The following is a 55,271-nucleotide window of genomic DNA, read 5'->3' on the forward strand; positions in this document are numbered from 1 at the left end:
TGTAAGTTCCACTAATAATTGCAATTTTAAGTAGTAAATTTTAGTAAAACTTTTATTTTTCAGAGGGTTGTCCCTTAGAGGCAAAACCCTCTGAGAAATAAAAAAAGAGAAAAAACTATAAAAGTCTTTTCTCTTTCAAAATAAATGCTTTTCTTTGTAAATGACAATGAAAGAATATAAGCATTTAAATTTGGTGCAAAGGTCGGTAATTTCTGCTTTAAAAGCAAGCGGAATCAAACAAAAAGATATTGCTCTTTATGCAGAGTGTAATCCCTCTACCGTCAGTCGAGAGCTGTCAAGAAACAAAACAAAGACAGGAAAATACAGTCCAAAAGTAGCTCAAGAAATCTCAGAAGAGCGTAAAGAACGTTTTAGGAAAGAACGTAAATTTACTAAAGAAATGAAAGTTTTTGTTATTAAGCATATCACTGAAGAACAAGTGGTCTGTTGAGCAAATTGTAGGGTATTGTAAAAAAAATAGAATACCAATGGTTGGAAAAACAACTATCTATAATTTCATTCACCAAGACAAAGAAAACGGAGGCGAACTATACAAACACACTCGTCATCAGCTTAAGCATAGAAGTAGAGCATTGTACACTTGTAAAAAGAAAGTAGAAGATAAAAAGTCTATTGAAGAACGTCCTGAGGTTATAAGTCAGAAAACAGAGTTTGGACACTGGGAAATAGATTTAATTGTAGGAGCAGGAAATAAAGGAGCGATACTTACATTGGTTGAAATGACTACTAAAATGTTATTTATGAGAAAGTTAAAAGAAGGAAAGAAAGCTAAATCATTAGCAGATGAACTTATAGATATGACCTTGCCTTACAAAAACTATATAAAGACAATTACTGCTGACAATGGTAATGAATTTTCTGACTTTAAGCGAGTTGAAAAGAAATTGAACCTACAATTTTTCTTTGCTCATCCTTATAGTTCTTGGGAGCGAGGTCTTAGTGAACACACTAATGGTCTTGTACGGCAATACATACCAAAAAACATTGATTTTAAAAATATTACAGATAAAGAAATTAAAGAATATCAATATAAAATTAATAATAGACCAAGAAAAGTATTAGATTTTGAAAAACCTAAAGATTTATTCTATCAGAAAGTAATCTGAAAAATTGCACTTGATGGTGGAATGGGCGGTGTATAAGAAATAATCAAAAAACTTGTTTTGTATAAAATAATGTTTTATCTTTGCCATCGAATATAATATAAAACTGACCTCTTCACTATCATTATTATTAACTTTTAATTCGCTGACATATGAATATAATATTCAACTCAAAAGTATTAAAAAAACTGAATAAACTTTTCTTTAAAGTTTTGTTTGTGTACTTGCTATTTTTCTTTGGTATGAGTTATGCTCAACGAGAAGATTTTAAGACTTTGATAGAGAAGGCCACAAAGGGTGATATGGAAGCTCAAGTGCGTTTGGCAACTAATTATGAAAAAGGTATTGGAGTACCTCAGTCTTTTCCTAAAGCTGTTGCTTGGTATGAAAAAGCAGCAGAACAGGGTGATGTAAAATCACAGACGAAATTAGGACTTTGTTATTACTATCGGAAAGGAGTTGTACAGTCTTATGAAAAAGCAGCTTATTGGTTTCAAAAAGCAGCTGAACAGGGGTATGCTGAGGCTCAATCGAAATTAGGTGTGTGCTATCACAAAGGGCAAGGAGTAAAACAATCGGATGAACAAGCTGTATTGTGGTTTCAGAAAGCAGCTGATCAAGATTTTGCAGAGGCACAGAGTTTTTTAGGATATTGTTACTACAAAGGTTTAGGAGTGGCACAATCGGATAGTGATGCGGTACTTTGGTATGAGAAAGCTGCTAATCAAGGTGATGTTGAGGCACAACGCAATTTAGGTTCTTATTATTTCAAGGGGCAGGGAATACCTCAGTCGTATACTAAGGCTATCTTTTGGTTTGAAAAAGCAGCTAACCAAGGAGACAAGGAAGCTCAAACTATTTTAGGATTTTGTTATTATGCCGGTACTGGTGTGGATAAATCACAAAAAAGGGCTATTTACTGGTTTGAGAAGGGATGTAGGAATAATAGTCCTAAAGCTTGTGAGTATTTAAATGCTATTCAGCAGTAATAACTATAAAGTTAGTAATAAGAAAGATAAGGTAATTATAAAATTAGTGATATATGTTTAAGAATATCTTTCTTTTTGAAGGACGTATTAGGCGAACAGAGTTTGGACTATCTATTATTATAGATTATTTTGCTCTTATATTTTTGGGTGTAATAGATGCCGTAGTAACTCTAGGAATAGTGATAAAGTTTTTATTCTTTACATTATTGTTTTGGTTTATTTTAGCTCAATCAGTGAAACGTTCACACGACTTGGGGCAAAGCGGCTGGTATGTGCTTTTACCTTTCTATAATCCTTTCTTTTTACTTTTTTCAGAAGGTGTATTGGGAAAAAATGAATACGGAGAAGATCCTAAAAAGAGAGTAAATTTTTTCAATGCATCAACCTTTTCTTCATCTATTTTACAACCGCCCTTAGTTAGAGCATATCAACCCATAGCTAAACATACTTCTGAGGATAGTACTTCTCATAGGTATGATTTTATAGTTACAAAAGATGATACTATTCTGAAGAAATGGCTTGATACTGAGGTAGAGTCTATCAATATGCTTGCTGACCCAATACTTAATAAAGTGAGTTTTATAGGAAGAGATGTATTTTATGGTTGCAATAAGCTCATTTATATTATTTTTCCAGAACATCTTAACTTTATTAGTGATTTTGCTCTTGACGATTGTGAGCATTTGCGTTCAGTGACTTTCCCCAGTGAATGTTTACATATAGGTAATTGTATTTTTGGTAAGAATTGTCCAGAAAGTATAACACTTGAGACTAAAGAACCTCCTATGTTGGATGGTTATTTGGCATATAATGATGAGAAATTGAAAGCTATTTATGTGCCTATTGAATTTGTAGAAAAATATAGGATAGCTAGAGCTTGGGATAAATATGCAGATATTATTCAAGGACATTAATCAAACAACAATAAAGATTATGAAACGAGTTTTATTATATTTATGTATATTTTACTTTTGGGAAGTAAACGCACAAAAGACAAGAGAGATTTATAAGGACTTAGATTCATTATATTTGTTAATTCAAACAGAGTATGATTTAATTACCAAAGATTATGAAGAACACATTGCTGAGTTCGACTTCAATAGAGTGATGAGAATAAGAGAACAAATAGCTTATTATCTCTCTCATATTGATAAAAGAGCAGATTTAAGTAATATAAAATTATTGAGTGATTCATTGAAATCATATCCTGATACTGAAGAAATATTTTTAAGTATTCGCTCTCAAAAAGCAAAACAACATCAGTTAACTACTTTGAAGCAGGCTTTTGACGCATTACAATTTGAAAAGGTATTAAACTTAGTAGCAATATATAGTGAAAATGGTTATATACCTTCTTATGAATTGGCGTATTATAAGGTTATGTCAGAATATAGATTGTTTTTAAAATCTTCTAATAATAAGCAAGAGAAAGAAGCACTAATACAACATTTGACTACTTATCAAAAGGAACATTCGGGTAAGAGTAAAATCTATGACCGAGTGATAGATGATACTATAAAGAATGTGAAAAGAAGAAGATAACCTTCTACTCTTAAATTTTACATTCCTAAATAACGAGTTACTTTGTTACTACGGCGAGTAGAGAATCTGATTTGTTTTATGTAAGTAAGTTTAAAATTCGCAGTATTGATACCCAGTAAATCAACATCTTTAAAGTACAAATTCTTGTTGTTGTAAAGAATTGAAAAGGCAAGTGACCAGTCTTTTTGTGTATAAGACAACGAAGTATTAAGCCTAAAGTTTACGTACTGATTAAACTTCATTTTGCTTAGTGGATTAACTTCACCTCCAAAATAGAATCCCATACCCGCTAAAGCTGTAAAGCTGAGTCGTGGTAATATTTCAATACCTCCCGAAACGCCTCCACTGAAGCCTCCTTGTATATGTCTAAAAGTATCCTCATCAAGTGAAATAGCAGGAATTGCTACTTTGTGATAATAGATTCCAGCTCCTGCGTACCAACTGAAAGTAGGTCGCAAAGGGTCTCCATCAGGGTTGAAAATATTCTTTACTGAAAAGTTTTTCAAGTTGAAGAAATATAACATTTCAGAACCTATTTGTTGTATACGAGTATCTGCCAATATCTGAATATTATTCTTGCCTTCTTCATAGTAAAAACCCTTATAACTTTGATAATAGAAATCAAGTAAAATCTTTTGACTTACAAATGAATGTAACTGAAAATCAAAATATCTTGTTTTCCCGTATTTACTCTCATTGCGCAAAGGGGCAACGCTCTGAGCATAATCGAGGTTAATATAAGTATTGTGGATACCAAATCCTAACCCAACCGTAAGTGGGTAGTTAGGCAATAACGACTTATTTTTCAAAGCAGGATTTAATGGTTCATCTTCTATATCTATTGATAGATAATTGATACTTAAAGAAGGTTTTATCCACATTTTATAGTAATGCTTCTTAGTGGAAGTGGTATCTTGTGCCCATAAAGTAGTGATTGATAAGAAAAATAATATTATGTATTTCATTTTGTTAGATATTTAGATTTTAAGAACTAGGAGTTAAATGTTTAGGTATTATTAGAAATACTTTGTCAAAGTCGTAAGACTTTGCAAAGTATATACTGCATTTAGTAGCCTAAAATCTTTAGCATTTCGTCAGCTTTTTGTTGCTCCATAAAGAGACGAGAGGTTAGGTTCCCATTTTTATCTTTATCAATAAGTACTATTTTAGGTTGTGGAATCAAACAGTGTTGTAAGCCTCCTACTCCTCCAATACTATCCTGATAAGCCCCTGTGTTGAAGAAACCTATATACAATGGCTTATTTTTGTTGTACTTGGGCAAATAGATAGCGTTCATATTCTGTTCGCTGTTGTAATAATCGTCACCATCACAAGTGAGTCCACCGAGCAGTACGCGTTCGTATTCATCGTTCCAGCGGTTAATAGGCAATAGTACGAAACGCTTGTTGATAGCCCAAGAGTCAGGTAAGGTAGTAATGAAAGAGGAGTTTATCATATCCCATTTTTCACGGTCGTTTTGCTGCTTTTGATACATTATCTCATAAATAGCCCCCCCAGCTTCGCCTACTGTAAAACTACCAAATTCAGTAAAGATATTTGGTACAGGCACTTTTTCTTGGTCACAAGTGATTTTTATCTGACGGATAATCTCGTCTACCATATAAGCATAATCGAATTCAAAAGCCAACGAGCTCTTGATAGGAAAACCACCACCTATATTAAGGCTGTCGAGTTCAGGCGCAACCTTTTTGAGTTGGATATACACACGCAAACACTTGAGGAGCTCATTCCAATAGTAGGCATTGTCTTTAATCCCCGTATTGATAAAAAAGTGCAACATTTTGAGTTGTACTTTAGGGTTGTCCTTAATCTCACGGTTGTAGAAAGGAACAATGTTTTTATAACCAATTCCTAAACGACTGGTATAAAATTCTGAACGAGGGTCTTCTTCAGAAGCAATACGAATACCTATACTGTATGAACCTTTTATTTTTTCTTCAAATAAATTAATTTCCTCATAGTTATCAATGATAGGAATACAGTTGTGGTAGCCACGATTGATAAGGTCAGCAATGCCATCGATATAAGCATCGCGCTTGAAACCGTTGCATAGAATGTGAGTCTCTTTACTAATAAGTCCGTCATTGATAAGATTATTGATGATATTGATATCAAAAGCTGAAGAGGTTTCCATATGAATATCGTTCTTCAATGCTTCTACCATTACGTGTTTGAAATGCGAACTTTTAGTGCAATAACAATAGTTGTATGCTCCTTTGTACTTGTGCTTCTTGATAGCCTTTTCAAACCATCTTTTGGCGCGCTGAATATTCTCGGATATTTTTGGGAGATACATAAATTTAAGCGGTGCTCCATACTTGCGAACGAGCTCCATTAAATCGATATTGTGAAAGCGAAGTTCATCGCCATCTAAAGTAAATTCGTCTTGTGGGAAGTAATAGGTTTGGTCAATTAGGTCGATATATTTATTTTTCATTTGTACAGTGTAATTTAAATAATGAGTAAATTTTTAGTAAAAAATATTCAGATAACATCTTGGCTATCTATTCATATTACCTAATTACACCTGATTCAAATACGAAGCGGTGAAAGGCTCTTAGCCTTAAACTTAATTTGCAAGGAATGAGTACGTGCAGAGTGAAAATAACTTAAAAATAAGATGTTCATTTTCAGCAACCAAAGGTTTTTAGTAATTAAATTATTTTATAGTTCGGTGATAGTGTATCATTACTTATCAGAATGCAAAAGTAATTATTATTTTTAAATTACAATATATTATATAAAAAACTTTGCCAAAAATAAATACATATCTTTGGCAAAGTTTGTAAAAAGTAGTTTTATGAGAATTATTTTACCAAATCTACTATCTCATTTACTATTTGCAATTCTTCATTAGTAGGGATGATAAGTATCTTCACGCGGCTATCAGCAGCTTGTATCTCTACGGGTTTAGTAGGATGATTGAGCTCTTCGTTTTTCTTCTCATCGAGCTTGATACCAAAGAAATCCATATTCTTACAAGCAAATGAACGTGTAAGAGCATCGTTTTCTCCCAAACCTGCGGTAAATACAATGCTATCCAGCCCATTAAGTGCTGCTGTATAAGCGCCTATAAACTTCTGAATGCGATAGCCGTACATCTCGTAGCAAAGGGCTGCGTTGGCATCACCTGAACGATATAGAGCTGCTACATCACGAGCATCAGAGTGTCCTGTAAGTCCAAGCATACCACTCTTCTTGTTAAAGAGTGTTTTCACTTCCTCATAGCTCATACCTAATTCCTGCCCCAAAAAGAAAACTACTGAGGCATCTATCTGCCCAGTACGCGTTCCCATAATGAGTCCATCGAGTGGTGTAAGTCCCATTGAAGTGTCTACACATTGTCCTTTTTCGTTTACAGCAGCCATACTCGCCCCATTACCCAAGTGAATGGTAATGTTCTTGATATGTTGATTATTAAGGTGTTTACGAGCCTGTGCATCTACATACTTATGACTAGTGCCGTGGAATCCATAAGCGCGTAATCCGTATTTTTCATAGTATTCATTAGGAATTGCATAGCGGAAGGCTTTAGCAGGCATTGTTTGGTGGAAAGCAGTGTCAAAAACGGCTACGTGAGTAGCTTTATTAAAGAGTTTTTGTGCTACGCGTATCCCTTCTAAATGTCCTGGGTTGTGCAAAGGCGATAGAGGAATAAGACGTTTGATTTCGGCTACTACCTCATCAGTAATTACAGTAGGTTGTACAAACTTCTCACCTCCGTGTACTACGCGGTGTCCTACCCCTTTAATATCGCTAGGGTTGTGGATAACGCCTACTTCGGGGTCTGTAAGAAGTTCAGCTACCAAATTCATACCCACTTCGTGAGTAGGAATAGGTTGTTCTTTCTTCACTTCTATCTCTTTGCCATTTTTTACAGCCACATATTTCACGTAGCTACCGTCAATATTGATGCGGTCTACAATTCCTTTTACTTTCGATTCTCCTGTTTTAGAGTCGATAAGCTGATATTTGAGAGATGAACTCCCTGAATTAATGATTAATATTTCCATTTTAGTCTTTTGTTATTAGTCGTTAGTTTTCCCCTCCTTTGGAGAGGGGGTAGGGAGGATACTAAAACTCTGATTGTATCGCAGTGATAAGTACAGTGTTGTAAATATCAGGGATAAGAGCCCCACGACTGAGGTCGTTTACGGGTTTCTTTAATCCTTGTAGCATAGGCCCTATGGCTAAACCGCCTGTTTCGCGTTGCACCGCCTTATAAGTGTTATTACCGGTGTTAAGGTCGGGGAAAATAAGCACATTAGCTTGTCCTGCCACAGGTGAATTTGGCATCTTTTGTTTCCCTACTTTTGGGTCTACCGCAGCGTCATATTGTATAGGTCCTTCTACGAGTAATTCGGGGCGACGCTCTTTTACGAGCGCTGTTGCTTCACGCACTTTGTCTACATCGGCACCACTACCTGAGTCTCCTGAAGAGTAGGAGAGAAGTGCTACCTTAGGTTCAATACCAAAAGCAATAGCTGAGTCGGCAGAGCTAATAGCGATATCGGCTAATTGTTCAGCAGTAGGGTTAGGCACTACGGCGCAGTCACCATATACTAGTACGCGGTCGTGCAAGAGCATAAAGAATACTGATGATACCGTGTTTACCCCTGGTTTGGTCTTTACAAATTGCAAAGACGGACGGATAGTGTGAGCAGTAGTATTTACAGCCCCTGATACCATACCATCAGCATCGCCTAAGAATACCATCATTGTACCGAAATAAGACGAATCAAGCATTAAGTCTTTAGCTTGCGAAAGCTCCAATCCTTTGCTCTTGCGCAATTCGTATAGTTTTTCGGCATACGCCTCATATTTATCACTCTCGGCAGGATTGATAATACTGATACGTTCTTCGTTCCATTTCAAGCCCAAAATGTTCTTAGCTCGTGTTTTAATCGCTTCGGGTTCTCCCAAGATAGTGAGGTAAACGAGTTCGTCCTCTGCCAATTGAGAAGCCGCAGTAAGAATACGGTCGTCAGTACCTTCTGGTAACACAATGCGTTTTTGTCCTGCACGTGCTTTTTGTACCATATTGTATTGAAACATACGAGGGGTAATAGTTTCCGATTTGAAAGAGGCTATACTGCTGTTGAGTTTCTCAGCATCTACATTTTCATCAAATAGTTGAAGAAGCATTTTTACCTTTTCAGTATTTTCAGGATAGATGCTTGATTTTGTATTCCCAATGATATTAGCAGTTTCAAAAGTATCTGTTTTAGCTATCATTATAGGAATGTTCTTTTGGATACCATCTAAAATCTTACTCATTGAAGGGTCTGGGGTTAAGTCGCCGTATAGTACTACCCCTTTGATATTAGAGAAATTGGAATAGTTAGCCACCAAAGAACCTGCTATGAGGTCAATACGGTCAGTAGGGAGCACAGCCAAAGTATCTTCGTTTAGTTTGGCTAAATAGTTAGAAAGTTGCATAGCTCCCACAATGGTACGTTTGGTGGTAACGTCTATATTATCGCCTTTGTAAAGGAATTCAACGTTGAGAGCATTGGCTATCTCGCGGATAGTAGGGCGTGAAAGCTCTTCTTTGCGCGGAATCAAAGTGAAGGTTATATCTTTAAAACGTTGTTCTAATTTGCTGAGCGTATCAGCAGTGGCATTAGTAGCCTTGTTTACAAATACGCTAAGTACGCGCAAATCTTTTTCCAAGAAGTTGTTAAGATCTGCCTGTACTTGGTTCACCAATTCATCTTCTGATGAAAAGTTGTCTTTAAGCACTATCAAAGCAGGAATGTTGAGGCTTTGTGCTACCGAAGCGTTGAAGTTTGGGTCGAAATAGCTATCGTCTATAGTACTTGAACTATCCACTAAAACAAAGTCGAATTTGCTTTCTAAGGCTTTGTATTTTTTGATGATAGTGTCGTATACTTCCCCTATATTGCCTTCGTTTTTAAGAGCGATAACCTCCTGACGTGTGTAAGCATAGGCTTCATCGTAACTCATATCGAGCTGAAAGTGCTCCAAGACAGTCTCGATGAAAGTGTCTTTTTTAGATTTACTTTCTACAATAGGTCTAAAATAACCTACCTTAGCAGTGTTGCGCATAATCATTTGCAACACACCCAAACTCACCACCGACTTACCGCTGTGTGCATTGGTAGCGATGATATAAACAGATTTATTCATTTTTTTATTTACTTTTTAGTGTTTATATATTAAGTTGCAAAGGTAACAATATAATTTAAGAAAGCAACATAAAAAAGATATTTTTATTTTTAATACCTCAATAATCAATATCTATTCTTCTTTATACTCCTTGCCGTTATATTTCAAGAATACAGTTTTAGTGCTTTTTTCCACTACTTTATCATCGCAATTTTTATCTGTAGCTTTTTTAATAAAAGTCTGTTTATCCTTAATGTTGAAATAGCCATTTGTTTTTTTACTATCCATTATAAACATAGAATTACGCTCATCTGACCAACTTCCTTCACAGTTATAGTTCCATTCCCCGTTATATGTACTTAATTGATATTGATGCAGTATTTTTTTAAGAGAGGTATTTTCTGGTAAAAACAAACTAAATGTTTCTTCAGAATAAGGATTTACTTTGCTACCATTTTTATAGAAAGCCCGAATGCCAAAAGCACGTATTTCTTCGGTAAGTATAAACTTAGCCGTATCAATAGAAAGCTCCTGTAATTCAACAGCATCCGAATAATACTCATCAATTCCCTTATACGACTGTGTTATTCGTTTTTGTAAGAAGTCATACACCACTACATAAAGGTCAAATGTTGCCTCGTTTTCGTCGTTCCCTTTTCTTATAGGAAATACCATTACCAATTTATGAGTGTCGTAAGGCAATACCTTTTCGGTATACAAGTCTTTATCAATCTTGTTTTTAGGAATTCCCAAAGTCTTGATAACTTGATTGTAAGCTTGTGCGTTCTCTTGAGTTTTTACCACATAAGAGCAAAATAATAAAGTAAAGATAAAAAGTAGTCGTTTCATCGTTCTTATAAGAATATCAGTTGAAAGTACAAAGATAAGGAATTTTTTAATAATCAATCAAACAAGAAAGTTTCTGTACCTCACATCTCTTTATTTGGCTCTCTCTCGTTCGTGTATCTTAGCTCGTTGCTTCTTTGTTTTTCTTTCGTTTTATTGCCCTCAAAATTACCTTTTTTGTTCACTCTTAACTTCTTATTATCAACTATTTACATACCATTTCTATACCAATCGTCCAAGATTCGTATAAGCTCCCTATAAGCTCCCTATAAGCTAAGTATAAGATTTTTTCAAACAAAAGTACATTTCCTTGTTATTTATAATTTCGTTTTCTTTTCTTATTTCTTATGCCTAATTTTGCCCTATACTATTAAGCTCGTTTTCATCATTATAATATTTTTGTGCGTGATAATTTGTCAGTAAATTTAAATGTATTATCTTTGCACCAACAATTTAGATTTTAAAGTAAAGAAATGAGTAAAGGACCTATTTCTCAATTTATCGAGAAAAACTTTTTACACTTTAATGCAGCAGCTTTAGTTGATGCTGCCAAAGGATATGAAACCCATATCACTGAAGGCGGAAAAATGCTCGTAGCACTTGCTGGAGCAATGAGTACGGCAGAATTAGGCATTTCGCTTGCCGAGATGATTCGCGCAGGAAAAATAGATATTATCTCTTGTACAGGGGCAAACCTCGAAGAAGATGTGATGAATCTTGTAGCGCACTCTCATTACAAGCGTGTTCCTCATTATCGCGACCTCACTCCTGAGCAAGAAAGAGAACTCCTCGACGGTCATTACAACCGTGTAACCGACACTTGTATTCCTGAGGAAGAAGCTTTCCGTCGTTTACAAAAACACTTAGAAGACGTATGGCACGCAGCCGAAAGTAAAGGTGAACGCTATTTCCCTCACGAATATCTATATCAAGTAGTGAAATCGGGGGTATTGGAGCAATATTATGAAATCGACCCTAAAAACTCTTGGATATTGGCAGCAGCCGAAAAGAACTTGCCTATCGTATGTCCAGGTTGGGAAGATTCAACTACCGGTAACATCTTCGCCGCCAATGTAATCAAAGGAAACTTGAAAGCCTCTACTGTGAAAACAGGTATCGAGTATATGATTTATCTCACCGAATGGTATCGTGCCAATTCAGCGGGTAAAGGCGTAGGTTTCTTCCAAATAGGAGGCGGTATTGCTGGTGATTTCCCTATCTGCGTGGTACCTATGATGTATCAAGATTTGGAATGGGAAGGCGTACCTTTCTGGTCGTATTTCTGTCAGATTTCCGATTCTACCACCAGCTACGGTTCTTATTCAGGAGCAGTACCTAATGAGAAGATTACTTGGGGTAAATTAGATATTGATACCCCTAAATTTATAGTAGAATCCGATGCTACCATTGTAGCACCTCTTATTTTTGCTTATCTTTTAGGTAAGTAATTTCAACTAAAAGGTAAAAGGGAACAAGTGCCACTATACTTGTTCCCTTTTACCTTTTACTCACATATCCAGCTATGAGCCCTCGCTGGCTTTACCTTTTACCTTTCACCTTTTACCTTTTATCTTATATAAAACCCTTCTTTCCCTTGTTCTCTTCTTATGAAAATATAGCCTTGGGAGTAGACGTCTATATACACCGTAACCCTTTCATTAGCAGTAAGAGCTTGCCATAGAGAGGCTTTTTCTTTTTGGTAAATATTGTTGATGATAAGAATACTATCGTTGTGCATATAATTTAAATAAATACTTAAATTTTCTTTGGGGTAATTGATAAAAAGCAAGTCGTATGTAACAGAAGGTTGCAACTGAAAGCTAATGTTACAGGTTTCTTTTATAGCAGTTATACTATTTAGCATATCTTCATCAGTGAAAATAGTTTTTACCTCTAAATAACGAATAATCTTCAATAATAACACCAATTGTCTTTTGGATAGGGTAGGAGGAAAACCCCTGATTTCTTGACGATTTACTAATTGTTTATTGTACAAGCAACGAGTTATAAAGTTGTAGACAAAAGGTGAGTGCACCCCGTGCTCATTGGTAGATTTTAAAAGGAATTTTAAATAACTCTTAAATTGCATCTTTTCTTTTCTTCAAACAAACACGGCAAAGGTAGAGAAAATTAGTAAATTGGCAAATTTTATTTGTGGGTATAAAATATTATTTGTACATTTGCAGGCTATGAGAGAAATTCTTGTTAAATATTTACCTGATAACGCAGTAACACCTTGTTTTGAACTGATAAAAGTAAACAACATCTATTTGAGAATTGTAAACGAACGAAAAACAAGGCACGGCGACTATCGGCAACTTCCTAATGGGCAACATCTCATCACAATGAATGCTACTGCTAATAAGTATCGTTTCTTGATAACTTTTATTCACGAAGTGGCTCATCTGGTAGCTTTTGAACGCTTTGGACGGCTTATCAAACCTCACGGTAACGAATGGAAATACACTTTCCAACAACTGATGAAACCTTTTATCATCCCTGAGATATTTCCTCAGCAATTATTAGGAGTATTACAACGGCACTTTGTCAACCCTATGTCCAGTAGTGATGTAGACCCCGCATTGACAATCGCCCTAAAACAGTTTGATATCAATGAAAATATGAGCTTTATTTATGAGATTCCTTTAGGTAGTACGTTTCGTATCAAAGACGGACGCGTATTTCGCAAAGGACAACGCCGTGTGAAATGTTATGATTGTGTGGAACTCGGCTCAGGTAAGAAGTATATCTTTCAACCTCACGCCGAAGTAGAGCTCATAAAGGCTTAAAATCTTGAATTAAAATATTACAAATATATGGTGAACAATTATTATGCAGTGATTATGGCAGGAGGCATAGGTTCGCGCTTTTGGCCTGTAAGTACAACTGAATATCCTAAACAATTCCACGATATGCTCGGTACTGGGCAAACGCTTTTACAGCGCACTTATTCTCGCTTGCAGAAGTTTATTCCGCAAGAGAATATTCTTATTCTTACTAACGAACGTTACAAAGAGATTGTAGAGGAACAAATTCCTAATATATTGCCTAAAAACTTGGTATTAGAGCCCTGTATGCGCAATACAGCTCCGTGTATACTCTATGCCGCAATGAAAGTGAATAAACGCAACCCCAATGGCGTGATGATAGTAGCCCCCAGCGATGCGTGGATTGAAGACGAAAAAGCTTTTATGCACAATGTGATTACTTGTTTTAATGCTGCGCAGAAAGCTGACAATATCCTCACTTTGGGTATAGTACCTACTTTCCCTAACACTGGTTATGGTTACATTCAGTATGACAAAGACGATAATACTAATATCAAAAAAGTAAATCAGTTTCGTGAAAAACCTGATTACGATACCGCCAAAGAGTTTTTAAAACAAGGTAATTTTTTGTGGAATGCGGGTATCTTTATATGGAGTACACAAACGGTACTTACCGCTTATAAAACCTATCAACCGGAGATGTATGAACTCTTTGAGAAAGGTAAAGCTACTTATAATACTGAAAACGAAGTCGATTTTATAGCCAAAGCCTATCCGAAAGCCGAAAATATATCGGTAGATTACGCTATTTTAGAGCCATCTACTAACATTTATGTACTGCCCGCTAATTTCGATTGGAACGACTTAGGTTCTTGGGGCTCTCTACACGACAAGACCCCTAAGGATAGTGCCCAAAATGCCGTAATTAATGCAAGAGTATTACTCAAAGATGCCGAAAACAATATTATCCGCACCGAAGGTGATAAATGTGTGGTAATAGACGGGCTCAAGAACTACATAGTGGTAGATAGAGACGATGTATTGTTGATTTATCCCAAAGCAAAAGAGCAAAACATTAAAGAGATAGTAAACGAAGTAAAGAATAAATGGGGATTACATTAAAGAAGTTACTCACCGAGAAGGGATACACCTCTGTTCCTCTTGAATTTACGCTTACCAAACACTTTGTTCTACAAGCTAAAATCAATGGAGTAGAAGGACGTTTTATTTTGGATACGGGGGCTTCTAACACCTGTGTAGGAGTAGAGTGGATAACTTATTTTAATCTGCAAGCCGAAGCCTCCGAAATAAAAGCAGCAGGAGCAGGAGCAAGTGGTATGGAAACACAAGTTGCCGCAAAAAATCACTTAGAGATAGGAGGAATGAGTATGCACAAACTTCCTTTAGTGCTTTTTGATTTAACTCACGTAAACGAAGCATTAGCAGAGTTTCAAACACCCCCTGTTCACGGTATTATAGGAGCTGAGGTACTTCAAAAGAGAAAAGCTGTGATAGATTATGCAAAGAAAAGGTTGTATCTCTATTGGGCTTCTAAATAGCAAAATGTATTACCTCTTGTTGTAGGTTCATATTTTTTTCGTACATTTGCAAAAACATTTATACTTGATGAGTAAAAAGACACTTTATTTTGCCTTTGTGATAGGGCTATTTGCAATAGCTTGCAATGATGGTAATTTGGAAGTAGATACCATTTCATTTGAAAATTCTGATGTGCTATCTTGTACGACCAATGATACTACGGCTACTTTTTTATTCAAATATAGTCAAAAGCAAGCACTTATTCTTAATTTACCTGCTAATATTTTAGAAAATAAAGAAAAGACTGTTTCAGGCACTATACCCACTAATTTTAAACTTTATTACCGTACTTTCAGCGATGCGGTAACTACCAATTATTTTTGTAATGCTTATCCTCCTGCTACCCCTAATGTTACTTCGCAAATTGAAGCGACAGGAGGTACTGTTACAATTGTCTCACGTCCCATTTATAATGAAACAACAGGCGCTTTGTTGCGTTATGACCATCAAATAAGCATCACTGATTTGGTACTTGTGAATGGAGAAGATAATAAGATAGTAGATTCTAATTTTGTTTTTGGGACTTATCAAACTAACAAACAGTAGAAATGAACCACTTTATAGTATCAGCACGTAAATATCGTCCACAATCATTTCGCGATGTAGTAGGACAGCAAGCTATTACTAATACCCTACTCAATGCTATTGAAAATAATCACTTGGCACAGGCACTCCTCTTCACTGGTCCTCGTGGAGTAGGGAAAACTACTTGTGCCCGTATTTTAGCGAAAAAGATAAATGAACAAACTTCTGGGGTAGAAGATGAAAACGATTTTGCTTTTAACGTCTTTGAGTTAGATGCTGCCTCTAATAACAGTGTAGATGATATTCGCAAACTAATTGAACAAGTGCGTATTCCGCCTCAAGTAGGCAAATATAAAGTGTATATCATCGATGAGGTGCATATGCTGTCTACAGCGGCTTTTAATGCTTTTCTCAAAACATTAGAAGAACCTCCTAAACACGCTATCTTTATCTTAGCAACTACTGAAAAACATAAGATTATTCCTACCATATTGTCACGTTGCCAGATATTCGATTTCAAACGTATTACTATCAATGATATTCGAGAATACCTAAAATATATTGCACAACAACAAGGAATTGAAGCAGAAGATGAAGCTTTGCAAATCATAGCACAAAAAGCCGACGGTGCAATGCGTGATGCCCTTTCTATCTTCGACCGTGTGGTGAGCTTTTCAGGAGAAAAAATAACACGACAAGCTACTTCCGAAATACTGAATGTGTTAGACTATGAGGTCTATTTTAAAGTAACTGATCTTATTTTAGACAATAAACTCCCTGAACTATTGATCGTATTTAATGATAGTATTGCACAAGGTTTTGACGGTAATCATTTCATTGCAGGCTTGGCAAGTCATTTTCGTGATTTAATGGTATGCAAGAATCCTACAACCATTTCCTTAATGGAAGTAGGGGAGGAGACCCAGAAGAAATATGCTGAGCAGAGCGTTCGTGCTACTGTACCTTTTTTAATGGAAGCTATTGCTATTGCCAATGACTGCGACCTAAAATATCGCACCAGCAAAAATCAGCGTTTGTTAGTGGAGGTTGCCCTAATGCAACTCGCCTCTCTGACCTATGAGGGGGATAAAAAAAAAATGATGGACGCTTCATAATTCCTGCTTATGTATTTAATGGGCAAAGTCATATAACAGAAATACAGCTCAACTCACAAACACCTATCGTTGCCCCTCCTATAAATTATACAAATACTACGACAGCTACGCTTAATCCTAATATACCTATTATTAGTAAAACGGAACGTACAGAGGCTGTTTCTAATTTTTCAATTAAAAGTGTACATCTAAAAACAGAACATCAAAGGAATTTCAAAGAGGTGGTAATAGATCCTAATACGCTACCTCGTGAGAGTTTTTCAGAAGAGACTTTTAATCAGTTTTGGGAACGCTATATAGATGAATTACTTGCTAAGGGCGAACGCATACAGGCTTCTATTCTTAAAATTGCAATATTAAGGTTAGAAGGAACTACTATTCATTTGGAAGTATCAAGTAATACAGCCAAAAATGATATTGTTCAGATGGAGTATAAACTCTTAAATTATTTGCACAAATCTTTGCAGAATTATGATCTTACTATTGAGATAAGTGTAAATGAAGAAATAGCTAAAAAAATAGTGGTAACTCCCGAAGATAAATACGAGAAATTATTAGAGGAAAATCCTATGTTACAAGAGTTTAGAAGAGCTTTTGAATTAAATTTAAAAGGATAGTAATACAGTATTTTTAAAACTCAGCGCTACATAATTTATAGTTGGTAGTGTTTTTTATTTTCTAATTCTTTTGTTTTTTTCAATATAATGCCTAATTTTGCCGAAAATAATCTTAATAAGAAGTTTTGTCTATGGTTAGATAAGTATAGACAAGGTACGTTAAACAGTTGAATATTAATAAAATTAATAAAATATGAAAGTACTTAATGAACGACAATCAAAGATTTTAGAGAGCTTAGAAACTAAAAAGTACGTCAGTGTAAATGAATTGAGTGATAAGCTTAAAGTTTCGGTAGTTACTATACGTAAAGACCTTAATCTCTTGGAACAGGAAGGCTATTTGCATCGTACTCATGGTGGAGCTAGTAAACAAATGCGCTATGTGTTTGAGCAAACAATAACTGAGAAAGAAACTCAAAATGTAGAAGAAAAAACGCGTATTATTACTAAAGCGTTGGACTTTATTAAAGAAAATGAGTTTATCATACTTTCATCAGGAACTACAGCTAATCTTTTAGCTCAAAAAATTTATGGCATACGCAACCTTACAGTACTCACTCCTTCCCTTAGAGTAGCTTTAGAGGTCTGCAAAAATCCTAGTGTAAATACCATTCACTTAGGAGGAGAAGTTCGTAAAAACTCCACCTCCACTATTGGCGTACTTGCTGAAGAAACTCTTAGTAACTTCTCTTGTACTACTTTATTCTTAGGAGTTGAAGGTATTGACCTTGATTATGGATTGAGTTCTACCAATGTAGGAGAAGCTCATCTAAATCGGAAGATGATGGAACGTGTAGACAAAACTATTGTTTTAGCCGACTCCTCTAAGATTCACAAACGAGGCTTTGGTTTTATCTGTTATGTAGAGAAAATAGATATGCTTATCACTGATGCAGGTGCTGACCCTGAGTTTGTAGAAGAACTTGAAAAACGCGGTGTAGAAGTAATTATTTGTTAATTATTAAAATGATTGACACATATAAGAATGATAACTATATATCACAATCCTAAATGCTCCAAATCACGTTGTGGTTTGGAGCTTTTAAAAGATTTGGGGAAAGAATATCAGATAGTAGATTATCTTAAAAAAGGTATTTCTAAAGAAGAACTAAAAAATCTCCTCGCTAAGTTACAGATGTCTCCTATTGAATTAGTGCGTACTAAAGAAAATATTTGGAAAGAGCAGTTCAAAGGAAAAACGCTTACTGATGATGAAGTCATAGAGGCAATGATACAATATCCTCAACTCATTGAGCGACCTATCGTAATAGTTGGTGACAAAGCTTTGATAGGGCGACCTACTGAAAGAATAAAAGAAATTATATAATTCGAAGTAAGAGAATAATGTGGCTTACGCTATAGAAATCTTCTAAAAGGAATTAGTAGGTTATTAGAAACTTTTCTAAAGAAAATAAGACGAAACATATTATAGTGTTTATATGTTTATCATTTCTGAATGTATGTAAGAATCTTCTACTTCATCAACAAGAATAGTGTACTTTTCAAATAGAGATGTTGTAAACTTTAAAAGTATTATACTTCTATCGAAGAGTTCTTTTATATCAAGAAGATTGATAGTTTCTTTATAATCAAAAGAATTGTTGTTATTTCTATCAACAGGGTATCTAAAACTATCCGAGCTTTTATCCAATGAATGAAAAATATTAGTTAGTTTTTCAACATCTTTACAATACATTTCAACATCCTTTATATCTTCTTTATCAATTTCTATTCCATAATTTGTTTTGAAAACTCTTATAGTTTCTCTAACGTGTAGTTTAAAATCGTTAAAAAGACCTTCCAAATGATGTCCCGCTTTTTTCGTAGAATTATCTTTCTGAGAATATTTAGAAAAATAACGAATATTACTTTTGAACCCTAATTCCAAACAATGTCTTGCTATAAATAGAATAGGATAAGCTAAGTGGTCAACATGAAAACCTGTCTTATGAACTTCTTTAATTAATACCTCAAAAGCATTTGAGTAAGATTCTAAATACCCTCCAAAACTTAAATATGTTCCAATATAAGCATTGAATTGTGCTCGAGTTCGATTGTTATCTGGTATACTATTATTCATATTTTTGTTTTTAACAAGACAAAAGTACAATATTTTTCATTTACCGAAAAACACCTTACTTAATTTCTCTTTCTTCATTACTCTTACTCATCTCTATAAGATAGAACAAGTATAGGATAAGTGTATGATGTAATTGACTGTCAAGTCTCTCGACTATTTACTCAAATACATCTTCCTTCTTGTATAAATATCGTAGAAAGCATCGTCCTTGAGGCTATCTATAAACAAGATGCTTTCGCCGGTAGATTTCATTTCAGGTCCGAGTTTCTTATCTACATTCGGAAATTTGTTAAACGAGAACACAGGTTGCTTAATAGCAAAGCCCTCTAAGTGCGGATTGAAATGGAAGTCAGTGAGTTTCTTCTTGCCAAGCATTACCTTGGTGGCGTAGTTTACATACGGCTCTTGGTAAGCTTTGGAGATAAACGGTACCGTACGCGAAGCGCGTGGGTTTGCCTCAATGATATACACTACATCGTCTTTTACAGCAAATTGGACATTGATAAGCCCTACCGTGTTCAGTGCTAAGGCTATTTTATGTGTATGGTCTTTTATTTGTTGGAGTACAAACTCACCCAAGTTGAACGGAGGTAAAGTAGCGTTACTATCGCCTGAGTGAATACCACAAGGCTCTATATGCTCCATAATACCAATGATATACACATTCTCGCCATCGCATATCGCATCGGCTTCAGCTTCTATGGCGCCGTCTAAATAGTGGTCGAGTAGGAGTTTGTTGTTAGGTATCTTGCGCAAGAGGTCTACCACGTGAGCTTCCAATTCTTCTTTGTTGATGACAATCTTCATACCCTGTCCGCCCAATACATACGAAGGACGTACCAATAGCGGGAAATCCAATTCATCAGAGAGTTTTAGCGCCTCATCGGCTGTTTCGGCTACCCCAAAGCGTGGATAAGGAATGTTATTCTCTTTCAGCAGGGTTGAAAAACTACCTCTATCTTCTGCTAAATCCAGCGACTGGAAGCTAGTACCTATAATTTTAATACCGTATTTGTCTAATTTCTCAGCCAATTTGAGTGCTGTTTGTCCGCCGAGCTGTACGATGACTCCCTCTGGTTTTTCGTGCTGAATAATATCATAGATATACTCCCAGAACACAGGTTCAAAATACAGTTTATCAGCTGTATCAAAGTCTGTGGAAACAGTCTCAGGGTTACAGTTTATCATTATAGTTTCATAACCACATTCTTTAGCCGCTAATACCCCGTGTACACAGCAGTAGTCGAACTCAATACCTTGCCCTATGCGATTAGGTCCTGAACCGAGAACTACCACCTTTTTGCGGTCGGTTACTATACTGTCGTTGGCTACATATTCCTTGCCGTCAGCGGTACGGATAGGCGCCTCAAAAGTAGAATAATAATAAGGAGTTTGTGCTTTGAACTCGGCAGCACAAGTGTCTACTAATTTGAATACACGGCGTATATTGAGTTCTTCGCGTTTTTTATGCACCTCACTTTCCCAACAGCCCACCATATAAGCAATTTGTCGGTCGGCAAATCCTTTTTGTTTGGCTTCAAAGAGGAGTTCTTTAGGTAGGGTATTTATTTTGTAACGGGATATTTCTTTTTCGAGCGAACATAGTTCTTCGTATTGTTTGAGGAACCACATATCTATCTTGGTAATTTCGTGTATACGGCTTAGCGGAATACCCATTTGTACCGCATCGTATATCACGAATACCCTATCCCAGCTCGGGTAGGTTAGTTTCTCAATAATCTGTTCGTAATTTTTATAGCCTTTGCCGTCAGCTCCCAAACCATTACGTTTAATTTCAAGCGACTGAGTAGCTTTCTGCAATGCCTCTTGGAAAGAACGTCCTATACCCATTACCTCTCCTACCGACTTCATTTGCAAGCCAATAGTGCGGTCAGAGCCTTCAAACTTGTCAAAGTTCCAACGCGGTATTTTCACAATCACATAATCTAACGTAGGCTCAAAGAAAGCTGAGGTAGATTTGGTGATTTGGTTTTGCAGTTCATCTAAATGATAGCCAATAGCCAACTTGGTGGCTATCTTAGCAATAGGATAACCTGTAGCCTTAGAAGCCAAAGCCGAAGAGCGCGATACACGTGGGTTAATTTCAATAGCGATAATATCTTCCTTTTCATCAGGAGACACGGCAAACTGCACATTGCAACCACCCGCAAAATCGCCTATACTGCGCATCATCTTAATAGCCATATCGCGCATACGTTGGAAAGTGCGGTCAGATAGAGTCATCGCAGGGGCTACCGTAATAGAATCTCCAGTGTGGATACCCATAGGGTCCATATTTTCAATAGTACAGATAATGGCTACATTGTCGTTCTTGTCGCGCAAAAGCTCAAGTTCATACTCCTTCCAGCCTAAAAGAGCCTTATCGATAAGCACCTCGTGGATAGGCGAGGCTTCCAAACCGCGATTAAGGAGCATATCAAAATCTTCTTTTTTATAGACGATAGAAGCTCCGGTGCCGCCCAAAGTAAAAGACGGACGTATTACGAGTGGAAAACCAAAGCGTTGCGCGATTTCTTTTCCTTTAAGGAAAGAAGTAGCCGTTTCAGACGGCGCCATAGGGATACCAATTTCATCGAGCAACACGCGGAACTTTTCGCGGTCTTCAGTGATTTGTATTGCATCAATATCTACCCCTATGATTTCTACCCCAAAGTCTTTCCAGATGCCTTTTTCGTCAGCCTCAATACAGAGGTTGAGTGCTGTTTGTCCGCCCATAGTAGGGAGTACAGCATCTATTTCGGGGTGTGCTTTTAGAATTTCCACTAATGATTTAGTGGTGAGAGGTTTCAGATAGACCATATCCGCCATAGAGGGGTCTGTCATAATCGTAGCAGGGTTAGAGTTAATAAGTATGGTTTTGATACCGTCTTCGCGCAAAGAGCGCAATGATTGTGAGCCTGAGTAGTCAAACTCGCAGGCTTGCCCAATGATGATAGGTCCTGATCCAATCAACAGAACACAATGTAGGTCGTTTCTTTTTGGCATTTTTATATAGATATTGCTGTATTTTATTAAAAAAATAGCTACATTTTTCAAAAGAAAAATATAGCTATTGTACTATTAGAAAAGAATATAGTACTGCTTAAAGGGATACAAGGGAGGGCTTGTGGCGTGATATTCATTTAACAATTAATAATTAAAAAGAGCGAAAAACGGGTCTCGAACCCGCGACCTCAACCTTGGGAAGGTTGCGCTCTACCAACTGAGCTATTTTCGCTTATCTTGTTTTAGTAAATTTGCAACTGATTGGTTTTTCATTTACGGGGGCAAAGGTACAAATTATTTTAAGAAAAGCAAAAAATAGGAGAGAAGAGAATAACAAAAAGGAAACCCTGCTAAGCTATGATGGAATTAATGTTAAATCAAGTGAAGCTATTGTCACTCTCATATATTTCATTTGTTAGGTGTATTTAGGTGTAGAAAGAATTTAGTATAATAAAGTTATTTCTTTAAGAGAAAAAGTCTTTATAACCCCTTGTTCCGTTTCTACAATTAATTTTCCAGAAGGTTCCACACCTCTTATAATGCCTGAAAAGTTCTTTTCTTGGCAAGAACGGAAAACGGATACTCTATTTAGTTGGAATAGGTACTTCTGGTAAATAGTATAAATGCTTTCGAAAGACTGTTGAGGAAGTGTAGAAAGGTTTGATTTTAATTCAGAAAAGATTAGTTTCATCACTTGTTCTACTTGAAAATCTTTGCCAGTTAAAATTTTTAAAGAAGAGGCTTTAGGTAAGCCATCGAAACTTGTTTGGTTAAGATTGAGCCCAATACCAATTACACATTTCTCAATTTTAGTTTTTTGAATAATATTTTCTATTAATATTCCGCCTATTTTGTAACGTTGAGAAAGGATATCATTAGGCCATTTAATATTTATATTAGGAATGTTTAATTTCTCTAATACTTTCATTATTGCAATAGGTACAAGCATATTGAGCAAAAAAGCATCTTTTAAATCTAAATGCTCAGGAAGAAATAAAACACTAAAAGTAAGATTCTGATAGGGTGCACTTGTCCATTTTGTTCCGTATTGTCCTACACCTGCAGTTTGCTGAGGTGTCCAGACCACTAAAAAATTAGGAAGAGAATCCTGAATATGTATTAAATTTTTTAAGTACTGATTAGTAGAATCAATGCTTTTTAAGGTAATGATGTTCATAAAAAGTAAAAAATAGCTATAAAAATTTGTTAGTATAAAAAAATGTAGTACATTTGCACCCGCAAACTCAAAATAAGGCATAACAAAATAGATGGCGAGGTAGCTCAGGTGGTTAGAGCGTTGGATTCATAACCCAAAGGTCACGGGTTCAAATCCCGTCTTCGCTACTAAGATTAAACAAAAGAAAATGAGTGGTTTATATTTATAAATCACTCGTTTTTTTATGTATGAATAATTTAATGAAAATTAAGAAACGAAAATGCTCTGAAAAACAAAAGTCTCTACACTAAGCCCTGAATTTACAATGCTAATAATGATGTTACCACTCGATAGGGGCGGGCTCAAAAATCGTGCCATTCAAGTAGTTACGAAAGAGTATGATGATTAACTTTCTTAATGATATTTTGCAAAGTATGTTTTATATGATGCTATGAAGCAAAAGACAATTAGATTAGTAGTATTTGATAGTGGAATGAGCGCTACTAAAAAAATCCTTTTTTATTTTTTCGTTACAATTATCTTTCGTACTTTTACGCCCTAAATTTAACTAATTATAATATTTGTATGGATAAAATGATGTTATATTTACCGTTAGTCCTTGCTATTCTTGGACTTATCTTTATGATTGCGAAAGCTTCGTGGGTGAACAAACAAACCACAGGCAACGATCGAATGCAAAGTATTTCCAAAAGTATCAAAGAAGGGGCAATGGCATTCCTCAATGCTGAGTACCGCATTTTAGGTATTTTTGTGATTATTGCTTCTATTGCTCTGTTTATTGTTTCTCGTATGGTAGAAACTTCTCATTGGCTTATTGTAGTAGCTTTTGTGTGTGGAGCTTTCTTCTCTGCCTTAGCGGGAAATATCGGAATGCGTATCGCTACCAATGCTAACGTACGCACTACCGAAGCAGCTCGCACTAGCTTGCCAAAAGCTTTGAAAGTATCTTTTGGTGGTGGTACTGTAATGGGATTAGGAGTGGCAGGTTTGGCTGTATTGGGCTTGAGCTTGTTCTTTATCCTCTTTGTAAACACTTTTGTAGGAGGAGGCAAACCTTTCTACGACGAAATGACTCTCGTACTCGAAGCCTTAGCAGGTTTCTCACTCGGTGCTGAGTCTATTGCGCTCTTTGCTCGTGTGGGTGGTGGTATTTACACCAAAGCTGCCGACGTAGGGGCTGACCTCGTAGGGAAAGTAGAAGCTGGTATCCCTGAAGATGACCCTCGTAATCCTGCCACTATTGCCGACAACGTAGGTGATAACGTAGGTGACGTGGCTGGTATGGGTGCTGACTTGTTTGGTTCGTATGTGGCTACTGTACTCGCTTCAATGGTATTGGGTAACTATGTGATTAAAGATATAGCAACTGCCAATGGTGGTGCTTTTACCGATGCTTTCGGTGGTTTAGGCCCTATCTTATTGCCGTTAGTAATTGCTGGTGTAGGTATCATTGCTTCAATTATTGGTACTTTCTGTGTAGGTATCAAAAACGACGATGCTAAAGAAAAACAAGTACAAAGTTCACTAAATATAGGTAACTATGTAGCTTTAGCACTTACTTTAGTAGCTTGCTATTTTCTTATCAAATATATGTTGCCCGAAACTATCCAAATGAGTTTCTTTGGTGAAGGCGTAAAAGAAATCGCAAGTATCAATGTATTCTACGCAACTATCGTAGGTTTGGCAGTAGGCTTGCTCATTTCAGCTATTACTGAACACTTTACCGCTTTGGGTAAAAAACCAGTATTGAATATCGTTCGCAATTCATCTACAGGAGCTGCTACCAATATTATTGCAGGTTTGGCTACTGGTATGAAATCTACCTTTGGTTCTGTATTGCTTTTTGCTGTAGCTATTTGGGGTTCTTACTCTTTAGCTGGTTTCTATGGTGTAGCGATTGCCGCATCAGCAATGATGGCAACTACAGCTATGCAATTGGCTATTGATGCTTTTGGTCCTATTGCCGATAACGCTGGTGGTGTAGCCGAAATGAGTGAATTGCCAAAAGAAGTACGCCAACGTACTGATATTTTAGACTCAGTAGGTAATACTACCGCTGCTGTAGGTAAAGGCTTTGCGATTGCTTCTGCAGCTCTTACTGCCTTAGCATTGTTTGCAGCTTATGTTACCTTTACAGGTATCAATGGTATTAACATCTTCAAAGCAGATGTATTAGCTGCCTTGTTTATTGGAGGTATGATTCCCGTAATCTTCTCAGCTTTAGCTATGCAATCAGTAGGGAAAGCTGCTATGGATATGGTGAATGAAGTACGTCGCCAATTCCGTGAAATCCCTGGTATTATGGAAGGTAAAGGTACTCCAGAGTACGGCAGATGTGTAGATATTTCTACTAAAGCTGCTTTGCGCGAAATGATGTTACCTGGTGCAATTACTATCATCACACCTATTATTATCGGTTTTGTGATGGGTGCTGAAGCTCTTGGCGCTTATATGGCTGGTGTAGCTGTATCAGGGGTTGTATGGGCTATCTTCCAAAACAACGCTGGTGGTGCTTGGGACAATGCTAAGAAATCATTTGAAGCAGGTGTTGAAATCAACGGACAAATGACTTACAAAGGTTCTGACGCTCATAAAGCTGCCATTACTGGTGATACTGTAGGTGACCCATTCAAAGATACTTCAGGCCCTTCAATGAATATCCTTATCAAACTTACTTGCTTGGTAGGTTTGGTAATTGCTCCTATCTTGGGCGGACATACCGCTGATGCTTCAGGTACTCCTATAGAAGCTCAAATCCGTCAAGGTGAAGGTGAAGGAGTGATGCCTGTGGAAGAAGTAGTAGTTATTGAAGAAGGTAAGCTTAACGCCGATGGTGACTTCGAGTACAATGTAGGTGATTTATTCCAATTGAGCCTTTTTGACAATACAATGTTAGAAGTAGGAAAGAACTCATCTGAAGCACACCTCGTGAAATTGATAGAAGATAAAAACCTTACTACTCCAGAACAATTCAAAGATAACTGGATTACTTTGGATAGAACTTACTTCAAAACAGGTAGCGATGAACTTACTGAAGGTTCTGAACAACAATTAAAGAACATTGTAGCTATTTTGAAAGCTTATCCTAAAGCTGCTATTCGTTTAGGAGGTTATACTGATAATACGGGTAGTGTTGAAGGTAACAAAAAACTTTCAGAAAGACGTGCTAATTCAGTGTTAAACAAATTGGTAGCATTGGGTGCTAACAAAGCACAATTGAGCGCTCAAGGTTATGGTGCAGAACACCCTCTTTGTCCTGCTAACGATACTCCTGAGTGCAAAGCTAAAAACAGACGTATCGACATACGTTTGACTGCTAAATAGCAGTATTTTAGTTATTATATAACCTCAAAAGGGGTGTTTGAGGAACTTCTTCCTCGAACACCCTTTTTATAATCACCTAAAAACTATGAAATTACCTTTATTTTCAGCAGCTATATTGCTCACTGCTTTGGTAGCCTGCAACGACTCAAAGACTTCAAAAATGACAGAGAATACAGATAACAATCCGCTATTGGTAGAAAGCACTTTACCTTATGGAGCTCCCGACTTCTCAAAGATTAAAGACGAGCATTATCGTCCTGCCCTGCTCAAAGGAATGGCTTTGCAAAACGAACGTATTGCAGCTATTGCTAATAGCAACGAAGCGCCTACTTTTGAGAATACAATTATCGCTTTAGAAAAAAGTGGAGTAGAGTTAGAGCGTGCTTCAGCGGTATTCAATGCCTTAACTGAGGCAAATACTAATGATACCTTAAAAGTATTGCAAAAAGAACTATCGCCTAAGTTTGCCGAGCACGCCGATGGCATTCACCTGAACGAAAAACTCTTTGCGCGTATCAAAGCCTTATACGATAAACGTGAGAGCTTGAAATTAGATGCTGAATCGCTTAAATTGTTAGAAAATTACTATGAAGATTTTGTAGTAGCAGGTGCTAACCTATCAGCTACTGATAAAGAAACCCTAAAGAAATATAACAGCGAGTTAGCTTCTTTAGAAACTGATTTCAACCAAACGCTTTTAGAAGGCTCGTTGGCAGCTGCTCAAACTATCAATGGTCAGAAAGTAGCAATTGTGAATACGACCCAGCAACCGCTCCTTAGTGAATTAGCCGACCGCAACGCTCGTAAACAATTGTTTGAAGCAAGCTGGAATCGCACCGATGGGGGAGCTCATAATACCAATGATATCCTAAAACGCATTGCTTTACTGCGCGCTAAAAAAGCCGAACTCTTGGGCTTTAAAAACTATGCCGAATGGAGCTTGCAACGCACTATGGCTAAAACTCCTGCTGCTATTGCTCAATTCTTTAAAGATTTAGTGCCTGCTTCAGTAGGTAAAGCCAAAGCTGAAGCTAAAGAAATACAAGCACAAATCGTCAAAACGGGAGGTAATTTTACTTTAGAACCTTACGATTGGAACTTTTATGCCGAACAAGTTCGCAAAGCTAAATACGACCTCGATGAGAACGAAATCAAACCTTATTTTGAATTGAAAAATGCTCTTGAAAATGGTGTATTTTATGCAGCTACCAAACTTTATGGCATTACCTTTAAAGAACGCAAAGATATACCCGTATATCACCCCGATGTATTGGTGTATGAGCTTTTTGAAGAAGATGGTACGCCATTAGGACTTTTCTATGGCGATTTCTTTGCTCGTGAAAGCAAACGTGGTGGTGCGTGGATGAGCAACTTTGTAAACCAATCTAAATTATTAGGCACTAAACCTGTTATTTACAATGTGTGCAACTATGTAAAACCTGCCGAAGGTAAACCTGCTTTGCTTACTTACGATGAACTTACTACGCTCTTCCACGAGTTTGGTCACGCATTGCACGGTTTCTTTGCTAACCAACAGTATGCAAGTTTATCAGGAACAGCAGTAGCACGCGATTTTGTGGAGTTCCCTTCGCAATTCAATGAGCATTGGACTTTGTATCCTGAGGTACTTAAAAACTATGCAGTACATTACGAGACCAAACAACCTATTCCACAAGCACTTATTGATAAGATAAAAAAAACGAGTACCTTCAATGAGGGCTATGCTTTTACCGAAGTTTTGGCTGCTGCCAATTTAGACTTGCAATGGCATACTATTCCTTCGGATACTATCATTAATAATGTAAGTGATTTTGAGAAGAAAGCCCTTGAAAAAACAGGCTTATGGTTGAAAGAAGTACCTCCAAGATACCGTTCGTCTTACTTTGCTCATATTTTTGGTGGAGGCTATGGAGCAGGCTATTACTCTTACCAATGGACAGAAATGCTTTGCCACGATGCCTACCAATGGTTTGAAGAAAACGGCGGACTCACTCGTGCTAATGGACAACGTTTTAGAGATTTGATACTCTCCAAAGGCAATACAATGGATTATGAAAAGATGTATTTAGCCTTCAGAGGGAAAGCTCCTGCTATTGAACCATTACTCAAAGCACGAGGATTGAAGTAATAAAAAAGCAGGTTATTGTAACCTGCTTTTTTGTTTTTTTATAATACTACTTTTATCCTCCAAACCAACCTTCACGGTCTAAACTGCGATATTGAATAGCTTCACCTATATGATGAGGTTGTACTTCTTCTGACTTTTCTAAATCGGCTATTGTACGCGCTACTTTTAAAATACGGTCGTAGGCACGTGCAGAAAGGTTGAGACGCGTCATAGCATCTTTTAGTAGGGTTAAAGAATCTGTATTTACTTTACAGAATTTCTGTATTTGTTTAGTATTCATTTGAGCGTTATAGTGAATATGTTCATATTCTTTAAAACGTTCTGTTTGGATATTTCGAGCATCTATCACCCGTTTACGGATATCACGACTACTTTCACCTTTTCTATCATCTGAAAGTTTTTCAAAGGGTACAGGATTTACTTCTATATGAATATCTATTCTATCTAATAGAGGTCCTGAAATTTTACTTAAATAGCGTTGCATTTCAGCAGGTGTAGAAGTAACAGGAGCATCGGGATCGTTAAAATACCCGCTTGGACTTGGATTCATACTTGCTACTAACATAAATGAAGCGGGATAAGTAACTGAAAACTTTGCTCTAGAAATAGTAACTTCTCTATCTTCTAAAGGTTGTCGCATTACCTCGAGAACAGCTCTTTTGAACTCTGGTAACTCATCAAGAAAAAGTACTCCATTATGTGCGAGAGAAATTTCACCTGGTTGAGGATAAGTACCTCCTCCTACGAGAGCTACGTCAGAAATAGTGTGATGAGGACTACGGAAAGGACGATGGCTCATTAAGCCTGTGTCCCTAATACGTCCTACTACACTGTGTATTTTAGTAGTTTCAAGAGCTTCGTGAAGTGTCATCGGAGGAAGAATGCTGGGTAAACGCTTAGCGAGCATTGTTTTTCCTGAACCAGGAGGGCCTATTAAAATAACATTATGCCCACCAGCAGCAGCTATTTCCATACAACGTTTTACAGTTTCTTGACCTTTTACATCAGCAAAGTCAAATTCAGGAGATTCTAAATCTCTGTAAAACTCTTTGCGCGTATCTATTTCGATAGGTTGTAATTCTTTTTCTCCATTAAAAAAATCTATGACTTCTTTTATATTCTCTACACCATAAACGTCCAAATTATCTACTATAGCAGCTTCTTTAGCATTTTGCTTAGGAAGAATAAATCCTTTGAATCCTTCTTTGCGTGCTTGAATTGCAATAGGTAGCGCTCCTTTAATGGGTTGTAAACCGCCATCTAAGGACAGTTCGCCCATAATGATATATTTTTCTAATTCTTCACTTTGTATTTGCCCGTTAGCTGCTAAAATACCAATTGCAAAACTTAAATCATAGGCAGAACCTTCCTTACGCATATCGGCAGGAGCCATATTGATGGTTATCTTTTTACCTGGAATTTTATATCCATTGTTTTGCAGAGCAGCTGCTATACGATAATTACTTTCTTTAATAGCTATATCGGGTAATCCAACCAAATGATAGCCAATACCTTTATCGATATTTACTTCAATAGTAATTGTGCTGGCTTCTACACCAAATACAGCACTTCCGTAAATCTTTACTAACATTTCTGTGGTTAATTTTTGTACAAAGATAAAACATTCTTTGTAAATGAGCAATTTTATTTCAAAAAATAATCTGCAATATAGTTAACAAAAGTTCAAGATAAGAGAATATAGCTCTTGCACTACAGGAAGCCGTAGCACGGCAAGGAATTACAAGGTAGATTAGAACTTTTACCAAAGATAAGAAAACGAAATTATAAATAACAAAGAAAGATACTTTTTGGTTGAGGGAATCTTATGGTTAGCTTATAGAGAGCTTATAGGAAGCTTATACGAATCTTGGAAGATTGGTACACAAAGACTATGTAAGTGACTAAAAATGAATAGTTAAGAGTGAAGAATTAGGGGTGATTTTAGAGTAATAAAACGAAATAAAAGCAAAGAAGAGATGAAGGAAGATTTCTTAGATGAAAATTGTAGCAACGCAAAGGAGATTGAAAAATAGTATTTTGTTGTTTCGAGCTGATGTTAAGTAAGTATATAAACAAAATAACGCAGGACGTGAATCCTGCGTTATTCCGAACATAAATTTTAATACAAAATGAAACAAATTCTCGTGATCACGACAGGATTCGAACCTGTGACCGTCTGCTTAGAAGGCAGATGCTCTATCCAGCTGAGCTACGTGACCTCTATTCCAAAAAAAATATTTCAAAAATGCCACACAAAAGGAAACATTTATGAAATATCTTATTTTGTCGGGGCGGCAGGATTCGAACCTGCGACCTCCTGGTCCCAAACCAGGCGCGATGACCGGACTACGCTACGCCCCGAATTTATATCTAACAATTTGTATTAGATGCGGAGAGACTGGGACTCGAACCCAGGCGACGGTTACCCGCCGACAGATTAGCAATCTGCTCCGTTACCACTCCGGCACCTCTCCAATTTTGAAAGCTCCTTTGCTTTTGCGGTTGCAAATGTATAACAACTTTTTATTCTGCACAAATATTTTAGATACTTTTTTGTACATTTTTTATCAATCTAATAATTATCAAATACTTAAAAATAGTAAAATCTTCTTTATATCCGCTTATCTAGGAGGAAAAACAATACCATAACCTGTACCGTTATTAAAAGTTGCTCCTGAAGGAAGTTTCATTGAGGTGCCTGTGGTAGACCAATCCCATAGTTTTGTTTCATCATCTGTAATGGTATTAGAAGTTTTATTATATTTCTTACCATTGAGAGGATAATAAAGCAGTAAATCATTTGTGGGTTTAAGAGTTCTCCACAACTGTAATTGTATTTCTTTTTGGGTTAAGGCTCGTTTCCACAAACGCACCTCTCTGAGAAGCTCATTAGCTCCCGCAAACCATAAATCTTTTACATAAATTCTACTATTAGTATTTGCTGTTTTAGAACCTACCTCTTTTCCTTCTACATATACACGCAGGGTATTGCCGTCACAGGTTACTGCAATAGGATACCATTTATTAGTTTGTGCCTTAAATACCTCAGCAGGTATTAATATTGAAATACCCGAAGCTTTTACGTCTAATTGATTGTTTGTAAAGCCTATCTCAACTTGATGAGTATTAGATGTTACTCCTACTATTGGGTTGCTTCCTATGAGATTTGAGCAATTAATTGTAGCTTCAAAAGTCCATTGAGGGAGCTCGTTATTAGATAGAGCTTCTTCTGTAATAGCTTTTGTAGTTGCCATACTTAATACTTTTGTTCTTGCTTCTTTATGTACTACTAATAGCAAACGGTCTTGTCCTGCAATAGCTTCAATATTATTTCTACCTCTTATTTGTATGGGTAGCGCATACACTTCGTTGTTAGGAAACGTTAGTTCACTAATGGTAATATCAATAGGAGTTTCTGTTTCATAAGTATTGAAGATAGCATTTTCATCAATACTATATTTATCAGTAGGTAAGAGTTTGTAATCCGTACCATATTGTGCATTATAGTCAGTTAAGGTTTGAGCATCACCTGTGATAAGTTGAGCTGATACTATCTTACCTGCAGCTCTTATCAGTTTCACCTTTAAGTTTTGAATCTTGTTATCTTGGTATTCTTGTACGTATACCTCAACGACATTATTACCATCGAGAAATACTCCCTGATATACATTGGGAGCCTGAGGCGTTTTGTCGGTAGTTTCGTCTTGACAAGCTATTACACTTAGTAAGCCAAGTATTAAAAGTATCTTTTTCATCTTTGTAGAATTTTAGAATTGCATTTTCACATTAAGTCCATAGCTTCTTACAGAAGGCAACATAAATTTGTCGTATCCACTGCCATAAGTACCTACAGAAGGCACTATTTCGGGGTCAAAAGATGCTTTGTTATAGAGCATTAGCAGGTTGTTGCCTACTAATGATACACTGAGGTCTTTTAAGCCTTTTACAATGAATCCTTCTCTAAAATGATAGGTAAGGGCAGCTTCTTGTAGACGAATATTGGTAGCCGAATATTGATAATCAGAAGCCGTTCTATTAGCTATGAAAGTAGCATAGTTAGCTCGGTTATCGGCAGAGGCTTTAGACACCCCATAGCGATCGAAATAACGTTCTGTTTCTGAAAAAACTATTCCTCCCAAACGCGCTTTAAACAAGAAATTCAAATCGAAATTCTTATAGATCATCTTCCCTTGCCAGCCTAGTAGCCAATCGGGATTGGTAGAGCCTAATTTGTTGCCATTTGCATCGTATATATCACCTATTTCACCACCTTTACGTAAGGTATACATACCGTTGGCTATCTCGTTAGGTAAACTCACAATCTTGTTCTTATTAGTAGAAGCAACAAGCTGAGTTTCCCAATTTACCCCTTTAGAAGTATTAGGATAAGTATACCTTAAAGCAACTTCTACTCCTTGATTTTGCACTTCACCTGCTTGTTGCCATACAATAGGTACTAATTGATTATTAGTACGAGTATGATAGAAAGTAGCGTTAAAAGAAAGATTGTTAAACCATTGGGTATCTAAGCCTACTTCATAAGAAGTGGTACGCTCTAACTGTAAATCAGTAGGATAGTTAGGCAAACTATAAGTATTACCAATCCAAGCGCGAGACGTTTCAGCTACCCCTAAGCCCGCATAACTCATAGGAGCTGCTACTTGACTATAGCCTCCACGCAATTTTGCATAACTTAATATATCTTTATCTATACCTATAAATTGATGTAACAAAGCTGAAACACCTACTGATGGACTGAAGACCATATTTTTATTTGTAGAAGGATAATCGGACGGTTTATCAGCACGACCTGTGAGAGTGAGATAAATCTTAGATTGCCAACCTACTTCAGCCATTGCAAAGAAGGCTGTGTTACTCCGTTTTCCCCACAATGGGTGGGTTATAGCTGTAGGAGTTGTGATATTGCTTTGAGTAAAATTATTTACGTTATGCAGATTACCTTTGTAACCTTCTACTTGAGTATTGTACCATTCATACGAAGCTCCTAAATGAGCATCTAAACTGAAGTCATTCGATAGATTTTTATTGTAATGTAAGAGTACATCGGCATATTGTTGTTTGAAAGTCTCTTTCCAATGAGCATAATAACCATTAATACCTGCATAAGCAGGAAGCGTAGAAGCATACCGCTTATCGTCCATTGTAGAGGCTGTATTATCTATACGGAAGCGTGCTACTACGTCTAAATCTCCTATAATTTTATAGCTTACTTTACCTGAAAACATATAGCGATCTTTAGTAGTAGGACGTAAATTTCTGTACGCTATCCAATAAGGATTTTGGACATTTTCACCTAAGTTAGCTGATGTATCGGGCGTACCTGAACCTGCAATCCAATATTGCTTAGCATAACCTGTGGTAGCATCATAACGTTCAAAATAACGTTCTTGACCAAATTGTTCCCCTCTTGGGTATAAGTACAAGCCCACTATAGGATTGAAAGCGATACCAGAGGCTACTTGATTGCGTTCATACTGACGGATATAGTTCCCCGAAAGGTCTATTTGTAAAGCATCATTTAACAGAGAAGTAGTATTGTGCAAATAAGCATTATAACGGTTATATATGCTGTTGGGCACTATACCACCTGATTGTAAAGAAGCTAATGAAGCGTAAGTTTTATTTTTACCTTCTTTAAAATCTATACCTCCTGAAATGCTTACTGCATTCTGGTACACGTGTCCAGTTTTATAAAAATCATTTATATTAAAAGAAGTACCCTTAGGTAAAGCACGAGTGGACAGTGAAGTGTATTGTCCTAACTCATTGCCATATGTTTCTTGAAACTCAGGCTTTGTGAGTTTATTTACAAACTCTATTGAAGAAGAAAGGTTAATTTTAAATTGGTTACTTTCAGCTTTTTTAGTGCGAATGAGTACCACACCATTGGCAGCTGAAGCTCCATAGAGTGCCGTTGCTTGTGCTCCTTGTAATACAACTACTTCTTCAATATCCTCAGGATTGAGGTCAGAAATACCTTCGCTGGTATCTCTACCATCGCCTCCAATATCTCTTTCAGCTTGGTTAGCGATGGGCATTCCATCTATCACGTACAGTACATTATTATCACCAAAGAGTGAGCGAACTCCACGCATAGTAGCTTTTGTAGCCCCACCAATACCTGTAGCACTTCGCTGGATATGCAAACCTGCAACTCTACCATCAAGGCTATTCACAAAATTTGCTTGCTTGACTTGAGTGAGGTCCTTGTCTGAAACTTTTTGTTGTTGATAGGGTAAAACTTCCCCTTCTTGATAAATTCCTAGAGCAGTAGAATATTTTCGCTTACCTATTAGGATATGATCAATATGCTCTATCATTTGAGGCTTTAAGACTACCTTAAAGTTAATATTCTTATTTTTACCCTCTACTTTTCTTTGCTGGGATTCATATCCTAAAAAACTAAACTCAAGCACATCACCTACTTTGGCTTTGAGTTCAAACTTACCATCAGTATTCGTTGAAACACCTTTAGTAGCTTTTGTTGAACGTGTGTTTTTAATAATTACTGCAACCGATGGCATAGGTTGATTGTTCTCATCGAGAACTTCCCCAGTAATGTTTTTCATCTGGGCGTGAACCACTCCTGCAAATAAGAATAGCAAGACTAACACAAGTTGTATTTTCTGTTTCATAGCGTTTACATATAAATATACCTCGCAAAGGTACAACTTTTATTCACTTATACAAAATTTTTATACATTTTTTTTAAATATAAGTTCTATTACTAAATACGATTTTCAGAAATAGAATAAAGAAAGTAAGAGAGTAAGAAAACTAATCAGATACTCAGCAGTGAAACTCTTCTTGTTTTTAGCTACCTCTTCAGGAGTACCAAAGGCTATTACTTCGCCACCTGCCTTTCCTCCATCGTGCCCTATATCTATGATATGGTCTACTTTTCTGATAACATCGAGGTTGTGCTCTATCACCAGAACAGTATTGCCCTTATCTACCAAACGGTCGAGTACTTCGAGAAGTACCTTCACATCGTCAAAATGTAGTCCTGTAGTAGGTTCATCTAATATATAAAAAGTATTGCCCGTGTCTATTTTAGAAAGCTCTGTGGCTAACTTCACCCGTTGGGCTTCTCCTCCTGAAAGGGTAGTAGATTGTTGCCCTAAAGTGATGTAGCCTAAACCTACCTCTTCAATAGTTTTTAGTTTGCGGTATATTTTAGGGATAGGTTCAAAGAATTTTACTGCCTCACTTATGGTCATATCGAGTACATCAGCAATAGATTTCCCTTTGTATCGCACTTCAAGCGTTTCACGGTTAAAACGTTTTCCCTTACAAGTCTCACAAGGTACATAGACATCGGGTAGGAAGTTCATTTCAATCACCTTTAAGCCTGAGCCTTCACAGGTTTCACATCTACCGCCTTTCACGTTGAAACTAAATCTACCTGGTTTGTAGCCACGTATTTGCGCTTCGGGTACTTGGGTGAAAAGGTTGCGTATTTCACTGAAAACACCTGTGTAGGTAGCAGGATTTGAACGTGGTGTACGCCCAATAGGTGATTGGTCGATGTCGATTACCTTATCAATATATTCTAAGCCCTCAATGCTCTTGTAAGGCATCGGTTTTTTTACGCCATTAAAGAAATGAGCATTCAAGATAGGATACAGTGTCTCGTTAATAAGTGTTGATTTGCCACTTCCCGATACACCTGTTACCCCTATCATTACCCCTAATGGGAATTTTACGGTTATGTTCTTCAAGTTATTGCCCGTACAGCCTTTTAAAATAATTTCTTTGCCGTTACCTTTGCGCCTTTGGGTGGGTATTTCAATCTTCTTTCTCCCACTCATATAGTCGGCGGTGATGGTATTTGCTTTTAGCAATTCTTTAGGTGTTCCTTGAAAGATAATATCCCCTCCATTTACGCCCGCTTTAGGTCCTATATCCACTACATAATCGGCTTCTTGTATCATTTCTTCATCGTGTTCTACCACAATTACTGAGTTGCCAATATCTCTGAGCGATTTCAGCGAGTTGATAAGCCTTTTGTTATCTCGCTGATGCAAACCAATGCTAGGTTCATCGAGTATATAGAGTACCCCTGTGAGTTGAGAACCTATCTGCGTTGCCAGTCTGATACGTTGAGCTTCTCCTCCAGACAACGATTTAGAACTTCTGTTAAGAGCTAAATAAGTAAGCCCTACATCTATGAGGAATTGTAGTCGGGTGGTGATTTCTTTGATAATTTCTTCCGCTATTTTGCGCTGTTTGGTAGAGAGATGCTCAGGTAGAGATTTGAACCACACCAATAAATCTGCAATATCTAAGGCTGATAGTTCAGCTATATTTTTATCAGCTATTTTAAAGTAAAGAGCCTCTTTGCGCAAGCGAGTGCCGTGACATTCCTCGCAAGGAATAGTATCCATAAACTCTTCAGCCCAGCGCTTGATAGCTGCCATATCAGCATTTTCGTGCTGGCTTTTGATGAAGTTGATGATACCTTCAAAATCAATTTCAAAATTGCGTGTAATGCCTAATACATCCGATTTGATAGCGTATTTATCTTTACCACCATAGAGAATAATATCCATCGCTTCTTTAGGAAGTGCCTCAATAGGGTCGGAGAGCTTATGTCCGAACTTCTGTACAATGAGCTCTAATTGTTTGAATATCCAAGTGTTCTTTTGCTCTCCTACTGCTGTAATCCCTCCGTTCTTGATAGAGATAGAAGGGTCGGGGATAATTTTAGAGAGGTTGATTTCTTGTACTTCACCCAACCCATTGCAGTGCGGACACATTCCTTTGGGAGAGTTAAACGAGAAAGTATTAGGTTCAGGAAGAGGATATGAAATGCCCGAAGAAGGACACATCAAGTGTCTGCTGAAATAGTGAGCTTTTTTTTGGTCGTGTTCTAAAACCATTAGCACATCGTCGCCGTAGTTCATTGCAATTTTGATACTTTCTTGTAGGCGTTTTTGGGTATCGTCAGTATCATCAATTAGCATACGGTCGATCACGATTTCAATATCGTGTGTTTTGTAACGGTCGAGCTTCATACCTTTTTCGATATCACGAATTTCGCCATCGGTACGCACCTTTACAAAGCCTTGTTTAGCAATCTGCTCAAAAAGCTCGCGATAATGTCCTTTTCTCGATTGTACCACAGGAGCTAATAGGTTAATGCGTTTGCCTTTGTATTCCTTGGTAATGAGTTCCTGAATTTGGTTATCGGTATAACTTACCATCTTTTCGCCCGTTACGTAGCTATAAGCATCGGAAGCACGGGCAAATAGCAGGCGCAAGAAGTCGTAGATTTCGGTGATAGTACCCACTGTAGAGCGCGGTGATTTGGAGGTAGTTTTCTGTTCGATAGCAATCACAGGCGAGAGTCCGTCGATTTTATCTACATCAGGGCGCTCTAATCCCCCGAGAAACTGGCGAGCATAAGCCGAGAAAGTCTCGATATAACGGCGTTGTCCTTCGGCATAAATAGTATCAAAAGCCAAAGAGGATTTACCACTACCTGAAAGTCCTGTGAAGACTACAAGCTTTTCGCGAGGTATGGAAAGGTCTATATTTTTGAGGTTATGCACCCGTGCGCCTTGAACTTCAAGTACATCAGTGGGAGCTACATTATTCGTTTTCTTTTTCATTTAGTGACTGTTATAGAGGCTACCATAAGTAGCCTATGATTAAATAATTAGACGATACTAATCTTTCTATGCATCTAATAACTGCATTACTTTTAAGGCTTGATACACAGTATTGATTCCTTCAAAAATAAGGAGCAAACGCAACCCGTTACGGGTTTCTTTCTCTTGCATACGACACTTGTTAGGGTAACGTTGTACAAAGAGTAGTACCTTTTGAAAACGCTCACTTTGGTAAAATGGACTGTTTTGGTCGGAGATAAAATAGCCTGTCATCTTACCGTTTTTCATCACGAGCTTTTCAATTCCCATACGAGTAGCTATCCATTTCACTCGCACGCTGTTGAGCAAGTCGATAGCTTGGGGAGGAAGTTTGCCAAAACGGTCGGTAAGATTGCGTTGGTACTGCTGTAAAGCTTCCTCATTGGGTAAATTACTCAGTTCGTTATAAAGATTGAGTCGTTCTGCCACTCTATTGACATAGGTATCAGGAAAGAGCAATTCAAAATCGGTGTCTATTTGAGTATCGGTGAGGTAAGTTTTATCTTCTTCGGCAGTGTGATATAGTTCTGAGAACTCATTTTCTTTGAGCTCTACTATAGCTTCTTGCAATATTTTCTGATAAGTTTCGAAGCCTAACTCATTGATAAATCCACTTTGTTCCCCGCCTAAGAGGTCACCAGCTCCGCGAATTTCTAAATCTTTCATAGCAATATTTAACCCGCTTCCTAAATCGGAGAACTGAGCTATAGCTTCAATACGCTTGCGGGCATCATCACTCATCGCTACCAACGGAGGGGTGATAAAGTAACAGAAAGCTTTTTTGTTGCTTCTACCTACACGTCCACGCATTTGGTGTAAATCGGATAAGCCAAAATTATGTGCATTATTGATGAAGATGGTATTAGCATTGGGTACATCTAAACCATTTTCAATGATAGTAGTAGCTACCAATACATCGTAAGCACCATCCATAAAGGCTAACATTGTTTCTTCTAATTTTTTGCCGTCCATTTGTCCGTGACCAATGGCTATACGTGCATCAGGTAATAGGCGTTGAATCATACCTGCTACTTCCTGAATATTCTCTACACGGTTGTGCATAAAGAACACTTGTCCGCCTCGCTGAATTTCATAACGAATACCATCGCGTATTATCTCTTCGCTGAAAGGTACTACTTGAGAATCGATAGGGTAGCGGTTAGGGGGTGGTGTATTGATTACTGATAGGTCGCGGGCTGCCATTAAGCTGAACTGTAAGGTTCGGGGGATAGGTGTAGCAGTGAGGGTGAGCACATCGAGGTTTTCTTTGAGAGTTTTGAGCTTATCCTTTACGCCTACACCAAACTTTTGCTCTTCGTCTACTATCAGTAGACCTAAATCTTTATAAGCTACTTTTTCGCCTACTATTTGATGAGTTCCGATGATGATATCTAATTGACCATTTGCCAGTTCTTCTAAGATAATTTTCTTTTCCTTAGCTGTGCGGAAACGGTTGAGATAATCGATGCGCACAGGGAAGTCTTTCATACGCTGGCTAAAGGTTTGAAAGTGCTGAAAAGCGAGTACCGTAGTAGGTACCAATACTGCTACCTGCTTGCCGTTGTCTACCGCTTTGAAGGCAGCACGAATAGCTACTTCGGTTTTTCCAAACCCAACATCACCACACACCAACCTGTCCATAGGTTTTGGACTCTCCATATCAGCTTTTACTTCGGCAGTAGCTTTGCTTTGGTCGGGTGTATCTTCATATAGGAAAGAGGCTTCCAGTTCGTTCTGCATATAGCTGTCGTGAGAGTATGCATACCCTTTAGATTCCTTACGTTTAGCATACAACTGAATCAAGTTGAAGGCTATTTCCTTCACTCTTGTTTTTGTCTTCTGCTTGAGCGCCTTCCACGCTCCAGAACCTAATTTGTATATCTTAGGTGGTTTGCCGTCCTTACCGTTGTATTTAGTGATTTTATGCAGGGCGTGAATGCTTACGAATAGGACATCGCGGTCGCCGTAAATCAGTTTGATAGCCTCTTGTTGCTTGCCTTCAACTTCTATCTTCTGTAATCCAGCAAATTTACCAATACCGTGGTCGATGTGGGTTACATAGTCGCCTACTTCTAATTGCATTAACTCTTTGAGCGTAATGGCTTGTTTTTTGGCATAACCGTTCTTCAGCTGGAATTTGTAGTAACGCTCAAATATTTGATGATCAGTAAAGATATTCAGCTTGTGCTCATTATCTATAAAGCCCGCGTGTAGAGAAAGCAGTAGTGTTTGGTAATGCACTTTTTGTTCCATCTCCTCAAAAATGTCGTGGAAGCGTTTGGCTTGTTGCTCAGTGCCACAGAGGATATAGTTTTGGTATCCCTCAGTGTGTTTATCGTTTAAATAACTGATAAGTAGCTCGAATTGCTTGTTGAATGAGGGCTGTGGTGTAGTGCGAAAAATAATCTCTTTTTCGCCTTTGGAGAAAGATGAGGGAAGATTTATATTTATTTGCTGAAATCTTCCCATTTGGCTTAATAAATCTTCTGATTGGCAATATAGTACATCGGGTGTACTGTGTTTTACTTCATTAGGGAGCTTTTCGTAAATGTCAGTAGCTTTAGTGAAAAGCTTGTCGATTTTTGCTCCAAAAGTAGATGTTTCCTTAGATATTAAAAGGGTCTGTTCGCTGATATACTCTAAAAATGATTGACGTACCTCATTACCTTCTTTGTTTTCGACGTTAGGAATAATGGTAATCTTAGAAAGCTGTGTTGTTGAGAGCTGTGTTTCGACATCGAAGGTGCGAATACTCTCTACTTCATTGCCAAAGAATTCAATGCGGTAAGGTTCGTTATTTGAGAAAGAAAAAACATCAACAATCCCCCCGCGTACTGAAAACTCGCCAGGTTCGGTTACAAAATCAGTGCGATTGAAATTATAGGAGAAAAGCACTTCGTTCAAGAGTTCAATGGTTAGTTGGTCTCCTTTGTTAATCTTTAAGGTATTTTGCTCTAATTGCTTACGAGTGATAACTTTCTCGAAGAGCGCTTCGGGGTAGGAGACTACTATGAGAGGTTGCCCACTATTGCTCAGCTGATTGAGCACTTCAGCACGCAGTAACACGTTGGCGTTATCGGTATCTTCAATTTGATACGGGCGGCGATAGCTATCAGGAAAGAAGAGAACTTGTTCGCCTACTAAGGTCTCTAAGTCGTTTAGCAAATAGGCACTTTCTTCTTTGTCGGGCAAGAGCACCAATAGCGGACGCTTGGTATTAGTATAAACATTAGCTATAAGTAAGGACAGAGAAGCCCCTGCCAAACCATTGGCAACGGTATTATGATGTGCTTTAATTTCAGTTAATAAACTTTTATAAGTGCTATTTTCTGCGAATAATTGTAATAACTCTTTCACAAATAGGGATTATGATTACAAAGTGCAAAGGTACGCATAAATTAGGAATTAACAACTAATTCATTACAGTTGTTATAAGCTATTTTTTGCATATACAAAAGTTCTTCCAAAACCTTATTGATATCTTTTGCAGGGAATGGCAATGCGATAAGGAGCTCATTGGGAGTTATAGGTTTAGACTTCAATAAACTCCAAACTGCTTCTTTAACCTCTTTTTTATCAACTTTTGGAGGAGGTAGTTTGGCAATACAATTTGAACATACTCCACAAGGCTTTTCGGATTTTTCACCGAAGTATTCTAAGAGCTGGATGTTCCGACAAGTATCCTCATTTTGAAGATAGCGGAATACTGCTTCTTGCAAGGTTAGCTTGGTGTGATTATACTCTTTTAAGTTCTTAGAAATACTATTAATAGTGCGGTCATCATCACGAGGCACATTAAAGACAATTTGAATATCAGAAGCTTCGTTTTTTAAGATAGCCATTCCATCATTGTGCAAACGTTCTAAATTCTTGATGATATCACGATAGTCGAGCTCTGTGAGTTCAGTGATTTTTTCCATCTCCAAAGCTATAGGCTGACTGTAGATAAGAGGGTAAGATCTTATGAGATAGATAACAAGGTTTTTTAGATAACGATGTGTTTGTAAATAAGTAATAAGTTGAGGGGTAGGTGCTGTAATATGCAAAGTAACCTTCTTGTAAAATTGCTGACTGAGTGAGATAATAGACATTCGGTCTAACACTTGCAAGCCATTATAGGACTTTATGGGTGATAGCTGATAACGCTTCCAGAAGTCGGGGAAGAAGAAACTGAATACCCCTTCTTGTCCTTCACCTATTGCTATTTGAAAATAAGCATTAAGTTTTGCATAAAGTAGCTTGAGGAAAGGAATGTCTACCAAGTAATCTTTTAGCAGTTTATTAGCATTTTCAACGTCGATTTTACCATAGAATAAGATGGCTTCGGCTGGGTTACCATCACGACCTGCGCGTCCAGCCTCTTGAAAATAGTCCTCTAAGGTTTGAGGTATATCCCAATGAATTACGAAGCGCACATCAGGTTTGTCTATTCCCATTCCGAAAGCATTGGTAGCTGCCATTACACGCACATCGTTGAGCAACCACATACTGAGCTTTTGATTCTTTTCTTCGGCAGGAAGACCTCCGTGAAAATAGGCTGCTGAGATACCGTGATTCTCCAAGAGTTCAGCCAATTGTATGCAACCATTTCTGCTTCGTAAGTATACGATAGCACTCCCTTCGGTCTTTCTTAACAGTTGTAGTAACTCGTGCCATTTATCGGAAACCTTATATACTTTGTAAGCGATATTAGGGCGTGCTAAAGAAGTACTGATAATAGTAGCATTTTCTATACCTAAATGATGTAAGATATCTTGCTGTACTTGATGCGTTGCCGAAGCTGTGAGTGCCAATAATGGGACGTTAGGAAATTCTTCTTTCAGCCATTTACACTGTAAATAAGCAGGACGAAAATCTTTACCCCAATGTGATACACAATGTGCTTCGTCTATCACTATTAAGTTAATAGACATTGCTTTGAGATAAGAGCGCACCAATTCCTGTTGCAGACGTTCAGGGGACAGGTATAAGAATTTGTATTGCCCATAGAGAGCATTGTTTAGCAAGCGTTCCAACTCAGGGTAGGGGAGACCTCCCGATAACGATAGTGCACGTATTTCTCTATTTTTAAGCGCCTCTACTTGGTCTGTCATTAGGGCTACTAAGGGAGAAACAACTATACAGATGCCTTCTTTCATCATAGCAGGCACTTGAAAAGTAATAGACTTTCCTCCACCCGTAGGCAATAAGGCTAAGATATCTTTTCCGGATAATACTGAGTTGATAACAGCTTCTTGAGAGTTGCGAAAACCGTCGTACCCCCAATACTTTTTGAGTATGTACAGAGGTTCATTCTCCATAAATACTACTGCTTATAACCTTTGTATGCTGGACGCACCAATTGAGGAAAATCAATAAACGGATTACGGTTACCTTGTGCCTTTTCAATCACATTGTTACGCTGACGTTCAAGGTCAGAAACGGGATCTTCGTCATTCCATTTTAGGAGAACTTGAAGTCCTCCTAATACAATAACATCGTCTATTCTGTCGTGATATCGTAAGTTGATATACATAATCATTCGTGCAACATCTCCTTTCCATTCGTCTCCTGGATACCAAGCGCCTTTTGTACGACCAGCTTTCCCTTTACCATCGGTAAAAGGAATATTTCCTCTACTACCATTTAGTTTACTATCACAAGCTTTTAGATGATGTAAATCACCTTTAGCATCTCCCTTATACTTTGATTGTGGATAGATGTGTTCTGTATTGAATGTTTGGGGTTTATAAGTGTTACTTCCACTATTGTACTCTCTCCAGAAACGTTCTTCTCCTGTATAAACCAGTACAACATTTTGTGGATTTTTAAGGCTTGCATCGGCTTTATAAAGATATTTATGGCGCTCACCATAACCTAATTGATTTTTATGCTTAGCGATAGTAAGAGCTGCCAAATCATCATACAAAGCTGTCCCCGTTTTAGTGAAATCAAACCCTTTATAGTAAGTTTTTAACTCCTCGGGTACTGTAATTTTTACAGGAGGGATGGGCTCCTCAGTAGTGGGAGTAGTGGTGGTAGGAGGGTTAGGAGTAGGAGGTACAACAGGGAGGGGTTGTGCTTGGTCATCATTCTTGCAAGCTAACAAGAACATTACGAATAATAAAACATAAATTCTTTTCATATGTATTTAATTTTTAGTTATTTGTTTACACGAAAAAGCTAACTTTAGCATTAGTAACATTTTTCAATAGTACATTCTCATCTTGATGTGTAATATCAGTACTGAAAACAGACTGTTGCATTATACTTCTTTAATTCTTATTTTCATTAAATGATAGTGCAAAGGTACGAAGTAATTATTAAATAAGCAAATATTGATTAATGGTTAATGGTTAATGGTTAATGATTAATGGTGAAATTAAGAAGACTTATAGGATAAACGAACAACAGGCGAAGGGAGAGTGGGTCTACAGTGGGGCTACAGTGGGTCTACAGTGGGTCTACAGTGGGTCTATAGTGGCTCTACAGTGGCTCTACAGTGGCTCTACAGTGGCTCTACAGTGGCTCTACAGTGGCTCTACAGTGGCTCTACAGTGGCTCTACAGTGGCTCTACAGTGGCTCTACAGTAGCTCTACAGTGGGTCTACAACGAATAAAAGACGAACGATGAACGAAGGAACAACGAACCTAAGTAGAAGGAAAGTTGAAACTAAGGCAGAGATAAAAAGAAGGTTATTAGTGGATTTTAACATTGCCAAAGATTTGAAACTTTGGCAAAGTTTATACAAATAACGGTGCGAGCCACACGGATAGATAGGGAAAAGACGAAGAAAAATTAAGAATAAGAGGGGGACAAAGTGAAAATGAAAGAAAAAAAGAACGCATTTTGCGAATTTAATTCTCAATGGTATGTTGTTAATTGTTAATTAATCATTATCTTTGCCCCCAAAATAAGTACGTATATACGATTTGTTATAAAACAGACTTTTTAGATAAAATACATTTTTCATATATGAAATACAAACGAATTTTACTAAAACTCAGCGGGGAAGCCCTTATGGGAAGTCGCCAGTACGGTATTGACCCCGCGCGTTTAAAAGAATACGCTGCCGAAATTAAGGAGGTAGTGAACCAAGGCGTGCAAGTGGCCATAGTAATTGGCGGGGGGAATATCTTCCGCGGGGTAGCTGGTGCCAGCAATGGTATGGATAGAGTGCAAGGCGACTATATGGGTATGCTGGCTACCGTTATCAACTCGCTTGCCCTACAAAGTGCCTTAGAAGACGAAGGACTTTTTAGCCGTTTGCAAACAGCTATCAAGATGGAAGCTATAGCCGAGCCTTTTATCAAACGTCGTGCAGTACGCCACTTAGAAAAAGGACGCGTAGTGATTTTTGGAGCGGGGACGGGTAATCCTTACTTTACGACCGATTCGGCAGCGGTACTTCGCGCTATCGAAATCAATGCCGATGTAATCCTTAAAGGTACTCGTGTAGATGGTATCTACAATGCCGACCCTGAAAAAGACCCTAATGCGGTGAAGTTTGACCATATCTCTTTTAATGAGTGTATTGATAAAAACCTCAAAGTAATGGATATGACGGCTTTTACCCTTAGCCAAGAAAACCATTTGCCTATCATCGTATTCGATATGAACAAAAAAGGCAACCTCGCTAAAGTAGTAGCAGGCGAAAACGTAGGAACGACGGTTAATGATTAATGGTTAATGATTAATGATTAATGGTTAATGATTAATGATTAATGGTTAATGATTAATGGTTAATGGTTAATGATTAATGGTTAATGGTTATATTGCGACGCTTCTTTAACAATTGAAGACTAACAACTAACAAATAATTAAAAACAATATACAATGAACGAAGAAATTAATATTATCTTAGAAACTACGAGCGAAGCGATGCAAGAGGCATTGCAACACTTAGATAAGGCTTTAGCCAATATCCGCGCTGGCAAGGCGAGTCCGCAAATGGTAAGTAGTGTAATGGTAGACTACTACGGGGTGCAAACACCTCTTAGTCAGGTAGCCAATGTATCAGCTCCCGACTCTCGTACTATCTCTATTCAACCTTGGGAAAAGAAAATGATTCAGCCTATTGAGAAAGCTATCCAAATAGCTAACTTGGGCTTTAACCCAATGAACAATGGTGAAATGGTGATTATCACCGTACCACCACTTACCGAAGAACGCCGTAAAGAGCTCGTGAAACAAGCCAAAGGTGAAGGTGAAGACGCTAAAATAAGTGTGCGCAACGCCCGACAAGACGCTAATAAAGAGATTAAAAAGGTAGAAGCTTCGGACGATGTGAAGAAAGAAGCTGAAGAGCGTGTGCAAAAGCTCACCGACAAATACATCAAGAAAGTAGAAGAAGTATTAGCTGTAAAAGAAGCTGAGATCCTAAAAGTATGACAAACAACGAACAAGTAAAGGATTTAGTGAATCGCCTGGGTGCGTTAAGGAGGTATCTTTGACGTAGATGCCAAACGCATTGAAATAAGCAACGAAGAAGAAAAGACTTTTGCACCTGACTTTTGGGATAATGCCAAAGAAGCTGAGAAAGTGATGCGCGAGCTTCGCACTAAAAAGAAATGGGTGGAAGACTATGAGGAAGCCGAAAATCTTACCTCGGATATAGAAGTACTACTTGACTTTTTTAAAGAAGGTGAAGCTACTGCGGAGGATGTAGACCACCAATACGCCCAAGCCTTACACGCTATTGAAGCATTGGAGTTCCGCAATATGCTTTCGGACGAGGGCGATACGATGAGTGCGGTATTGCAAATTACGGCAGGTGCAGGTGGTACTGAAAGCTGTGACTGGGCATCGATGCTACTACGTATGTACACGATGTGGTGCAATAACCAAAAATATAAGGTAAAAACACTTAACTTCCAAGAAGGCGATGTGGCAGGAGTAAAAACGGTTACCATAGAGATTGAAGGGGAATACGCTTTTGGTTACCTAAAAGGTGAAAATGGCGTACACCGCTTGGTACGCATCTCACCTTTTGATAGTAATGCTAAACGCCATACCTCTTTTGCCTCGGTATACGTGTACCCTTTGGTAGATGATACTATTGAAATAGATATTAATCCCGCTGATATTACCTTTGAGACGATGCGCTCCAGTGGTGCTGGAGGGCAGAATGTAAACAAGGTAGAGACAGCTGTGCGTTTGCGTCACCACCCTACGGGTATCATTATCGAGAATTCCGAGACCCGCAGTCAGTTAGATAATAAGAACAAGGCGTTGCAACTACTCAAATCGCAGTTGTATGAGATAGAGCTCAAAAAGCGTCAAGCCAAGCGCGATGAGATAGAGGCAGGAAAGATGAAGATAGAATGGGGCTCACAAATACGCAACTATGTAATGCACCCCTACAAACTTGTGAAAGACGTACGCACCAATTACGAATCTACTGATGTAGATAGCGTAATGAACGGTGAATTAGATGAGTTTCTCAAAGCCTACCTAATGCTTATGGGTACGAGCCGTACGGGCGATTTGTAATGGTTAACGATTAATGGTTAGTGGTTAATACTTTTGGAATATGAGGGTAATGAATGATAATAAAATAGTAGTATATCAGGTGCTTACAAGGCTTTTTGGCAATACTAATACCACTAATAAACCTTGGGGGACGATAGAAGAGAACGGTGTAGGTAAGTTTGCTGACTTTACTACAAAAGCTCTTGAAGAACTCAAAGCATTAGGAGTAACACATATTTGGTTTACGGGGGTGCTACACCACGCCCTTACTACCGACTATACGGCTTATGGCATCAGCAACGACTTTCCTGCAGTGGTAAAAGGTCGTGCCGGTTCGCCTTATGCTATTAAGGATTACTACACTGTAAACCCCGACCTTGCCGATGACCCTACACAACGCTTGGAGGAATGGGAAGACCTGATTGCCCGTACCCACCAATGCGGATTGAAAGTAATAATGGACATAGTGCCTAACCACGTGGCGCGTCGGTATGAGAGTATAGCCAAGCCGGAAGGCACACGCGGTTTTGGCGAAGACGATGATACCACCGTACAATATGCGGTAAATAACAATTTCTATTACAATCCTAATGAAGCTTTTCAGTTGCCTGAGGGTATTTATGGTGAGTATCATGAGTTTCCTGCCAAATGGACGGGTAATGGCGCACGCGCTTCTAAACCCGACCGCAATGACTGGTATGAAACGGTAAAACTCAACTACGGGGTACGACCTGACGGCACTAAGGATTTTGTTGAACTACCAGCAAGCTTTGAGAATGAAGATAGTGAAGGGCATTACCACTTTTGGGCTGATAAAACAGTACCCGACACTTGGAGAAAATTTAAAGATATAGCCTTGTATTGGCTCGGGAAAGGAGTAGACGGCTTCCGTTATGATATGGCTGAAATGGTACCGGTAGAGTTCTGGAGTTATCTCAATTCGGCTATCAAGCACCAAAATCCAAAGGCATTTTTATTGGCTGAAGTATACAATCCTAATGAATATCGTCCTTATCTGCATTTAGGCAAGATGGACTATCTATACGACAAAGTGCAACTTTACGAGACTTTGCGCAATATTGTGACTCACGGACACAGCACCGATGCCATTGCCCCTATACAGCACAACCTTGCCGATATTGCACATCGTATGTTACACTTCTTGGAAAACCACGACGAACAGCGCATAGCTTCGCCTGAGTTTGCGGGATATGCTGAAAAAGCTAAACCCGCGATGACAGTCTCTACGTTTATTAGCGAGTCGCCAGTGATGCTGTATTTTGGTCAGGAAGTAGGGGAGAAAGCAGCGGAAGTAGCAGGATTTGGTAGTCCGTCGCGCACGTCTATTTTTGATTATATAGGTGTTCCTGCACACCAGCGTTGGGTGAATAACAAACGCTTTGACGGCGGTCAGTTATCAGAAACAGAACGTTCTTTACGCAATTTCTACCAGCGATTGCTCAACTTAAAAGTAAATGGGGCTTATATTGATTTGCACCAATACAATCGACAGCATACTGAGTATTACAACGATAGGGTGTACAGTTTTGCAAGAGGCAATGAGGACGAACAGTGGGTGATTGTGAGCAATTTTAGTGAGCACGACTATTTTGGTTTTGACTTGCAGTTGCCAGATTACTTGTTGGGTAGTTGGTTCTTAAACGATGGTACTTATACGCTTACCGATGCTCTTTACAATGAAAAACACACTACCTTACAGATTGCAAATGGTAAAGGAAGATTGCGAGTAGATATAGCGCCTTTGGAGTCTTTAATATTCAAAATTAGCAAATTAGTAGATTCGTAAATTATGAACATTCATTTTATAGTAGCTCCCAGTACGCATTTGCGTCCGTTAATGGCTGAGTTACACAAAAGACATCATATCACTACACTCCCCGAAGAGATGACGGCTACAATTGATTACGTGGTGGTAGACCCGCATCTTTCGCATACACACCCAGACCTATTACAAGCAGAACACTTAGGACTTAATATTCTATCGCCTACCTCTTTTCTATACGAATACTTTAAACACAAAACTCGTGTAGTGATTACAGGTAACAAAGGAAGAAAAGAAGTATTGGCAAGGGTGCTTCACACTATGGATTTTTGTAATCAACCAGTGAGCTACTACTTTGAAAGTCCTATCGAAGGGAAGCAAGTGCATTTTGCTGATACTGAATTTGTGCTTATAGAAGGCAATGAAGAGGGGGCTATGTTGCACCCCACAGTAGCTCTTATCAGCGATATGATAGAAGAAAATAAAGATATTTATAAACAATTTATAGAAGGAATAACCAAAGGAGGAATACTCATTTACAATGAAGAAGACCTGCTATTAAATGAGTTAGTAGGGAATAATGAGAGTCCTATTCGCAAGATGGAGTATGGTACCCCTGCGTTTGAAACTCATAATGGTGAGACTTACCTCATTACCCCCGAGGGCGAATTGCCCTTGGGTGAAACAAGTGCTGAACAATTGGGCTATATAGAAGCAGCCAAATGGGTATGCCAGAATATGGGCATAGACGAAGCCGACTTTTATGAGGCAATGGCAAGTATTTAATAAGATAATAATTAAAAATTTAGATATATGAAGTTTTATTTTTCACTCATAGTTTTAGCTTTAAGCTTTTTTACAGCTTGTAATTCGAGCAATCAAATAAGTAAAGATGAGGTATCTAACCTTATTGCTGATTATTTAGAAGAGAACCCTTTATTTGAGACAGGGAAATTTAATACCAATAAGCAGAAGTTAGACAGTACTAAAGACAAAGATTTGCTAATTACTATACAGGAATTAGCAGATGAAGGACTTATTGATATTAATAATGAGAAAAGTAGGAAGAGATGGTTTTCAAAGGATAGTGTATATGTAATCTCTCCTACTCTTACTAAAGAAGCACTTCCTTACCTTGTGAAACAGAATAAGAACAGTGCTAATGTTAAAACAATCATTTATAAATTAAATGATAAAGGGATTACTATTGAGAAGAACTCAGAAAAGGTGGTTATTTGTAATGTAGTATTAGATAAAGAGAAAACACCTTTTTATAATTTTGGTAAAGACCCGTATCCTAATACAACCTTTATTACTCAGAAGTTTAAGTTGAAATACAATGAGAAAAATGGTTGGAAGATTATAAAGAAATAAACTTATGAAAAACGTAACTATACTTGGTTTGGTACAAGCATTATTAAGCCTTATATCTGGGGTTTTAATATCCAAAATGTCGTTTATAGGGAAAATAGGCATAAGTACAATGTACCGTGAGTATACCATTTTCAAAACTTGGTGGAAAACGGCTCTTTTATTATTGGTAATACAGTTAGTACTTATTGCTGTATTACAACTGTTTAGAACAAAAGTAAGCGTATCGTTTAGTAGATTATTAGCCTTTTTACTTATTATTTTAGGGGGAATAGGGGCTTACTTTACCTATATTGACTTCACAACTACTTCACACAAAATGATGAAGTTGAGCTTTCATTTAGGGTTTTATCTCTTTTGGGTAGGGTGGTTTATCACTTGCTTTTATTATTTGTTGTTCAGGAAGAAGAAAAAAGAGGATAATATTCAGCAAGATATCTTATTTGCCAATACAGAAGCGGGAAAAGATGTTTCCTAAGACCTCATCATTGCTTACAGCTCCTGTAATAGTGCCTAAATGATAGAGAGCTTCGCGGATATCAATAGCTAATAGGTCACCTGAAAGTTGTAATTGTAATCCTTGCTCTATTCTTTCAATACTTTGTAAGGTATTGTGTAGAGCTTCGTAGTGGCGGATATTAGTAATAATAGTTGCTTTACCTGTATTATTAAGACTTTGAGCATAGTGAGAGAGAAAATCTTTAAGGGCTAAAATATTGTTTCCTTCTTTAGCTGATATTCTCAGTAGTGTATCAGTATAACCTTTTAAGGATTGTAAAATTTCATTATCAAAAAGAGTTATATTACTTTCTGTTGATAAGTCAGTTTTGTTGTGTAATAGTACAAATTTGGTTCCTTCGCGGTAATTTTCTTTTACAAAAGAAATAATCTCTTGGGTAGAGCTATTTTTTACATCGAATAAGTAGAGCACAATAGAGGCTTTTTCTATCTTTTCTTTAGCTTTTTGTACGCCTATAGCCTCGATTTGGTCTTGAGTATCACGAATTCCTGCGGTATCAATAAAACGAAAAGCAATACCTCCTATATGAAGCATTTCTTCAATAGTATCGCGGGTAGTACCTGCAATATCCGATACAATAGCGCGTTCTTCGTTCAGAAGGGCATTTAATAAAGTAGATTTGCCTGCATTAGGCTTCCCTACAATAGCCACAGGAATACCATTTTTTAGTACATTACCTACTGAAAATGATTGTAAGAGAGATAAAACAGTGGTTTTAATAGTGCTTAAAAGCAATTTAAACTGAGTTCTATCGGCAAACTCTACATCTTCTTCCGAAAAGTCTAATTCAAGTTCTATTAATGAGGTAAAGTTCAATAATTCTTGTCGTAATCCTTCTATCTCAGAAGTAAAACCACCTCGCATTTGCTGTAATGCTACCTGATGAGAAGCCTTACTATCGGAGGCAATCAAATCGGCAACGGCTTCCGCTTGATTGAGTGCTAATTTGCCATTGAGAAAAGCACGTTTGGTGAACTCCCCAGCATCGGCTAAACGAGCTCCTTTTGCCAAGCACAGCTTGATAACTTCTTCTACGATATAATTACTTCCGTGACACGAAAACTCAACTACGGGCTCACCTGTATAAGATTTAGTTCCTTTGAAAATAGTAGCCAAACACTCGTCGATTACTTGGTCTTTACTTTCGAGAGTTCCTAAATGAACTGTATGTGATGGAGCTTCAAGTAAAGATCTTCCACTATGAGGCTTAAACACCGAGTCGGCTATGGCTATGGCTTCTTTTCCCGATAAGCGAATTACAGCAATAGCACCGACCCCTGAAGCAGTTGCCAAAGCTACAATCGTATCATTTATATATAACGAATTATCTCTCTTCATTCTATGTTATTGAAAATTGGTGCAAATGTAGTGATTTTTTCATTACTATCAATCTACTAATTTTCAAAAACCTCAAAGCGATTATCTTCATAAAAGAAAATAATTCGTTTAATATGCTTATTAGTGGGTGATGGTAAAGCTTTTGTCTCTATTTGCTTTTCTTTTATTGCAACAGAAGGTGGAGCAGGAGTAGGGGCTTGCATTTCTATTTCAGGAATATCACTGAAAAGGTCAGGTTGTTGCGTTTTTTTAGCGCTGGCAAGCTCTTTATCTTCCTTACGAGGGAAACTTCCTTTTCCTTGTGTAATCCAATACATATCTACTTCAGGAAATTTTTCGATGAGCTTTAGGATAAAATCCAAGCTCGGTTTGTTGCGTTCTGATAAGAGATGAGAAATCCCTGAACGCTGAATCTCTAAGCTATCAGCAAAGGCTGCAGCATTTAAACCGTAATAATCCATCACTTGTTGTAAGCGAATGGCAAAATCTGATGTGTTTAACATTGTAACATTTGTTTATTTTCCTAAGAATGCACAAATGTAAATCAATATTTTGAGATATACAAGTATAAACAAGGATATTTTTCATCATATTAAAGTGTTTATTTATGATTACAACGTAAATTATTCGTTTATAGTATTATATAAAACTACTATAAAAATAATCTATGGATATAATCATTACGAAAATGGTATTTCAGAATAGAAAGGAAAGTCTTTTTATAGAGCATAATAATCGTTGATTAGTATATTTAGTATTATTGATAGTTTTACAATTGTAAATATTAATTGATACAAATGTAACGCTGAAATATAAGGGAACTTTTACTTTATTACAGGTTGTACTTTAATGAATATTTATTACTTTTGCTTTTAAATATTAATATACAGATGAAAAAACAGCTTTTTGGGCGTTATATCACTTATCCGATGATAGCCCCACTTTTAGATAAATACCCTTTTGAGGAGGTAATACCCTTAGGTACTTCAGTTAAAGGGACACCTATTGACCTGTACAGAGTAGGGAAAGGTCATAAAAAGATACTTATGTGGTCGCAAATGCACGGTAATGAATCAACTACTACCAAAGCGCTTTTCGATGTTTTAAACGAGCTTAAAACAGCTGATTTCTTATCGGAATTAAGTGTTTATTGCATTCCTATGCTTAATCCCGACGGTGCTGAAGTGTTTACACGTGTAAATCACAACGGCGTAGACCTTAACCGTGATGCCGATGAACTTACACAACCTGAGAGCAAGTGTTTACGGAAAGCTTATGAACTTGTACAGCCTGATTATTGCTTTAATCTGCACGACCAGCGCACTATTTTCAGTGTAGGACAGACACCTTTGCCAGCTACAGTTTCTTTCTTAGCACCTGCTTATAATGAAGAGCGCAGTATTAATGAAGTACGGCAGAAGGCAATGGAAGTGATTGTAGTAATGAATAACACTTTACAGCACCATATACCTAATCAGATAGCGCGTTTTGACGATAGTTTTAATATCAATTGTACGGGAGATAAGTATACACAATTAGGTACACCCACTATTCTTTTTGAAGCAGGGCACTTTTCTGATGATTACAATCGTGAACAAACGAGAGTATATATTGCTATGGCGATATTTAGAGCTCTACAATATGTAGCCACTTGCGATGTTACAAATGTGAACTATAAAGATTATTTCAGTATACCTGAAAACGATAAGTTTTTTTACGATATTATTTTAAGAGACGACACTCATTGTGGTAATGATGTAGGTATTCTTTATAAGGAAGTTTTGGAGAATGAACAAATCTCGTTTGTGCCTTATATTGCTGAGATAGGTGATTTATCTAAAAAATACGGACATAAAGAAGATGTTTTATCAAAGTTTATAAGTTCAGCCATTGATAGAGATTATATTAAAAATCACTTGGATTTATCGACATTGAAAATAGATTAATGGTGAATGGTTAATGATTAATGGTTAATTAGATGGAGCTTATAGGAAACTTATAGGATAGACGAACAATGAGTGGGTCTACAGTGGGTCTACAGTGGGTCTACAGTGGGTCTACAGTGGGTCTACAGTGGGTCTACAGTGGGTCTACAGTGGGTCTACAGTGGGTCTACAGTGGGTCTACAGTGGGTCTACAGTGGG

General features: G+C 37.5%; 44 protein-coding genes and 5 tRNA genes. 27 read left to right on the plus strand and 22 right to left on the minus strand.

Annotated features, from left to right (window positions below; all coding sequences use genetic code 11):
- Nucleotides 1-166 precede the first annotated feature (166 nt).
- The 5 genes from ACSQ7D_RS10180 (at nucleotide 167) to ACSQ7D_RS10200 (ending at nucleotide 3,655) form a co-directional block, all read left to right on the plus strand.
- Nucleotides 167-451, plus strand: coding sequence for a helix-turn-helix domain-containing protein (locus tag ACSQ7D_RS10180; RefSeq protein WP_264854363.1), 285 nt, complete (start codon nucleotides 167-169; stop codon nucleotides 449-451).
- Nucleotides 411-1,127, plus strand: coding sequence for an IS30 family transposase (locus ACSQ7D_RS10185; RefSeq protein ID WP_437136181.1), 717 nt, complete (start codon nucleotides 411-413; stop codon nucleotides 1,125-1,127). The genes ACSQ7D_RS10180 and ACSQ7D_RS10185 overlap by 41 nt, the downstream gene beginning before the upstream one ends.
- Nucleotides 1,128-1,276: 149 nt before the next feature.
- On the plus strand, nucleotides 1,277-2,113 hold the full coding sequence (locus ACSQ7D_RS10190; protein WP_009410936.1) for a tetratricopeptide repeat protein: 837 nt from the start codon (nucleotides 1,277-1,279) through the stop codon (nucleotides 2,111-2,113).
- Between the two features lie 53 nt (nucleotides 2,114-2,166).
- Nucleotides 2,167-3,027: a DUF805 domain-containing protein gene (locus tag ACSQ7D_RS10195; RefSeq protein ID WP_308765987.1), complete on the plus strand. Its 861-nt coding sequence runs from the start codon at nucleotides 2,167-2,169 to the stop codon at nucleotides 3,025-3,027.
- On the plus strand, nucleotides 3,002-3,655 hold the full coding sequence (locus ACSQ7D_RS10200) for a hypothetical protein (RefSeq protein ID WP_437136182.1): 654 nt from the start codon (nucleotides 3,002-3,004) through the stop codon (nucleotides 3,653-3,655). Before ACSQ7D_RS10195 ends, ACSQ7D_RS10200 begins: the two co-directional genes overlap by 26 nt.
- 17 nt (nucleotides 3,656-3,672) lie before the next feature.
- Here ACSQ7D_RS10200 and ACSQ7D_RS10205 read toward each other — a convergent pair whose 3' ends face one another.
- The 5 genes from ACSQ7D_RS10205 to ACSQ7D_RS10225 all read right to left on the minus strand — a co-directional run bounded on the left by ACSQ7D_RS10205 (nucleotide 3,673) and on the right by ACSQ7D_RS10225 (nucleotide 10,654).
- The gene (locus ACSQ7D_RS10205) at nucleotides 3,673-4,620 is read right to left on the minus strand and encodes a DUF4421 domain-containing protein (RefSeq protein ID WP_264854462.1); all 948 of its coding nucleotides are present in this window, start codon (nucleotides 4,618-4,620) and stop codon (nucleotides 3,673-3,675) included.
- A 101-nt stretch (nucleotides 4,621-4,721) separates the two neighbouring features.
- A complete protein-coding gene (locus ACSQ7D_RS10210) occupies nucleotides 4,722-6,113 on the minus strand; it encodes a decarboxylase (RefSeq protein ID WP_009422080.1) in 1,392 nt (463 codons plus the stop codon).
- A 370-nt stretch (nucleotides 6,114-6,483) separates the two neighbouring features.
- A complete protein-coding gene (locus tag ACSQ7D_RS10215; protein ID WP_437136183.1) occupies nucleotides 6,484-7,689 on the minus strand; it encodes an acetate/propionate family kinase in 1,206 nt (401 codons plus the stop codon).
- Nucleotides 7,690-7,750: 61 nt separating this feature from the next.
- On the minus strand, nucleotides 7,751-9,826 hold the full coding sequence (gene pta, locus ACSQ7D_RS10220; protein WP_009420287.1) for a phosphate acetyltransferase: 2,076 nt from the start codon (nucleotides 9,824-9,826) through the stop codon (nucleotides 7,751-7,753).
- A 111-nt stretch (nucleotides 9,827-9,937) separates the two neighbouring features.
- Nucleotides 9,938-10,654: a hypothetical protein gene (locus ACSQ7D_RS10225; RefSeq protein WP_009420286.1), complete on the minus strand. Its 717-nt coding sequence runs from the start codon at nucleotides 10,652-10,654 to the stop codon at nucleotides 9,938-9,940.
- A 470-nt stretch (nucleotides 10,655-11,124) separates the two neighbouring features.
- Between ACSQ7D_RS10225 and ACSQ7D_RS10230 the strand changes: the two genes are divergently transcribed.
- Nucleotides 11,125-12,099, plus strand: a complete 975-nt coding sequence (locus tag ACSQ7D_RS10230; RefSeq protein WP_002671829.1) for a deoxyhypusine synthase family protein — start codon at nucleotides 11,125-11,127, stop codon at nucleotides 12,097-12,099.
- A 119-nt stretch (nucleotides 12,100-12,218) separates the two neighbouring features.
- Here ACSQ7D_RS10230 and ACSQ7D_RS10235 read toward each other — a convergent pair whose 3' ends face one another.
- On the minus strand, nucleotides 12,219-12,740 hold the full coding sequence (locus ACSQ7D_RS10235; RefSeq protein WP_437136184.1) for a hypothetical protein: 522 nt from the start codon (nucleotides 12,738-12,740) through the stop codon (nucleotides 12,219-12,221).
- Nucleotides 12,741-12,840: 100 nt separating this feature from the next.
- Between ACSQ7D_RS10235 and ACSQ7D_RS10240 the strand changes: the two genes are divergently transcribed.
- The 8 genes from ACSQ7D_RS10240 (at nucleotide 12,841) to arsC (ending at nucleotide 18,602) form a co-directional block, all read left to right on the plus strand.
- On the plus strand, nucleotides 12,841-13,440 hold the full coding sequence (locus ACSQ7D_RS10240; RefSeq protein ID WP_015782899.1) for a SprT-like domain-containing protein: 600 nt from the start codon (nucleotides 12,841-12,843) through the stop codon (nucleotides 13,438-13,440).
- A gap of 27 nt (nucleotides 13,441-13,467) precedes the next feature.
- Nucleotides 13,468-14,541 (plus strand): mannose-1-phosphate guanylyltransferase, encoded by a 1,074-nt coding sequence (locus ACSQ7D_RS10245; protein ID WP_437136185.1) that lies wholly within the window; start codon nucleotides 13,468-13,470, stop codon nucleotides 14,539-14,541.
- Nucleotides 14,526-14,978, plus strand: coding sequence for a retropepsin-like aspartic protease (locus ACSQ7D_RS10250; RefSeq protein ID WP_264860570.1), 453 nt, complete (start codon nucleotides 14,526-14,528; stop codon nucleotides 14,976-14,978). The genes ACSQ7D_RS10245 and ACSQ7D_RS10250 overlap by 16 nt, the downstream gene beginning before the upstream one ends.
- A 67-nt stretch (nucleotides 14,979-15,045) precedes the next feature.
- Nucleotides 15,046-15,564: a hypothetical protein gene (locus ACSQ7D_RS10255; RefSeq protein ID WP_437136186.1), complete on the plus strand. Its 519-nt coding sequence runs from the start codon at nucleotides 15,046-15,048 to the stop codon at nucleotides 15,562-15,564.
- A 2-nt stretch (nucleotides 15,565-15,566) separates the two neighbouring features.
- Entirely contained in the window at nucleotides 15,567-16,658 is a 1,092-nt protein-coding gene (dnaX, locus tag ACSQ7D_RS10260; protein ID WP_437136187.1) for a DNA polymerase III subunit gamma/tau, read from the plus strand.
- A 221-nt stretch (nucleotides 16,659-16,879) separates the two neighbouring features.
- Nucleotides 16,880-17,275 (plus strand): hypothetical protein, encoded by a 396-nt coding sequence (locus ACSQ7D_RS10265; RefSeq protein ID WP_009420280.1) that lies wholly within the window; start codon nucleotides 16,880-16,882, stop codon nucleotides 17,273-17,275.
- Nucleotides 17,276-17,468: 193 nt separating this feature from the next.
- Nucleotides 17,469-18,233 (plus strand): DeoR/GlpR family DNA-binding transcription regulator, encoded by a 765-nt coding sequence (locus ACSQ7D_RS10270; RefSeq protein WP_002671857.1) that lies wholly within the window; start codon nucleotides 17,469-17,471, stop codon nucleotides 18,231-18,233.
- Nucleotides 18,234-18,260: 27 nt separating this feature from the next.
- Nucleotides 18,261-18,602, plus strand: coding sequence for an arsenate reductase (glutaredoxin) (gene arsC / locus ACSQ7D_RS10275; RefSeq protein ID WP_437136188.1), 342 nt, complete (start codon nucleotides 18,261-18,263; stop codon nucleotides 18,600-18,602).
- Nucleotides 18,603-18,710: 108 nt separating this feature from the next.
- On the opposite strand, the gene ACSQ7D_RS10280 is transcribed toward arsC, so the two are convergent.
- The 4 genes from ACSQ7D_RS10280 to ACSQ7D_RS10295 form a co-directional block, all read right to left on the minus strand.
- Entirely contained in the window at nucleotides 18,711-19,355 is a 645-nt protein-coding gene (locus tag ACSQ7D_RS10280) for a hypothetical protein (protein WP_437136189.1), read from the minus strand.
- Between the two features lie 153 nt (nucleotides 19,356-19,508).
- Entirely contained in the window at nucleotides 19,509-22,361 is a 2,853-nt protein-coding gene (gene carB, locus ACSQ7D_RS10285) for a carbamoyl-phosphate synthase large subunit (RefSeq protein WP_437136190.1), read from the minus strand.
- 159 nt (nucleotides 22,362-22,520) lie between these two features.
- Nucleotides 22,521-22,593 (minus strand) — tRNA-Gly (locus ACSQ7D_RS10290).
- A 210-nt stretch (nucleotides 22,594-22,803) separates the two neighbouring features.
- Nucleotides 22,804-23,538: a biotin--[acetyl-CoA-carboxylase] ligase gene (locus ACSQ7D_RS10295; RefSeq protein ID WP_437136191.1), complete on the minus strand. Its 735-nt coding sequence runs from the start codon at nucleotides 23,536-23,538 to the stop codon at nucleotides 22,804-22,806.
- A 93-nt stretch (nucleotides 23,539-23,631) separates the two neighbouring features.
- Here ACSQ7D_RS10295 and ACSQ7D_RS10300 point away from each other — a divergent pair.
- The 3 genes from ACSQ7D_RS10300 to ACSQ7D_RS10310 all read left to right on the plus strand — a co-directional run bounded on the left by ACSQ7D_RS10300 (nucleotide 23,632) and on the right by ACSQ7D_RS10310 (nucleotide 28,990).
- A tRNA-Met gene (locus tag ACSQ7D_RS10300) sits at nucleotides 23,632-23,705 on the plus strand.
- 397 nt (nucleotides 23,706-24,102) lie between these two features.
- The gene (locus ACSQ7D_RS10305; protein ID WP_308765977.1) at nucleotides 24,103-26,862 is read left to right on the plus strand and encodes a sodium-translocating pyrophosphatase; all 2,760 of its coding nucleotides are present in this window, start codon (nucleotides 24,103-24,105) and stop codon (nucleotides 26,860-26,862) included.
- 85 nt (nucleotides 26,863-26,947) lie between these two features.
- Nucleotides 26,948-28,990 carry a M3 family metallopeptidase gene (locus ACSQ7D_RS10310; RefSeq protein WP_437136192.1) on the plus strand — a complete coding sequence of 681 codons (2,043 nt, stop codon included), beginning with the start codon at nucleotides 26,948-26,950 and terminating at the stop codon, nucleotides 28,988-28,990.
- 52 nt (nucleotides 28,991-29,042) lie between these two features.
- On the opposite strand, the gene ACSQ7D_RS10315 is transcribed toward ACSQ7D_RS10310, so the two are convergent.
- From ACSQ7D_RS10315 to ACSQ7D_RS10360, 10 genes are all read right to left on the minus strand, one after another.
- Entirely contained in the window at nucleotides 29,043-30,581 is a 1,539-nt protein-coding gene (locus ACSQ7D_RS10315) for a YifB family Mg chelatase-like AAA ATPase (protein ID WP_308765975.1), read from the minus strand.
- 554 nt (nucleotides 30,582-31,135) lie between these two features.
- Nucleotides 31,136-31,209 (minus strand) — tRNA-Arg (locus ACSQ7D_RS10320).
- A gap of 67 nt (nucleotides 31,210-31,276) precedes the next feature.
- Nucleotides 31,277-31,351 (minus strand) — tRNA-Pro (locus tag ACSQ7D_RS10325).
- A gap of 29 nt (nucleotides 31,352-31,380) precedes the next feature.
- Nucleotides 31,381-31,464, minus strand: a tRNA-Ser gene (locus ACSQ7D_RS10330).
- Nucleotides 31,465-31,611: 147 nt separating this feature from the next.
- Complete coding sequence (locus ACSQ7D_RS10335; protein WP_308765974.1) at nucleotides 31,612-32,745, minus strand: DUF1735 and LamG domain-containing protein; 1,134 nt, start codon at nucleotides 32,743-32,745, stop codon at nucleotides 31,612-31,614.
- Between the two features lie 12 nt (nucleotides 32,746-32,757).
- Nucleotides 32,758-35,646 (minus strand): SusC/RagA family TonB-linked outer membrane protein, encoded by a 2,889-nt coding sequence (locus ACSQ7D_RS10340; RefSeq protein ID WP_437136193.1) that lies wholly within the window; start codon nucleotides 35,644-35,646, stop codon nucleotides 32,758-32,760.
- Nucleotides 35,647-35,751: 105 nt separating this feature from the next.
- Nucleotides 35,752-38,625, minus strand: coding sequence for an excinuclease ABC subunit UvrA (gene uvrA, locus ACSQ7D_RS10345; RefSeq protein ID WP_437136194.1), 2,874 nt, complete (start codon nucleotides 38,623-38,625; stop codon nucleotides 35,752-35,754).
- Nucleotides 38,626-38,691: 66 nt separating this feature from the next.
- Nucleotides 38,692-42,021, minus strand: a complete 3,330-nt coding sequence (mfd, locus tag ACSQ7D_RS10350; protein WP_437136195.1) for a transcription-repair coupling factor — start codon at nucleotides 42,019-42,021, stop codon at nucleotides 38,692-38,694.
- A 41-nt stretch (nucleotides 42,022-42,062) separates the two neighbouring features.
- Nucleotides 42,063-43,964, minus strand: coding sequence for a RecQ family ATP-dependent DNA helicase (locus ACSQ7D_RS10355; RefSeq protein ID WP_437136196.1), 1,902 nt, complete (start codon nucleotides 43,962-43,964; stop codon nucleotides 42,063-42,065).
- 5 nt (nucleotides 43,965-43,969) lie between these two features.
- Entirely contained in the window at nucleotides 43,970-44,788 is an 819-nt protein-coding gene (locus ACSQ7D_RS10360) for an endonuclease I family protein (RefSeq protein WP_437136197.1), read from the minus strand.
- Between the two features lie 280 nt (nucleotides 44,789-45,068).
- Between ACSQ7D_RS10360 and ACSQ7D_RS10365 the strand changes: the two genes are divergently transcribed.
- From ACSQ7D_RS10365 to ACSQ7D_RS10405, 9 genes are all read left to right on the plus strand, one after another.
- Nucleotides 45,069-45,263: a hypothetical protein gene (locus ACSQ7D_RS10365; protein WP_437136198.1), complete on the plus strand. Its 195-nt coding sequence runs from the start codon at nucleotides 45,069-45,071 to the stop codon at nucleotides 45,261-45,263.
- A 10-nt stretch (nucleotides 45,264-45,273) separates the two neighbouring features.
- Nucleotides 45,274-45,399 (plus strand): hypothetical protein, encoded by a 126-nt coding sequence (locus ACSQ7D_RS10370; RefSeq protein ID WP_437135641.1) that lies wholly within the window; start codon nucleotides 45,274-45,276, stop codon nucleotides 45,397-45,399.
- A 220-nt stretch (nucleotides 45,400-45,619) separates the two neighbouring features.
- Complete coding sequence (pyrH, locus tag ACSQ7D_RS10375) at nucleotides 45,620-46,327, plus strand: UMP kinase (RefSeq protein WP_002671891.1); 708 nt, start codon at nucleotides 45,620-45,622, stop codon at nucleotides 46,325-46,327.
- Between the two features lie 153 nt (nucleotides 46,328-46,480).
- Nucleotides 46,481-47,035, plus strand: coding sequence for a ribosome recycling factor (gene frr / locus ACSQ7D_RS10380; protein WP_437135642.1), 555 nt, complete (start codon nucleotides 46,481-46,483; stop codon nucleotides 47,033-47,035).
- A protein-coding gene (gene prfB, locus ACSQ7D_RS10385) for a peptide chain release factor 2 (RefSeq protein ID WP_157446755.1) occupies nucleotides 47,032-48,136 on the plus strand; the annotation gives its coding sequence in 2 pieces (ribosomal slippage) (nucleotides 47,032-47,091 and nucleotides 47,093-48,136; 1,104 coding nt in all). Before frr ends, prfB begins: the two co-directional genes overlap by 4 nt.
- Before the next feature lie 40 nt (nucleotides 48,137-48,176).
- Entirely contained in the window at nucleotides 48,177-49,922 is a 1,746-nt protein-coding gene (locus ACSQ7D_RS10390) for an alpha-amylase family glycosyl hydrolase (protein ID WP_437135643.1), read from the plus strand.
- Between the two features lie 3 nt (nucleotides 49,923-49,925).
- Nucleotides 49,926-50,684, plus strand: coding sequence for a Mur ligase (locus ACSQ7D_RS10395; RefSeq protein ID WP_437135644.1), 759 nt, complete (start codon nucleotides 49,926-49,928; stop codon nucleotides 50,682-50,684).
- Between the two features lie 27 nt (nucleotides 50,685-50,711).
- A complete protein-coding gene (locus tag ACSQ7D_RS10400; RefSeq protein WP_002671901.1) occupies nucleotides 50,712-51,272 on the plus strand; it encodes a hypothetical protein in 561 nt (186 codons plus the stop codon).
- 4 nt (nucleotides 51,273-51,276) lie between these two features.
- A complete protein-coding gene (locus ACSQ7D_RS10405) occupies nucleotides 51,277-51,747 on the plus strand; it encodes a hypothetical protein (protein WP_437135645.1) in 471 nt (156 codons plus the stop codon).
- Here the strand turns inward: ACSQ7D_RS10405 and mnmE are convergent.
- Nucleotides 51,709-53,127 (minus strand): tRNA uridine-5-carboxymethylaminomethyl(34) synthesis GTPase MnmE, encoded by a 1,419-nt coding sequence (mnmE, locus tag ACSQ7D_RS10410; RefSeq protein ID WP_437135646.1) that lies wholly within the window; start codon nucleotides 53,125-53,127, stop codon nucleotides 51,709-51,711. The two genes, ACSQ7D_RS10405 and mnmE, sit on opposite strands and share 39 nt — an antisense overlap.
- Nucleotides 53,128-53,183: 56 nt before the next feature.
- Complete coding sequence (locus ACSQ7D_RS10415) at nucleotides 53,184-53,630, minus strand: helix-turn-helix domain-containing protein (protein ID WP_437135647.1); 447 nt, start codon at nucleotides 53,628-53,630, stop codon at nucleotides 53,184-53,186.
- 387 nt (nucleotides 53,631-54,017) lie between these two features.
- Between ACSQ7D_RS10415 and ACSQ7D_RS10420 the strand changes: the two genes are divergently transcribed.
- Nucleotides 54,018-55,073 (plus strand): M14 family metallopeptidase, encoded by a 1,056-nt coding sequence (locus ACSQ7D_RS10420; RefSeq protein WP_437135648.1) that lies wholly within the window; start codon nucleotides 54,018-54,020, stop codon nucleotides 55,071-55,073.
- Nucleotides 55,074-55,271 lie beyond the last annotated feature (198 nt).

The organism is Capnocytophaga sp. G1920 (assembly GCF_051417515.1).

What these genes read in the sequence shown, in the direction of transcription:
- ACSQ7D_RS10180 (WP_264854363.1), top strand. Translation starts at nt 167, where the DNA reads ATGAAAGAATATAAGCATTTAAATTTGGTGCAAAGGTCGGTAATTTCT.
- ACSQ7D_RS10190 (WP_009410936.1), top strand. Translation starts at nt 1,277, where the DNA reads ATGAATATAATATTCAACTCAAAAGTATTAAAAAAACTGAATAAACTT.
- ACSQ7D_RS10195 (WP_308765987.1), top strand. Translation starts at nt 2,167, where the DNA reads ATGTTTAAGAATATCTTTCTTTTTGAAGGACGTATTAGGCGAACAGAG.
- ACSQ7D_RS10200 (WP_437136182.1), top strand. Translation starts at nt 3,002, where the DNA reads ATGCAGATATTATTCAAGGACATTAATCAAACAACAATAAAGATTATG.
- ACSQ7D_RS10205 (WP_264854462.1), bottom strand. Translation starts at nt 4,620, where the DNA reads ATGAAATACATAATATTATTTTTCTTATCAATCACTACTTTATGGGCA.
- ACSQ7D_RS10210 (WP_009422080.1), bottom strand. Translation starts at nt 6,113, where the DNA reads ATGAAAAATAAATATATCGACCTAATTGACCAAACCTATTACTTCCCA.
- ACSQ7D_RS10215 (WP_437136183.1), bottom strand. Translation starts at nt 7,689, where the DNA reads ATGGAAATATTAATCATTAATTCAGGGAGTTCATCTCTCAAATATCAG.
- pta (WP_009420287.1), bottom strand. Translation starts at nt 9,826, where the DNA reads ATGAATAAATCTGTTTATATCATCGCTACCAATGCACACAGCGGTAAG.
- ACSQ7D_RS10225 (WP_009420286.1), bottom strand. Translation starts at nt 10,654, where the DNA reads ATGAAACGACTACTTTTTATCTTTACTTTATTATTTTGCTCTTATGTG.
- ACSQ7D_RS10230 (WP_002671829.1), top strand. Translation starts at nt 11,125, where the DNA reads ATGAGTAAAGGACCTATTTCTCAATTTATCGAGAAAAACTTTTTACAC.
- ACSQ7D_RS10235 (WP_437136184.1), bottom strand. Translation starts at nt 12,740, where the DNA reads ATGCAATTTAAGAGTTATTTAAAATTCCTTTTAAAATCTACCAATGAG.
- ACSQ7D_RS10240 (WP_015782899.1), top strand. Translation starts at nt 12,841, where the DNA reads ATGAGAGAAATTCTTGTTAAATATTTACCTGATAACGCAGTAACACCT.
- ACSQ7D_RS10245 (WP_437136185.1), top strand. Translation starts at nt 13,468, where the DNA reads ATGGTGAACAATTATTATGCAGTGATTATGGCAGGAGGCATAGGTTCG.
- ACSQ7D_RS10250 (WP_264860570.1), top strand. Translation starts at nt 14,526, where the DNA reads ATGGGGATTACATTAAAGAAGTTACTCACCGAGAAGGGATACACCTCT.
- ACSQ7D_RS10255 (WP_437136186.1), top strand. Translation starts at nt 15,046, where the DNA reads ATGAGTAAAAAGACACTTTATTTTGCCTTTGTGATAGGGCTATTTGCA.
- dnaX (WP_437136187.1), top strand. Translation starts at nt 15,567, where the DNA reads ATGAACCACTTTATAGTATCAGCACGTAAATATCGTCCACAATCATTT.
- ACSQ7D_RS10270 (WP_002671857.1), top strand. Translation starts at nt 17,469, where the DNA reads ATGAAAGTACTTAATGAACGACAATCAAAGATTTTAGAGAGCTTAGAA.
- arsC (WP_437136188.1), top strand. Translation starts at nt 18,261, where the DNA reads ATGATAACTATATATCACAATCCTAAATGCTCCAAATCACGTTGTGGT.
- ACSQ7D_RS10280 (WP_437136189.1), bottom strand. Translation starts at nt 19,355, where the DNA reads ATGAATAATAGTATACCAGATAACAATCGAACTCGAGCACAATTCAAT.
- carB (WP_437136190.1), bottom strand. Translation starts at nt 22,361, where the DNA reads ATGCCAAAAAGAAACGACCTACATTGTGTTCTGTTGATTGGATCAGGA.
- ACSQ7D_RS10295 (WP_437136191.1), bottom strand. Translation starts at nt 23,538, where the DNA reads ATGAACATCATTACCTTAAAAAGCATTGATTCTACTAATCAGTACTTA.
- ACSQ7D_RS10305 (WP_308765977.1), top strand. Translation starts at nt 24,103, where the DNA reads ATGGATAAAATGATGTTATATTTACCGTTAGTCCTTGCTATTCTTGGA.
- ACSQ7D_RS10310 (WP_437136192.1), top strand. Translation starts at nt 26,948, where the DNA reads ATGAAATTACCTTTATTTTCAGCAGCTATATTGCTCACTGCTTTGGTA.
- ACSQ7D_RS10315 (WP_308765975.1), bottom strand. Translation starts at nt 30,581, where the DNA reads ATGTTAGTAAAGATTTACGGAAGTGCTGTATTTGGTGTAGAAGCCAGC.
- ACSQ7D_RS10335 (WP_308765974.1), bottom strand. Translation starts at nt 32,745, where the DNA reads ATGAAAAAGATACTTTTAATACTTGGCTTACTAAGTGTAATAGCTTGT.
- ACSQ7D_RS10340 (WP_437136193.1), bottom strand. Translation starts at nt 35,646, where the DNA reads ATGAAACAGAAAATACAACTTGTGTTAGTCTTGCTATTCTTATTTGCA.
- uvrA (WP_437136194.1), bottom strand. Translation starts at nt 38,625, where the DNA reads ATGAAAAAGAAAACGAATAATGTAGCTCCCACTGATGTACTTGAAGTT.
- ACSQ7D_RS10355 (WP_437136196.1), bottom strand. Translation starts at nt 43,964, where the DNA reads ATGGAGAATGAACCTCTGTACATACTCAAAAAGTATTGGGGGTACGAC.
- ACSQ7D_RS10360 (WP_437136197.1), bottom strand. Translation starts at nt 44,788, where the DNA reads ATGAAAAGAATTTATGTTTTATTATTCGTAATGTTCTTGTTAGCTTGC.
- ACSQ7D_RS10370 (WP_437135641.1), top strand. Translation starts at nt 45,274, where the DNA reads ATGAACGAAGGAACAACGAACCTAAGTAGAAGGAAAGTTGAAACTAAG.
- pyrH (WP_002671891.1), top strand. Translation starts at nt 45,620, where the DNA reads ATGAAATACAAACGAATTTTACTAAAACTCAGCGGGGAAGCCCTTATG.
- frr (WP_437135642.1), top strand. Translation starts at nt 46,481, where the DNA reads ATGAACGAAGAAATTAATATTATCTTAGAAACTACGAGCGAAGCGATG.
- ACSQ7D_RS10390 (WP_437135643.1), top strand. Translation starts at nt 48,177, where the DNA reads ATGAGGGTAATGAATGATAATAAAATAGTAGTATATCAGGTGCTTACA.
- ACSQ7D_RS10395 (WP_437135644.1), top strand. Translation starts at nt 49,926, where the DNA reads ATGAACATTCATTTTATAGTAGCTCCCAGTACGCATTTGCGTCCGTTA.
- ACSQ7D_RS10400 (WP_002671901.1), top strand. Translation starts at nt 50,712, where the DNA reads ATGAAGTTTTATTTTTCACTCATAGTTTTAGCTTTAAGCTTTTTTACA.
- ACSQ7D_RS10405 (WP_437135645.1), top strand. Translation starts at nt 51,277, where the DNA reads ATGAAAAACGTAACTATACTTGGTTTGGTACAAGCATTATTAAGCCTT.
- mnmE (WP_437135646.1), bottom strand. Translation starts at nt 53,127, where the DNA reads ATGAAGAGAGATAATTCGTTATATATAAATGATACGATTGTAGCTTTG.
- ACSQ7D_RS10415 (WP_437135647.1), bottom strand. Translation starts at nt 53,630, where the DNA reads ATGTTAAACACATCAGATTTTGCCATTCGCTTACAACAAGTGATGGAT.
- ACSQ7D_RS10420 (WP_437135648.1), top strand. Translation starts at nt 54,018, where the DNA reads ATGAAAAAACAGCTTTTTGGGCGTTATATCACTTATCCGATGATAGCC.